The organism is Arthrobacter sp. SAFR-179, assembly GCF_059414945.1.
The window spans coordinates 171,992-227,351 of sequence record NZ_JBPFDM010000005.1 but is presented as its reverse complement, the minus strand read 5'-3'; the positions used below and the strand labels follow the sequence as shown (position 1 = coordinate 227,351).

Sequence of the window (55,360 nt, the reverse complement as noted above, 5' to 3'; positions counted from 1 at the left end):
CAGGCGGGACGCTGATGGGCTGGTGGGAGGCTACTTCCGCCGCCAGTATTTGCCCCAGTCGACTTCCATGGCCCACAGCGCCAGAAGCAGCGCGTCCATGGTCATCAGCCCCGCCAAAAGGTACGCCCAACCCGCCAAAGCACTCACTGCAATCTCCTGACTATCCCCAGCCAATCGATTGCTGCTAAGTGTGGCACCTAGAGCGCCGGGACGGAATGCCCTCCACCCGCAGTTTTGAAAAGCACGCCCAACCTGTGGTGCGCCTCGGTCTCCAGCTTGAGCCGGCGGGTCAGTTTCTCGACGTGCCGCGACATCTCCTCCCCCACCGGGAGCCGGTCTCCGGGCCAGCTGGACGCTTCCCGCGATTCCGCGAGCGCGTGCTCCAGTTCCCTGGCCGCTGCCCGTACTTTGCGTGAATGGAAGTACAGGCGGAGCAATGCCTTGGCCTTGTCCGCACCGTTCCTTTTCATGTGTTCCATTGGCTTCCCCGCCTTCCGCAAGCCGTGCAGCCCCCAAGCGGCCGTCGTCGTACCGTCTTTCGTGGAAGCTGCTGCGTTCCTTCGAGTGTGACCGGCGTTCCTCAACGTCCCGGCAAGCAGATGCCAAGATTTCCGCAAGATCTGCTCCAGTGGCGTGCAGTCCTGGCGGAGATGGACATATACAACGGTGCTGTCAGCGAAGTCACGGAAGCTGTGGAGCGCACGACATGCCCTGTGCGCATTAATACGGTAGAAGTAGAGCTATGGTCTCTCCCCCCGAAATCCGCCGTGCCGTGGTCATTGAAGATGACCCGGACATCCGAGGGCTGCTGGTCCGCGTCCTGGTCAAACAGGGCTTTGACGTCACCCAGGCCGGTGCGGGTTTGCCGGGCGTGGAGGAGGTCCGCCGCATCAAACCGGACCTGGTGACCCTGGACCTGAACCTGCCGGACCTTGACGGGCTGGAGGTGTGCAAGCTCCTGCGGGAATTCTCGGACGCATTCATCGTGATGCTCACCGCCCGTGCGGACGAACTCGACAAGCTGACCGGCCTGGACAACGGCGCCGACGAATACATCAGCAAGCCATTCAGCCCCCGGGAACTGCAGTCCCGCATCAATGCCCTGTTCCGGCGCCGCCCCTCAGCCGCAGCGGAATCCGCGTCCCGGGGCGAACTGGAACGCGCCACCGAAGTGCAGCAAAGCCTCCTGCCCAAGGAAGACATCCGGGTTGACGGTTACGACGTCGCCGGCCTTTTCCGCCCGTCCCGCAGCGTGGGCGGGGACTTCTACGACTGGTACCAGACGCCCGACGGGCTGCACCTCACCTTTGCCGATGCCATGGGCAAGGGCATGGGCGCGGCGCTGATCGCGGCAACAGTCCGGGCAGTGATGCGCTCCACAGGCCTGCGGCAGGACCTGGACTCCGGGTTCGCAGCCGCCAGCAAGGCGATCGCCGCGGACCTGGACTCCTCCAATTCCTTCGTCACCCTGTTCCACGCCCGCCTGGACGCGGCCACCGGCAAGGTAAGCTATGTCGACGCCGGACACGGCCTCGCGCTGCACGTCCAGCCAAGCGGCCCGGCAGACCGCCTCCCCTCCGCCGGACCGCCGGTTGGCGCCTGGCCCGGAACACAGTGGCCCCAGGCGGACCTGGAGCTTGCCCCCGGCGACTCGCTGGTGGTGGTCAGCGACGGCGTACTGGATGTTTTCGGGTCCGTGGAGGACTTCGCCGACGCTGTGCAGCAGGCAACCCAGTCCGCAGGTTCGGCGCAGGAAGCCAGCACGTCCATCCTTGCCCTCGCCCCCGCTGAGACCGCCGAAGACGACGTGACGGTGGTTGTGGTCCGGCGGCTGCCCGTGGAGGCGGCGGCGTGACCCGTTTCTGGACCCGCCTGGTGGTGGTCCTCACCGTCCTGACCGGCCTGAATTACATCGCGTGGCGCTGGATGGCGTCCCTGAACTGGGAGGCCTGGTGGATCGCCCTCCCCCTGGTGGTGGCGGAAACCTACAGCCTCATCGACGTCATGCTTTTCGGCATGACCGTCTGGAAACTGAAGATCCGCAAGGGCGCTCCCACGCCGCCGCATGATGCAACGGTGGACGTCTTCATCACCACCTACAACGAAGACCTGGACATGGTCCTCACCACGGCGCTCGCGGCCCAGAAGATCCGGCATCCACACAGCACCTGGATCCTGGACGATGGCGCCCGGCCCGAGCTCAAGGCCCTGGCTGAACAGCATGGCCTGGGCTACGTGACCCGCAGCGGGGACTGGACCAAGGACCTTCCCCGCCACGCCAAGGCCGGCAACCTGAACAACGCCCTCATGGTCACCCACGGCGAGTTCCTGCTGATCCTGGACGCGGACCAGATCCCGGAGCCGGACATCCTGGAGAAGACACTGGGCTACTTCAACAACCGCCGGGTGGCCCTGGTCCAAACCCCCCAGTACTTCAGCAATGTCCCCGCCGATGATCCGCTCGGCAGCCAAGCGCCGCTGTTCTACGGCCCCATCCAGCAGGGCAAGGACGGCTGGAACGCCGCCTTCTTCTGCGGTTCCAACGCCCTCCTGCGCCGCGAAGCCCTGATGCAGCTGGGCCTGGTGGGTTACGTCAAGGAAACCGAGAAGAGCATCCGCCGCGCCCTGGCCGCATCCCGGGCAGCCATCAAGCAGGCACGTAAGTCAGCGGACATGGACTCCCCGCTGGTGGCGGAGGTCCTGGACGAGGTGGAGGCAGCCACCCGTGAAGCCCAGGAGGAAGTGGACGCCGGCAGGCCGCTCAGCGAGGTCACGTACCGGGTCCGCCGCAGGGTGGATGCCGCCGTGCAGACCCTGGTCCAGGCCGACGTCGCCGCCCTCCAGGCGGACCTCGAAGAGATCGCCGCCATGGAACTGGCCCACGTGGGCGAGTCCGGCGTCCCCGTGGTGGCTGACGACGCCGTCCAGCGTATGGCCGCCCGTGACTGGTCCCCGCTGGGCGCCCTGGAATCCGTCCAGGCCGTCCTCGATGCACTCACGGTGGAGCGAAACGACGAAGCCCAGCCGGTGATGCCGCTGGCCACCATTTCCGTCACCGAGGACATGGCTACCGCCATGCGCATGCACGCCATGGGCTGGGAGAGTGTCTACCACCACGAGATCCTGGCCTACGGCCTGGCGCCCGAGGACATCGCCACCATGCTCACCCAGCGCCTCCGCTGGGCGCAGGGCACCATCCAGGTGCTGCTCCGCGAAAACCCGCTGGTGCAGAAGGGCCTCAAGCTCGGCCAGCGCCTGATGTACTTGGCCACCATGTGGACCTACCTCAGCGGGTTCGCGGCGGTCATCTACTTCGCAGCCCCCATCATCTACCTGCTGCTGGGCATCCTGCCGGTCAGCAGCCTGAGCTGGGACTTCTTCATCCGCTTCATCCCGTTCATGGTGGTCAACCAGCTGCTGTTCGCCGTGGCCGGCCGCGGCATCCCCACCTGGCGCGGGCAGCAGTACAGCCTGGCGCTGTTCCCCACCTGGATCAAGGCATGCACGACGGCGGCCCGGAACGTGTGGTTCGGCCGTCCCCTGGGGTTTGCGGTCACCCCCAAGGCGCGCCAAAGTGGCGGACCCAGCTGGAGCCTCATCCGGCCCCAGATCGTGGTGTCCGTCCTGCTGGCCGTCGCCGCCGTCGTCGGAATCATCCGCCTGGCCACCGGCCTGGCGGAACCGCTGGGCACCCTGGTCAACGTTGTTTGGGTGGTCTTTGACCTGGTGGTCATGAGCATCCTGGTCCGCGCCGTGCTCTATAAGGGGTACGAACCGGCCGCAGAACCTGCAAACAGAGAGGAACTTTGATGGAGTTCAGTTACGAGGTCAAGGATTCGTACGCCGAGGTCAAGGCGGACGGGCGGCTCAACATGGTCTCCGCGCCCAAGCTGCGCGAATTCGTTACGGACGTCATTGCCGGCGGCTCCAACCGGATCGTGGTGAACCTGGAAAACACGGCGTTCATGGACTCCTCCGGGCTGGGCGCGCTGATCGGCTGCCTCAAGGCGGCCCGCCAGGCCGGCGGCGACCTCCGGATCGCCGCGGTGCAGCCCCAGGTGAACATGGTCTTAAAGCTGACCAGCATGGACAAGGTCCTCACGGCCTACGCCACGGCCGAAGAGGCTTTCAGCAATGACTGAGGTCCTGGCTGCGCGCAGCTTCCGGGGGCCTGCTGCCGAGGACGCCATCGAGGCGGTCCACAACGGCCTGGACAGCCTCTGGCTGGACGTTCCGTTCGTCACCGACATGGACCAGATGACGTTTACGACCGCGGTCATCGAGTCCGCGTCCAACATCGTCCAGCACGCGCAGCCCGCCGGGGAACGGGAGGTGGAACTTGGAGTGGAAACCACCGTGCAGCCCGCACTGCTGCAGGCGAGGGTGAGCGCCTACTACGCCAAGCCGCCGTTCGGCCCCATGGAGCCGGCCACGCCGGGCGACGACGCCGAATCCGGACGGGGCCTGGCGCTGATCGAGGCGCTGGTCACCACGGTCACCTTCGAGCGCCAGGGCGCCACCAATACCTGGGTGTTGTCCAGGACGTCCTCCCAGGATTAGCACCCTCCCGGCTGGCTGCTGGTGGTTGTTAAGACCGACGTGACTGAAGCTGTCCCCTCACCGCTTGACACAGTCAGGGGGCTGCTCTTGAATATTACGTATGCTGAAATAACAGTTCCATGATGCGGAAGCTTGTTCGTGGAGTTCCATGAACGGGCGCCGGGCTTTCCGGCATCCGCATAGCCGTCACCATGGATGCCAGCATGACCATCGAGGAAGACGCCAGCATGAAGCTTGCCGAATTCAACGCCGCCGATTCCGCCGCGGCCCAAGCCATCCTCCGGCCCTGCATCGACGTCAGCCGCTGGGTTGAGGCGGTGGCAGCAGCACGGCCGTTCACCAGCCGTGACCAGCTGCTGGAGTTCGCCGCCCAGGCAGCAAATCCGTTCAGCCCTGCAGAGGTCGAAGCCGCCATGGCCCACCATCCCAGGATCGGGGAACGTCCGACGGCGGCCAGCACCGAGGCGTCGATGTCCCGTTCAGAGCAGGCGGGGGTGGACCCCGCCGACGCTGCGGCAGCTGACGCCCTGGCCCGGGGGAACCGCGAGTATGAGGAGAAGTTCGGCCGGGTCTTCCTGATACGGGCCGCCGGACGGACCGCCCCGGAGATCCTGGAGGCCTTGAACCAGCGGCTCACCAACTCCCCCGGCGAAGAAGACACCATCGTGGCCCAGCAGCTGCGCGAAATCGCCGTACTCCGGCTTGAAGGACTGATCAGCGAATGAGCGTTTCCCATGTGACCACCCACATCCTTGACACCGGTGCCGGGCGCCCGGCGGCGGGAGTCGCCGTCGTCCTTTTGAAGAACGATGCCGGCACCTGGCGCGAGCTGGCAACGTCCAGCACGGATGCCGACGGCCGCGCGAAGGACCTGGGGCCGGAGCAGCTGGAACCCGGGCACTACAAGCTGAACTTCGCCACGGGCACCTACTACTCCGGGCTGGGGACGGCAACGTTCTTCCCGGAAGTGGACCTGGTCTTCGAAGTCACCGGCCCGGAGCACTACCACGTGCCCCTGCTCCTGAGCCCGTTCGCCTACTCCACCTACCGCGGCAGCTAGCGGGAATTCCGGGAGCCGCCGCGTCAAGGGCGTTAACCCAATGTCATGGCCGTCACAGTTCCCGGCATAGGATCAGGAAGTATGGCTTCGAATAGAGATCCTGAATCCGATACCGATGCCGAAGGCGGCCAGTCCGGCGGGGTGCAGTCCGTGGAGCGAGCCCTGACCGTCCTGGAAATCCTGGCCCGGGAAGGGCATGCCGGGGTGAGCGAGATCGCCGAGGAGATGGGGATCCACAAATCCACCGTTTCGCGGCTGATGGGGTCGCTGGTAAGCCGGGAGATGGTCCACCAGAACAGCGAGCGCGGAAAGTACCAGCTCGGATTTGGCATCCTGCGCCTGGCCAGCTCCATCCCCGGGCGGCTCAGCCTGGTCCACGAGGCACGGCCAGTCCTGGAAAGCCTCGCGGAGGAATTCAAGGAAACGGTCAACCTTGCCGTCCTGCGCTCCAACTACGCGGTGAACGTGGACCAGGCCATGGGCCCTTCCACGCTGGCCACCTACGACTGGGTGGGAAGCCTGACACCGCTGCACGCAACCTCCAGCGGGAAGGTCCTCCTGGCCGCGCTCAGCGCCGATGAGCGCGACCGCATCCTGAAGGAGACGGGGCTGGCTGCCCGCACAGCGCGCACCATCACCAGCCGCAAAGAACTCGACGCGCAGCTGCTCGAGGTAGCCGCCAAGGGGTACGCAGTGGTGCGCGAGGAGTTCGAGATCGGACTGAATGCCGTGGCCGTGCCCGTCTACAACCACCAAGGCACGGTAATTGGTGCCCTCAGCATCTCAGGCCCGGCCTTCCGATTCGAGCCGGAGCAGATTCCGGGCCTGCTGGAATCACTCAAGGAAGCCGGGCTCAAAGTCAGCGCCAACATGGGCTACACCCACCGCTGAGACGGACGCCGGCAGCGCTCAAAGGTCCTCGTCGAGCCGGCTGGTAAGGATCCGATTGGCGTTGCCCTGGAGGATGCCGAGCGACTCCTGGATCAGGGGTGAGGCGATGCTGCCCCTTCGCACCGCGGCGACAATGCGGCGCGTGGGTTTCGCCTTACCGGTGATGCGTAGCCGAACCACGTTTTCGGCACCGTGCAAAGGCGCCAGCCGCGGCAGCAGCCCGACGCCCAGCCCCGCACCCACGAATGCGATGTGGGTTTCCCATTCAACGGCCTCATGGGCAATCCGCGGCGTCACCCCGACTGCCGTGAACGCCGCGGTGAAGAGGGAATGGTAGGTGGAACCGGCGGCCTCCGTGATCCAGGGTTCGGACGCCAGCTCTTCAAGCGTGGCTGATTCCCGTGATGCCAGGGGATGGTCAGCGGGAATGATCACGTCCAGTGGATCATCGAGGAGAACTCTCTGCTCGAAACGCGGATCGTCCTCGCCATAGCTGCCGGACTGCATGGCAACAATGACTGCAAGGTCGATTCGTTCCGCAACCAACAAGTCGAAGCAGCGGGCCGGATCAGCCTCCAGAACCTGCACCTCCAGCAGGGGGCGTGTTGAGCGCAGGGTGGCGGCCAGCGGCGCGAGCAAGTGGGCGGCCGCCGAGGAGAACCCGCCGAGGCCAAAGTGGGACTGCACCTGGTCGCCGGCCTCCATGGCTGCGGCGCGCAGGCTTTCCCACTGGGCAATGAGGGGATCCGAGCCCGCCACGAGGAAGCGTCCTGTTGCGGTAAGCCGCACGCCCCGGCCGTCTTTCGTCAGCAGCTGCATTCCAAGCACGCGCTGGAGCTCCCGCAGTTGCGCGGAGACGGCAGAGGGAGAATACCCGGTGAGCTCCGCAGTAGCGCCGATGGTGCCGCACCGGGCGAACACGCGGAGTGTGGTGAGCCTCGCATCGATCATGCACCTATTCTGCATGGTTACCTTCAAAAACTCGCGCTTTTGTTGCAGCTCCTGTGACCCTAATCTCATCACTACAAGTTCTTCGCGACGCCGCGAGCACCCCGCGCCCTCCGTCAACACGCAACACCCACTACCCATGCCTCCCGGGAGGAAACCCATGACTGCTTCTGTGAACGTGCCCCTCAATTCACGCGGAAAACTCGCGGCCTCATTGCCTGCTGAGCAGCTGGCAGAGATCACCGCCCTGTTTGAGTTCCGGCGCACCGGCTACTCCCTCGATGCCCCCTTCTACACCGATCAAACGATCTTCAATCTCGACATGGAGGCCATTTTCGGCCAGCATTGGATCTTTGCCGCCAGCACTGCCGAACTGCCGGAGCCGGGCGACTACGTCACCGTCGACTACGGGCCCTACTCCCTGATCGTGCTGCGCAATGACGACGGCGCCGTGAACGTCCTGCACAACGTGTGCCGCCACCGCGGCGCCCGCGTCCTTACCGAAGCTGCCGGGTCAACCGGAAACCTTGTCTGCGGCTACCACTCCTGGACCTACTCCCCGGAGGGCAACCTGATCCACGCCTCCGCGCCGGGGGAAACGAAGTTCGACAAGAGCTGCTTCGGCCTCAAGCGCGCCCACGGCCGCGAGGTCGCCGGACTGATCTTCGTCTGCATTGCAGATGAACCGCCCACTGACTTCGACGAAACCGCAAAGATCTTCGAGCCCTACCTGGCACCCCACGATCTCTCGAAGACAAAGATCGCCTACCAGCAGAACATCATCGAAGAGGGCAACTGGAAGCTCGTCATGGAGAACAACCGTGAGTGCTACCACTGCGACGGCCACCCTGAGCTCGCCTGCTCCCTCTTCCCCACTTGGGGCCTGACGGAGGGCCTGATTCCGGCGCACCTTGAGGAGGTGTGGGACCGTAACAAGCAAGCCGAGGCCTCGCTCGAGGAGCGTTGCCGCCGCTACGGCCTTCCCTACGAGGTGGTGGAGCAGCTGGACACGCGCATCGCGGGAATCCGCATTTCACGGGAACCACTCGACGGAGAGGGTGAATCCTTCTCTGCTGACGGGCGGAGGCTTTCCAAGAAGCTGCTCGGCGACTTGCCCGACTTCCGCCTTGGCCGGTGCTCGATGCACCTGCAGCCCAACAGCTGGTTCCATTTCCTCGGCGACCATGTCATCACGTTCGGCGTCTTCCCCATCAACGAACACCAGAGCCTGGTACGCACCACGTGGCTGGTGGCTGACGACGCCGTGGAAGGCGTCGACTACGACCTGGAAAAGCTCACCTACACCTGGAAGCAGACGAACCTGCAGGACAAGGCGTTCGTGGAGCTCTGCCAGCAGGGTGCCGGCAGTCCCGCCTACGAGCCCGGCCCCTACATGAAGAGCGAATACCAGGTGGAGGCATTCATCAACTGGTACGTGCAGCGCGTGCAGGAGCACTTGGCATGATTGAACTCGTCACTGAAACGGCAATCCAGGAACCACAGCGAATCCGCGGTCTGGAGATGCCGTGGAACAGGGTGATGGGAAGCACCGAGACACCCGCCCGGGCAGCCCGCGCATTGGGGCCATGGCATCCGCAGGAGTTCATGGCCGAATGCGTCGAGACCGTTCCCGAGGCCGGTGCCATGATGACCTTCGTGTTCCGCCGCTGTGACGGTGCGCCCCTGGCATTCCGTGCGGGCCAGTACGTGAACGTTGCATTTCCGGTCAATGGCGAGGACCAGGAGCCGGTGGACCGCAGCTACTCGCTGTCCAGCTCACCCACCCAGCCCTGGACCTTCAGCATCACAGTCAAGTGCGACCCCACGGGACTGGTCTCGCCTTGGGTGCACGAGAACGTCAGGCCCGGCACCGTCCTTGAAATGCTGGGACCGGTGGGGGCCTTCCACCTGCCCGATGCCGACCGGCGGGCACGGTATCTCCTGCTTGCGGCCGGTGCAGGCATCACTCCCATCATGTCCATGGTGCGGACCATCCACTCCCTGCCCGGACACGCCGATGTTGTGGTGCTCTACCACGGCTCGGATGCCGGCGGCTTTGCCTTCCACCGGGAATTGGCCTATATCGCCTCCGTGGACTCCCGCGTCAAGGTCTACTACTCCCTGGGCGACCGCAGCCTGCCGGAGGGGTGGGAAGGGCTCAGGGGACGGCTGACGGCGGCCATGCTCGAGGAGGTGGCCCCCGATGCCAACGGCCGCCAAGTGTACGCATGTGGTCCCGAGGGCTACCTGAACACGGCCACCGAGCTCCTCGAAAAGGTGGGCGTCGATGACACTTCCATCTACATGGAGTTCTTCTCGGGAGACCGCCAGATGCTCCTTGAATACCAGGCGGAGGTGGCACTCGCAGCCGACGTCGCGGAGGAGATCGCCGAGGAGATCGCCGAGTCCGCCGAGGACTACTTTGAAAGCCAGCCCGCCGCGTTCGGGCTCTACGAGCCCGGTTACGACGCTGACGGGACGCTGCAGGCCTCAGGCATGCCGCTGGAAATCGCAACCTCCGAGGCGCCCGGCTCTGACACCTCCACCGACGGCCCGGCCGGCGAGCCGGAGGCCGGTTCCCCTGACGCGTCGAGCTTCGGCACGGTGGGAACAGGCAGCCTCACTATGTCCTTCATGCGCACCGGCATCAATGTCCGGATTGACCCCGCCGAGCGCATCCTCGAGGTGGCCCAGCGTGCGGGCGTCAGGATTGGCGCGAACTGCAAGGAAGGCATGTGCGGCTCCTGCAAGGTCGTCAAACTTTCAGGGGAGGTCGAGATGAACCACCAGGGCGGGATCCGGGCACGGGAAATCTCTGCAGGCAAGTTCCTGCCCTGCTGCTCCACGGCGCAGACGGACCTGGTGATCGATGCCTAGCCCCTGCTCCGAGCCACTGTCAAGGCGGAGCAGGACAGCCTTGAAATAGGGCTTAAGACTTCAGAAAAACCTTGACACGTGATTGTGGCGCAGGCCACTCTGTTGCTTATAGCGAGACGTGTTGATCTTTACGGAACAACCGACCGTGATGAAAGCACAGCTGGCCTTGCTTAGTGAATGCCAGGAAGCCCAGAACTTCCGCCCGGCTTGGGGACGCCGGAGTACAGCGCAGCCCATGAATTCAAACCAAAGGACTTGACATGGCTTTGAACAGCGACATCCGCCCGGATGCCCAACCCCACCTTGAGCTGGAGGAGCCCAATCTCGTTTCCGCACCGGAGAACTCTCCTTCCTCCCACGAACCACATGATGTGGAGGACACCCAGCAGATCATGCAGGAACTCCGCCAGACCAAGGCCGAACAGGCTGTGGCACAACGGCGGAACCGCAAGCTCACCCTCGACAAGGCCACCTTCGGCATCACAGGCATCCTGGCACTGGCCTTCGTGGCCTGGGGTTTCCTGGGACGGGACAGCCTGGCGGCCACGTCAACAGCCGCCCTCGGGTGGGTGATGGAATACACCGGCTGGCTCTTTATGGTCCTGGCCTCGCTGTTCGTTGTTTTCGTCCTCTGGCTGGCCCTGGGCAAGTGGGGCAACATTCCCCTCGGCAAGGACGGCGAGAAGCCCGAGTTCCGGACCGTGTCATGGATTGCCATGATGTTCGCGGCCGGCATGGGCATCGGCCTGATGTTCTACGGTGTGGCCGAGCCGCTTTACCACTACATTTCCCCGCCGCCGGGAACGGTGGACGGCCGGACGCCGGCAGCCATCCAGACGGCCATGGCAACCTCCATTTTCCACTGGACCCTGCACCCCTGGGCGATGTACGCCGTCGTGGGCATTGCCATGGCCTACGGCACCTACCGCCTGGGCCGCAGGCAGCTGATCTCCGCTGCCTTTACCTCACTCTTCGGGCTCCGGGCAGTGGAAGGCCCCGCCGGAAAGTTCATCAACATCCTTGCCATCTTCGCCACGCTCTTCGGCACCGCCGCATCCCTGGGCCTCGGGGCCCTCCAGATCGGCAGCGGCCTGACCTCGAACGGCTGGGTCGGGGAAATCGGCACGCCGGTCCTGGTGGCCATCGTTGCCATCCTGACGGCGTGCTTTGTGGCTTCGGCCGTTTCCGGCATCAGCAAGGGCATCCAATGGCTGTCCAACATCAACATGGTGCTGGCCGTGGTCCTGGCGCTCATCGTCTTCATTGCCGGGCCCACCCTGTTCATACTCAACCTCATCCCTGCCGCCGTGGGGGACTACGCGAGGGACCTCGCGGAAATGTCCTCCCGCACCGAGGCGGTTGGTGACGAGGCCCTGCGCAAATGGATGTCCGGATGGACCATCTTCTACTGGGCCTGGTGGGTCTCCTGGACACCTTTCGTGGGAATGTTCATCGCCCGCATCAGCCGCGGCCGCACCATCCGCCAGTTCGTCACCGGCGTCCTGCTGGTTCCCAGCATCGTCAGCGTCATCTGGTTCGGCATCTTTGGCGGCACGGCCTTCCACATCCAGCAGGAAGCGGACAAGGCGGGAACGCCGGGAATGGTGACCACCACCAACGGGGTCCCGAGCATCGACTTCGACGGGGCACTGTTCGACCTGGTGAAGAACATGTCCATGCCCGCTTGGCTGACCGCGGCCGTCATCGTCCTGGCCATGGTGCTGGTGGCCATCTTCTTCATCACCGGAGCCGACTCGGCGTCGATCATCATGGCCTCCCTGAGCTCCAACGGCGCCGCCGATCCCAAGCGCGGCCTCGTCATCTTCTGGGGGCTCCTCACCGGCGCCGTGGCAGCGGTCATGCTGCTGGCCGGCGGCGACGAACCGTCCGAGGCGCTCTCCGGCCTGCAGCGGATCACCATCGTGGCGGCCCTGCCGTTCGTGCTGGTCATGCTGCTTCTGTGCTTCGCCCTGGTCAAGGACCTCCGCCGCGATCCGCTCTCCCTGCGGCGCCGCCTGGCCGACTCCGTGGTGGAGCGCGCCATCCGCACAGGCGTGGACCAGCACGGCGGCGCCCAGTTCGACCTCGTTACCAAACATCAATGTGATCAGCGCTGTCCCGACGACGGCCGCTGCGCGGCTTCCTCCGCTGACACCCAAGCCCACGCAAAGAACCAGGAGTAGACCATGACCACAGTCCTTGAGGGCCGCCCCACCGCTAACGCGACGGCGGAAGCAGGCGCCGTCGCCGGCGTCCGCAGCACCGACACGGCACAGTACGTCCTCACCCTTGCCTGCCCGGAGCGCCCCGGAATCGTCCGGGCCATCACCGCATTCCTCGCTGACCGCGGCTTCGACATCGTTGAACACCAGCAGTTCGACGACCACATGAGCGGCAAGCTATACCTGCGCACGGCCTTCACCCCGGGAGACAAGGAAGTTTCCCCGGAAGGACTCAGCGCTGAATTCGCCACCGTTGCCGACGAATTCGGCATGGAGTTCACCATCCACGACGGCCGCCCGCAGCGCGTGCTGGTGATGGTTTCAAAGTTCGGCCACTGCCTCAACGACCTGATCTTCCGCTGGCGCGCCGGCAGCCTGGGTGCGGAGATCGCCGTCGTGGTGTCCAACCACGAGGACCTCCGCCCCATGGCGGAAGCCGCCGGCCTGCCGTTCATCCACGTCCCCGTCACCGCGGACACCAAGCCGCAGGCCGAGGCGCGCCTGCTGGAACTGGTGGAGGAGTACCAGGCAGACCTGGTGGTCCTGGCCCGCTACATGCAGGTACTCTCGGACGGCCTCAGCAAGACCCTCCGCGGCCGCGCCATCAACATCCACCATTCCTTCCTGCCGGGGTTCAAGGGCGCCAAGCCTTACCACCAGGCCTATGACCGCGGCGTGAAGCTCATCGGAGCCACCGCGCACTACGTCACCGCAGACCTTGACGAGGGCCCGATCATCGAACAGGAAGTGTTCCGGGTGGACCACAGCCTGGACCCGAACGCCCTGGTCACCGTCGGCAGGGACGCCGAATCCCAGGCACTGTCCCGCGCAGTCAAGTGGCACTGCCAGCACCGGGTCCTGCTCAACAACACCCGCACCGTCGTCTTCCGCTAACGCCAACGCCAACGCCCGCCAAGCAAAACAGGAGAACAACACCCATGAGCGCATCACCACGCGTTGTCATTATCGGCGCCGGCATTGTCGGAACCAACCTTGCCGACGAACTCGCCACCCGGGGCTGGACCAACATCACGGTGGTGGAACAGGGCCCGCTGGAACTTGCCGGCGGCTCCACGTCGCACGCGCCGGGCCTGGTGTTCCAGAACAACCAGTCACGGACCATGACCGAATTCGCCACCTACACGGTCAACAAGTTCCTCTCCCTGAGCAAGGACGGCGAGTCCTGCTTCAACCAGGTGGGCGGCCTGGAACTGGCCACCACCCCCGAACGACTGGCCGATCTCCACCGCAAGATGGGCGTGATGACCTCGTGGGGAGTCGAAAGCCGGATCGTCGACGCCGACGAATGCGAAAAGATCTACCCCCTCCTGAACACCGGCAAGCTCACCGGCGGCCGCGAGGTCCTGGGCGGCCTGCTCATCCCCACCGACGGCCTGGCCCTGGCCGCACGTGCGGTGCAGCTGCTGATCGAGCGCTCCAGCCAGGCCGGCGTGACGTACCAGGGCAACACCACCGTCACCGGGATTGCCCAGGAGGGCGGCAAAGTGACGGGTGTGGAAACGTCCGAGGGTTTGATCCCGGCAGACATCGTGGTCTCCTGTGCAGGCTTCTGGGGCCGTGAGCTCGGCAAGATGATTGGCCTGGAAGTACCGCTGCTGCCGCTGGCCCACCAGTACGCCATCAGCACCCCGCTGCCCGAACTCGAGGGCGTCAACGAGCTTCCCAAGGGTGCCAGCAAGCCCATCCTGCGCTACCAGGACAAGGACCTGTACTACCGCGAATGGGGCGACCGCATCGGCATCGGCAGCTACGCCCACCGCCCCATGCCGGTGGACATGTCCGCCCTGCCGAAGGTCGCCGCAGAGGAAATGTCGGACCACCGGATGCCCTCCCGCCTGGAGTTCACCTTGGAAGACTTCCTCCCCGCCTGGGAGGACAGCCAGGACCTGCTGCCCGCGCTGCGCAGCTCGGAGATCCAGGACGGCTTCAACGGCATCTTCTCCTTCACCCCGGACGGCGGCCCGCTCATGGGTGAGGCACCGGACCTGGAAGGATTCTTCGTGGCCGAAGCCGTGTGGGTCACGCACTCTGCGGGTGTCGCGAAAGCCATGGCCGAGCTCCTCGTGGACGGCCGGCCGCAGACGGACCTGCACGGCTGCGAGCTCACCCGCTTCGAAAAGGTCCAGACCTCGGACGCCTACGTCAGCGAGACCTCCCAGCAGAACTTCGTGGAGATCTACGACGTGATGCACCCGCTGCAGCCGCGCGAATCCCCGCGGGACCTGCGGGTGAGCCCGTTCAATGTCCGGCAGAAGGAGCTGGGCGCGTTCTTCCTGGAGTCCGCCGGCTGGGAGCGCCCGCACTGGTTCGAAGCCAACCGCGGCCTGCTTGAGGAGCTGCCGGCCGAGTGGCAGGCGCCGGAACGCGACTCCTGGTCCGCCCTGTTCTCCTCCCCCATTTCCGCAGCCGAGGCGTGGAAGACGCGTACCGCCGTCGGACTTTACGACATGACACCGCTGAAGCGGCTGTCCGTGGTGGGCCCGGGCGCGCAGGCTCTGCTGCACCGGCTCAGCACGGGCAACATTGCCAAGAAGCCCGGTGCCGTGACGTACTGCCTGCTGCTGGAGCACGACGGCGGCATCCGCAGCGACGTGACCGTCGCACGGCTGGCCGAGGAAGACTTCCAGCTGGGCGTCAACAGCAATGTGGACTTCGATTACCTGCGGGTGGAGGCGCGGAAGCAGTCAGCCGCCGACCCCTCCCAGTGGGTGCACGTCACCGACATCACCGGCAGCACCTGCTGCATCGGGCTGTGGGGCCCGCTGGCCCGCGAGGTGATCGGCAAGGTCAGCTCGGACGACCTGACCAACAACGGCCTCAAGTACTTCCGCACCAAGGAAATCTCCGTGGGCGGCATCCCGGTCACGGCGATGCGGCTGTCCTACGTGGGCGAACTCGGCTGGGAGCTCTACACCACCGCCGAGTACGGGCTGAAGCTCTGGGACCTCCTGTTCGAGGCGGGCCGGGAGCATGGCATCATCGCCGCCGGCCGCGGGGCGTTCAACAGCATGCGCATCGAGAAGGGCTACCGGCTGTGGGGCACGGACATGACGTCCGAGCACCACCCCTACCAGGCCGGACTGGGCTTCTCGGTGGCCAAGGACAAGACTGGGTTCGTGGGGGCGGACGCCCTGGCGGCCCTTCGGGAACAGCCCGCCGCCAAGACGCTGCGCTGCCTGACGGTCGACGACGGGACGTCCATGGTGCTGGGCAAGGAACCGGTGTACGTGGCCGGGGAAGCCGTGGGCTACGTGACCAGCGCGGCGTACGGCTACACCGTGCGCAAGCCGATCGCCTACGCCTGGCTGCCGTCCGCAGTGTCCGAAGGCGACAGCGTTGAGATCGAGTACTTCGGCAAACGGGTGGCCGCCACTGTCACGGCCGAACCGCTGTTCGATCCGGCCATGGAGCGCATCCGCGGCTAGACCGGCCCTCCGTGGGGGAAAGGGGTGGTTGGGCCTGCTTGAGACCGGCAGGCCCAACCACCCTTTTTTCGTCCCCGCGAGATGGCATTTAGCGGCAGTGCCGCCGCGGAACATTGCCGCTAAATGCCATCTCGCGGGACGAAAAGGCCCCGCCTCCGAGCTGTTTGCAGCAGGGAGGCGGGGCCTTTTCGGCGCAGGTGGTAGTCAGCCGGCTGGAGCCGGCTCGAGGACGGCCGCGGGCTCTGCAGCCACCGCCGCTTCGGCCCGGTGCGGTTCGAAGCGGACGAACATCGCCTTGAAGCCGGGGGTATTGGACACGCGGGCCACGTTTTCCTTGTGGACCAGGGCGTTCGCTTCCGGGAAGTACGCCGCGGCGCAGCCCTTGGCAGTGGGGTAGGCCACCAGGCGGAACTTGTCGGCCCTGCGGTCCACGCCCTGGAAGGTGCTCACCACGTCCACCAGTTCGCGGTCCTGGAAGCCCTGCTCCGCGAGGTCTTCAGGGTGGATCAGGATCACGCGGCGGCCGCCGGAGATGCCCCGGTAGCGGTCGTCCAGGCCGTAGAACGTGGTGTTGTACTGGTCGTGGCTGCGGATGGTCTGCAGCACCAGGTGCCCCGGCGGCGGCGTGAGGTACTCCAGCGGGCTCACGGTGAACCGGCCGCGGCCGATGTCCGTCTTGAAGGAGCGTGTGTCGCGCGGCGGGTTGGGCAGCACGAACCCGTTCTTGGTCCGGACCCGTGTGTTGAAGTCCTCGAAGCCGGGCAGGACGCGGGCGATGTGGTCGCGGATCACGTCGTAGTCCTCGGCCATGGCCTTCCAGTCCACGGCGTGGCCAGGGCCGAACGTGGCCTCCGCCATCCGGGCCACGATCACAGGCTCGGCCAGCAGGTGATCGGAGACGGGGGTGAGCCGGCCCTGGGTGGAGTGGACCACGGACATGGAGTCCTCCACGGACAGGAACTGGGCGCCCTTGGGGTGCTTGTCGTCCTTGTCCGTCCGGCCCAGGGTAGGCAGGATCAGCGAGGTGCGGCCGTGCACGACGTGGGAGCGGTTGGGCTTGGTGCTGATGTGCACGGTCAGCCCAATCCGCTGCATGCCCGCTTCCAGGGCTTCGGTGTCGGAGCAGGCCAGGGAAAAGTTGCCGCCCATCGAGACGAACACGTCCACCTCATTGCGTTCGAACGCCTCCATGGACTCCACCGCGTCGTAGCCGTGGTGCCGCGGCGAGGTGATTCCGAACTCGCTGTCCAGCGCTTCGAGGAGCCATTCCTTGGGCTTTTCCCAGATGCCCATGGTCCGGTCGCCCTGGACATTGGAGTGGCCGCGGACGGGGCAAGCCCCGGCGCCGGGCTTGCCGAAGTTGCCCTGCAGGAGCAGGACATTGACCATTTCCTTGATGGTGTCCACGGAGTGCGGCTGCTGCGTCACGCCCAGTGCCCAGCAGAAGATCGAGGCCTTGGATTTGATGAGCATCCCGGCCACGGCCTCGATCTGCGCACGGGCCAGGCCCGTGGCCTTTTCGGTTTCGTCCCAGTCCAGGGTGCGGCGGGCTTCGCGGTAGGCGTCGAACCCGTCGGTCTGCGCGGCGATGAAGGAATGGTCGACGACGGTCCCCGGGTTGGCTTCCTCGGCCTCCAGGAGCAGGTGGCCGAGTGCCTGGAACAGTGCCAGGTCGCCGCCCACCTTGATCTGCAGGTACTCATCGGCCAGGGGCGTGCCGCCGCCCACCACACCGGAGACGGTCTGCGGGTCCTTGAAGTTGAACAGGCCGGCCTCGGGCAGCGGGTTCACGGCCACCACCTTGCCGCCCTTGTCCTTGCATTCCTTCAACGCCGACAGCATGCGCGGGTGGTTGGTACCGGGGTTCTGCCCCACCACGAAGATCAGTTCGGCATCGTGGATGTCGTCCAGGGACACCGTGCCCTTGCCGATGCCGATGGTGGGGTTCAGGGCCGAACCGGAGGACTCGTGGCACATGTTGGAGCAGTCCGGCAGGTTGTTGGTGCCCAGGGACCGGGCGAACAACTGGTACAGGAACGCGGTCTCATTCGCGGTGCGGCCGGAGGTGTAAAAGACGCAGCGGTCAGGGGTGGTGGCCCGGATGTGTTCGCCGATCAGTTCGAACGCGTCTGCCCAGGAGATCGGCGAGTAGTGGGTCTCCCCCTCGCGGATGACCACCGGCTCGGACAGCCGGCCCTGGTTGCCCAGCCAGTACTCGGTCTTCTCCGACAGTTCCGCAATGGAGTGCTTGGCCCAGAACTCCGCGCCCACGGTCCGCAGGGTGTTCTCCTCGGCCACCGCCTTGGCGCCGTTCTCGCAGAATTCCGCTGTCTTGCGTTTCTTGTCCGATTCCGGCCAGGCGCAGCCCGGGCAGTCGAAGCCGCCGCGCTGGTTCAACCGGAGCAGCGAGTGCGCCGTGCGGGTAACCCCTGCCTGCGCCACCGCGCGTTCCAGGGCCACCATGACGGCCTTGACCCCGGCGGCTTCGGTCTTGGGCTTGTGGACTTCGAGGTTGTCCTCATTGATGTCCGCAACGGGGGCGGGCTGCTTTCCGAACTTCATTGTTCCAACTTCCTTACCGGCTTTCACTGGCACTTCATTGACTTCCGGCTGGCTACTGGGAGACCTTTGCCAGCGTTTCCTGCTCAGCGGCGATGGTGGTGCTGTCACCGTGGCCGGTACGGACCACTGTTTCGGCCGGAAGCGTCAGCAGCCGTTCACGGATGGACTTCAGGATGGTGGGGTAGTCGCTGTAGGACCGGCCGGTGGCACCCGGGCCGCCGTTGAACAGGGTGTCGCCGGTGAAGACCGTCCCCTCGCTTTCCAGGTAAAAGCAGGTGGACCCGGGCGAGTGGCCGGGCGTGTGGATGGCGCGCAGGTTTGCCCCGCCCACCTCGAACACGTCACCATCGGCGTGGTACCGGTCCGGTGTGGCGTCAGGGTAGACCTGCTCCCACAGGACCAGGTCCTCCTGGTTCAGGAAGATCGGGGCGCCGAGCGCCCCGGCAACCTCTCGGGCGGCGCCAATGTGGTCGTTGTGCGCGTGGGTCAGCAGGATGGCCTTGACCTTACGGCTGCGGACCTGGTTGATGATCGCGGCAGCGTCGTGGGGGGCATCGATGATGACGCATTCCTCGTCATTGCCCACAATCCAGACGTTGTTGTCCACGTCCCAGGTGCCGCCGTCGAGCGAAAACGTGCCCGAGGTGACCAGGTTTTCAATGGTGACGCTCATGCGGACGCCCCAACCGGCCGGATCTCGACGACGGACCGCAGCACCTTGCCCTCGTGCATCTTGCCGAAGGCTTCCTCCACCTCGTCGATGCCGATGCGCTCGGACACGAACGCGTCCAGGTCCAGGTTGCCCTGCTTGTAGTGGGACACCAGCATGGGGAAGTCGCGGGACGGCAGGCAGTCGCCGTACCAGGAAGACTTCAGCGACCCGCCGCGGCCAAAGACGTCCAGCAGCGGCAGTTCAAGCGTCATCTCCGGCGTGGGGACGCCGACCAGGACCACGCGGCCGGCCAGGTCACGGGCATAGAAGGCCTGCTTGTAGGTTTCAGGACGGCCGACGGCGTCAATCACCACGTCTGCTCCGTGGCCTCCGGTGAGGGCGCGGATGGCTTCCACAGCGTCCTCCTGGCGGGAGTTCACGCCGTGGGTGGCGCCGAGGGACTTGCCCATGTCGATCTTGTTGTCGTCGATGTCCACGGCGATAATCGTCGTCGCACCGGCCAGCCGGGCCCCCGCGATCGCCGCGATGCCCACGCCGCCGCAGCCGATCACTGCCACGGACTCACCACGCTTGACCTCGCCGGTGTTGATGGCGGCGCCGATGCCGGCCATGATGCCGCAGCCCAGCAGGCCCACAGCAGCAGCGTCAACCTCCGGGTCCACCTTGGTGCACTGGCCGGCGGCAACCAGCGTCTTCTCGGCGAACGCACCGATGCCCAGGGCCGGCGAAAGCTCCGTACCGTCCTCCAGCGTCATCTTCTGCGTGGCGTTGTGCGTATTGAAGCAGTACTGCGGCTGGCCCTTGGCACAGGCCCGGCACTCGCCGCAAACTGCCCGCCAGTTCAGGATGACCCGGTCACCGGGCGCCACCGAGGTGACATCGGGACCAACAGCACTGACCACGCCCGTGGCCTCGTGTCCCAGCAGGTAGGGGAAGTCATCGCCGATGCCGCCCTGCTTGTAATGCAGGTCCGTGTGGCAGACACCGCAGGTGAGGATGTCCACCAGCGCCTCCCCCGGCCCCGGATCCGGCACCACGATGGTTTCCAGCGACACCGGGGCGTTCTTCTCTTTAACGACAACTGCCTGGACTTTGTGGACCATGGTTCTTGTGTTCCTTTCCTGGATCCGGCCGGATCCGGTGAATCGGCACCAGATGCCAATGTAGCTGACGGGCACTCGCGGGGAGCTGCTGTCACGATGCCCTCGCTCCAGATGATTGCGTAATGCACAACACGATGCGCATGGCGCCTACAGCCGAATATGGCAGGGCCCTCATTCCATGTCAATAGATATATCAGTCCCACAGCAGTTGTTGAACAGTTGTCGTCCGAGGTTTTTCGAGACGCTCCATTACTGCCGGCCCATTACCGCCGCCCTCCCCGCCCGCATTACGTGCAGCAAATTGCGGGCAGTAGGCTGGATGGCATGGCTTTTGAAGAATCTCCTGCCGAGCGGCGCGAAGTGACCGTCCGCCGGGCACCCAAGTACGTTCCCTTCCTGATCCTGGGTGCGCTCGTGGGTGTTGCTGCAGCCGCGGTAGTGGCGTATGCGGTGCCGGGCGATGAGACTTTCGACCCGGGCGCAGTGTTCGGATTCTTCATGGTGATGTTTGCCGCAGCCGGCGCAATTCTGGGCGCCGCGCTGGCTCTGGTCCTGGACCGCCGCAGCGTGAAGCGTCAGGAGAAAGCCGTGGTGGAGGCCGTTCCGGATTCTGAACCGGACACGGATCCCCAGGCTTAGCAAGTCACAAACCAGCGGCCGGAAAAGTCGTACCCCATATCGTGAGATAATCGACCAGTGGCACGCGGCGATGGAAAACTTTCCCATGATCTTCTCCCCGGCGAAAAAGGCCCGCAGGATGCTTGCGGCGTCTTCGGCGTCTGGGCCCCAGGCGAAGAAGTAGCAAAACTTACCTATTACGGGCTGTATGCACTGCAGCACCGCGGTCAGGAGTCGGCTGGCATAGCGACCAGTGACGGCAAGCGGATCAACGTCTACAAGGACATGGGCCTCGTGTCCCAGGTCTTCGACGAGACCACGCTGAACACCCTGACCGGGCACCTGGCCGTCGGCCACTGCCGCTACTCCACCACCGGTGCCAGCCACTGGGCCAACGCGCAGCCCACCCTGGGCGCCACCGCCACCGGCACGGTCGCCCTGGCCCACAACGGCAACCTGACCAACACCGCCGAGCTCAACGCGATGATCCAGGAACGCAACGGCGGCCAGCTCACCGGCGAAATGAAGCAGGGCAACACCTCGGACACCGCCCTGGTCACCGCCCTGCTGGAGGGCGAGCCGGGCAAGACCCTGGAGGAAACCGCCACAGAGCTGCTGCCCAAGATCAAGGGTGGCTTCTGCTTCGTCTTCATGGATGAAGGAACGCTCTACGCGGCCCGTGACACCTATGGAATCCGCCCGCTGGTCCTGGGCCGGCTGGAGCGCGGCTGGGTTGTCGCTTCCGAGCAGTCGGCCCTGGCCACCGTAGGCGCCAGCTTCATCCGGGAGATCGAGCCGGGCGAGTTCATTGCCATCGACGAGGACGGCGTGCGGTCCAAGCGGTTCGCAGAGCCGACGCCGGCGGGTTGCGTCTTCGAGTACGTCTACCTTGCGCGCCCGGACGCCGCCATTGCCGGCCGCTCGGTCTACGAATCCCGAGTGGAGATGGGGCGCCAGCTGGCCCGCGAGAACACGCAGCAGGCGGACATCGTTATCCCCGTGCCGGAATCCGGCACCCCCGCGGCTGTTGGCTACGCCGAAGAATCCGGCATCCCGTTCGCGCACGGCTTCGTCAAGAACTCCTACGTGGGCCGTACCTTCATCCAGCCCTCGCAGACCCTGCGCCAGCTGGGCATCCGGCTCAAGCTCAACGCCCTTGAATCCGTGATCCGCGGCAAGCGCGTGGTGGTGGTGGATGATTCCATCGTCCGCGGCAACACCCAGCGCGCCATTGTGCGGATGCTCCGGGAAGCCGGCGCCGCCGCAGTTCACGTGAAGATTTCCTCCCCGCCGGTCCAGTGGCCCTGCTTCTACGGCATCGACTTCGCCTCCCGCGCCGAGCTGATCGCCAACGGCGCCACCATCGAGGAGATCTCCCAGGCCATTGGCGCGGACACGCTGGCCTACATCTCCGAGGACGGCATGATCGGTGCCACCCGCCAGCCGCGCGAGCGTCTCTGCACCGCTTGCTTCACGGGCAAGTACCCCATCAAGCTCCCCGACGCGGACAAGCTGGGCAAGAACCTGCTGGAACGCACCGACCTGGGCGGCCTGAAGCCTTCCCCGTCAGCGCTTCCCGGTGAAACCGCTGCCCTGGCCGTTGACGCCACCGAGGACCCGGCGGAGAAGCCCGGAGCCACCGGCTGCGACCCGGGCCCGGACTCCGAATTCGAGAACCTGCTGACCGAAGCCGACCTTGTGCCCGACGTACCCGCCGCCACCAGCGCCGACAAGAAAGAGTCCGTATGACTTCCGCTAGCCCTGCCGCAAACAACTCCGGCATCACCTACGCCTCCGCAGGCGTGGACGTTGAAGCCGGGGACCGCGCCGTCGAGCTCATGAAGGATGCCGTCAAGGCAACCCACAACTCCTCGGTGATCGGCGGGGTGGGCGGCTTCGCCGGCCTCTACGACGTTTCCCGGCTGCTGACCTACAAGAGGCCGCTGCTGGCCACCTCCACCGACGGCGTGGGCACCAAGGTTGCTATCGCCCAGGCCATGGACATTCACGACACCATTGGGTTCGACCTGGTGGGCATGGTGGTGGACGACATTGTGGTGGTGGGCGCCGAGCCGCTGTACATGACGGATTACATCGCTTGCGGCAAGGTGGTCCCGGAGCGCATCGCGGGCATTGTCCGCGGCATTGCCGCCGCCTGCTCCGTTGCCGGCACCGCCTTGGTGGGCGGCGAGACGGCCGAGCACCCGGGCCTGCTGGGCGAGCACGAATACGACGTTGCCGGCGCAGCCACCGGCGTTGTGGAAGCCGATGCGCTGCTGGGCCCGGACCGTGTCCGTGCCGGAGACGTGGTGATCGGCATGGCCTCATCCGGCCTGCACTCCAATGGTTACTCCCTGGTCCGGCGCGTCATCAACCACGCCGGCTGGGCCCTTGACCGGCAGGTATCCGAACTCGGCCGCACACTGGGCGAGGAACTCCTCGAGCCCACCCGCGTCTACGCCGCCGACTGCCTTGACCTTGCCCGCACCTTCCCGGTCAGCGCCGGCGCGGCCGTTCACGGCTTCAGCCACGTCACCGGCGGCGGCCTGGCCGCGAACCTGGCCCGCGTCCTCCCCCAGGGCCTCGTGGCTACCGTGGACCGCGCCACCTGGGAACTGCCCGCCATCTTCAAGCTGGTGTCCGAGCTCGGCAACGTGCCCCTGGCGGACCTGGAGCGCACCCTGAACCTCGGCGTCGGAATGGTGGCCATCGTGTCCCCCGAAGCCGCTGACGCCGCAGTTTCCCGCCTGAACGACCGGGGCCTGCCGTCCTGGATCATGGGCACCGTCACCGAGGACTCGGACTCCATCCTGAAGTCCGGCCCGGACTACGTGCAGGGCGCCAAGGGCGTGGATGGCGGAGCGGTCCGCCTGGTCAACGCCTACGCCTAAAACCCTCCATCGAGTGCTCCGTAATTGTCGTTTTCACCCCTGATAACGACATCTACGTGGGCCCATGCCGGCAGGGTTCCCTGGCCGAGCTTGCGAGGTTAGGGAGCCGGTGGGGAGCACTCGATGCGTTTAAGCGACCGGTTCAACCCTCCACTTGGATGAGGTTGAGGATGCCGCCCTGGGGGTCCTCGATGGTGGCCAGTGATCCTACAGCCGGGTGGTCATCCGGCTCCACCAGCACCTCGCCGCCTGCTGCCATGGCGGCCGCCGCCGCCGCCGCAATATCTGCCGCGCCAAAGTAGATCTGCCAGTCGGCTTCTTCGCCTTCATCGGCAGGGACTATGCCCGCCACCTCACTGCCGGCGATGAGCAACGTACTGTAGCTGCCGCCGTCGTGCTGGGGGTACTCGGTGACGCCGTGGCCGAAAAGGTGCTGAAAGAATCCTATGGCGGCCTGCGGCTCGGGCGTGAAGAGCTCAGCCCATGCCAGGGCGCCGGCCTCGTTGAAGAGATGGCTGCCGTAGTGGGTGCCAGCCTGCCAGATACCGGTGGTTCCGCCGCCGGGAGGCGCCAGGAAACCCAGCACGCCGGAGTCGCCCACCTTCTCGGGCCCAAACTGCACGGCACCCCCGGCATGGCCGGCTTCCTGCAGCAGGCCGGCGGCGTCCGGGACCGCAAAGTAGACGTTCCACTCGGCGGCAGTCCCGGCCTCCAGCTGGAGGGGGTTTTGCGGCGCTATGGTGGCCACCAGCTGGCCGCGGACAAAGGCCTGCGCGTAGCTGCGGCCGTCCGGGGTGGGGAAGTCCTGGTAGGTCCAGCCGAAGAGCCGTCCGTAGAAGTCTTTGGCGGCAGCAACATCGGGGGTCTGCAGATCCGCCCAGCAGGGCTCGCCGCTGGCGTATGTGGTCCGAACAGTCATGCGGTCAGGTTACCAACCAATGCCGCAAACAACACGGAAAGCCCGTTGCCGTACCGGAAATCCGGCATGGCAGCGGGCTACGTGATGAAGGCGGTCACCCTATCCGGGTATCACGACTAGCCGATGCGACGGTGGTCTACCTCGTCGTCATCGTCATCCAAATCATCCGCGTACTTATCCACATAAGCCGAATAGTCCGGTTCGACCGGCTCATTCGAGTAACGGCTCGTTGAACGACTATTAGGGCCCGTCAGCTCACGCTGAAGTGCCGAGTAGTCAGTGTTCGGGGAGTAGTACTTAATGTCCCGAGCCTGCTTGGTAGCTTTTGCCTTTTGACGGCCGCGCCCCATGGCGTGACCCCCTTTTGTACTTGGACCGGAGGTGGTCACCTTGGCGATCGGTGAGGCCCCGGAATGTTTGGTCAATTTGTCGTACACCTAGATTACATGCTTTCGGCGGGCCCCGCTTGCCGCCTCGGGGTCCGAACGGCCGGGTGGGGTACCATGACGCACCTCCACCCGCGGGATTCCGGCATTTTTCTTCGGTAGAGTCACTTAAGAACTGCCGGTTTTATCTGGCCTTTGGCGAGCCGCGGAACCAAACACCAGGAGGATGCGCACCCGTGAACCACCAGGACATCCCGCCCAAACCCGCCTCGCCCCCTCAGACCGGAAGCGTGCCAAAGGTCCAGGGCGGTACCGGTCCGGCCCCCGCTCCCGAATCCATCACCTGGTCCCAGCCCCGCCACGATCCCGCACCCGAAAAACACGTCAACAGGAAGCCCGCTTTGTGGAAGGCGCTCTTCGTCGTCGTCATCCTCGCCGTGGCGGGTTCACTGGTATGGCTTGCCGTCTGGCTGAATTCCTCACCGGGCAGCGAGGCGGCAAAGAATGACCCACTGGGCGTGCTGCAAACCGCCGTCACGCCGCCCGCCACTCCCCAGCCCCTTCCCCGCGAGGGTGTTGCACCCACCGCCTACGCGGTCGGTGACTGCTTCAAGGATTTCGATCCACAGGCCCTCACATCCACCGTGGTGCCGTGCGATACCGGCCACTCGGCGCAGCTCGTAGCCACCCTCCACTACCCGGACAGCGCCAAGTATCCAGGGGCCGAGCCGCTCAAGGCCAAAGCCCTGGAAGTCTGCCAGGCGGCAAAGCTCGGGCCGGCCGCCAAGCAGTTCCCACTCAACTACCAGCGCAGCTTCCCCAGCAGCACCAGCTGGGAATCCGGCGACCGCCGGGTGGATTGCTACGTCGCGGCCGACACCGGCAATGTGATTAACGCAAGCGTGCTGCCCTGACGGTTCACCCGCCAGGGCAGCACGACCCGCATCACCACGCCGGCGGCTAATCCTTCCGCCGGACCGACAATCCGGAGCTGGGGGCGCCCGTCATTGTGTCCACGTTGCCCCCGGCCAGTTCGCCAAAGTCCGGCGCCGTATCGACCAGCACGGTGTCGCCGTCGCTGATCTCACCGGCGAGGATGGCCTTGGCCAGCCGGTCGCCGATCTCGCGCTGCACCAGGCGGCGCAGCGGCCGGGCGCCGTAGGCGGGGTCGTAGCCGGACAGCGCCAGCCACGCCTTGGCGCTGTCAGTGACATCGAGGGTGAGCCTCCGCTCGTGCAGCCGCCGCCCCAGTTCGGCCACATGCAGCTCCACGATGTGGGCCAGTTCCTCCACCGTGAGGGCGTCGAACAGCACCACTTCATCGAGCCGGTTGAGGAACTCCGGCTTGAAGGACGCGTTCACCGTGGCCATGACGGCGTTGCGCTTGGCCTCGGCATCCATGGACTGGTCCACCAGGAACTGGCTGCCCAGGTTGGAGGTGAGCACTAGGATCACGTTGCGGAAATCCACGGTGCGGCCCTGCCCGTCGGTGAGGCGGCCGTCATCGAGCACCTGCAGGAGGATGTCGAACACCTCGGGGTGTGCCTTCTCCACTTCGTCCAGCAGCACCACGGAGTAGGGGCGACGGCGGACGGCCTCGGTCAGCTGCCCGCCTTCCTCGTAGCCGACGTAGCCCGGAGGTGCCCCCACGAGCCGGGCCACAGAATGCTTCTCGCCGTACTCGGACATGTCGATCCGCACCATGGCGCGTTCGTCGTCGAACAGGAAGTCTGCCAGGGCCTTGGCCAGCTCGGTCTTGCCCACACCGGTGGGCCCCAGGAACAGGAAGGAACCCGTGGGCCGGTTGGGGTCGCTGATGCCGGCCCGGGCACGCCGGACGGCGTCTGACACAGCAGCAACAGCCTTGCTTTGGCCGATGAGCCGCCTGCCGAGCTCCTCCTCCATGTGCAGCAGCTTCTGGCTCTCGCCCTGCAGCATCCGACCGGCGGGGATGCCGGTCCAGGCGGAAATGACCTCGGCGATGTCTTCCGCCGTCACTTCCTCCGCCACCATCTGTGCGGACTTGTCCGTCACGGCAGCCTCCGCTTCGGCAGCGGCGTTCAGCTCACGTTCCAGCGCCGGGATTTCCCCGTAGAGGATGCGGGAGGCAGCCTCCAGGTCGCCCTCGCGCTGGGCTTTGTCCGCGGCGGAGCGCAGCTCATCCAGCTTGGCCTTCAGGTCACCCACCCGGTTCAGGCCGGCCTTTTCGGCCTCCCACCGGGCATTGAGCGCGGAGAGCTCCTCTTCCTTGTCCGCTTTGTCGGCCCGGAGCGCGGCCAGCCGTTCCACGGAGGCGGCGTCGGTCTCGCCCTCCAGCGCGAGCTCTTCCATGGTCAGCCGGTCCACCTGGCGCCGCAGCTGGTCGATCTCCTCCGGGGCGGAGTCGATCTCCATGCGCAGCCGGGACGCGGCCTCGTCCACCAGGTCGATGGCCTTGTCCGGCAGTTGGCGGCCCGAGATGTAGCGGTTGGACAGGGTGGCGGCGGCCACCAGGGCGGAGTCAGCGATGGACACCTTGTGGTGCGCCTCGTAGCGCTCCTTGAGGCCGCGGAGGATGCCGATGGTGTCCTCGACGCTGGGCTCGCCCACGTACACCTGCTGGAAGCGGCGTTCCAAGGCTGCGTCCTTTTCGATGTTCTCGCGGTACTCGTCCAACGTGGTGGCACCGATCAGGCGGAGCTCGCCGCGGGCCAGCATGGGCTTGAGCATGTTGCCGGCGTCCATGGAGGAGTCGCCCGTGGCGCCGGCACCCACCACGGTGTGGATCTCATCGATGAAGGTGACGATCTGGCCCTCGGAGCCCTTGATTTCCTCCAGGACCGCCTTCAGCCGCTCTTCGAACTCACCGCGGTACTTGGCGCCGGCCACCATTGATCCGAGGTCCAGGGAGATGAGGGTCTTGCCGCGCAGGCTTTCGGGGACGTCGCCGGCCACCATGCGCTGCGCGAGGCCTTCCACGACTGCGGTCTTGCCCACGCCGGGTTCGCCGATGAGCACCGGATTGTTCTTGGTGCGCCGGGAGAGGACCTGGACCACGCGCCGGATTTCCGAGTCGCGGCCGATCACGGGGTCCAGTTTGCCTGCACGGGCCATGGCGGTGAGGTCGGTGCCGTACTTCTCGAGTGCCTGGAAGGTATTTTCGGGGTCGGGGCTGTCCACCTTACGGTCGCCGCGGACGCCCGGCAGGGCAGCGAGAAGCGCTTCGCGGGAGGCGCCGGCGTCGCGCAGCAGGCGGGCCGCGGCATCGTTGCCGGCCGAGAGACCCACCAGGAGCACTTCGGTGGAGACAAAGGAGTCGCCCAGGCGGTCCGCTTCCTCCTTGGCATGCTGGATGGCCTGCAGGGCGGGCCGGGACAGCTGCGCCTGCTGGCTTGAGCCGCCGGAGGTGGCGGGCAGTGCCTTGATGGCGCTGCTGGCCTGGACGCTGACGGCGTCCGGGTCCGCGCCGGTGGCGCGAAGCAGCGCGACGGCGACGCCCTCACGCTGGTCCATCAGCGCCTTGAGGAGGTGGGCCGGTTCCACCTGCGGGTTCCCGGCCGTCGAGGCGTTCATTGCCGCGGCGGAAAGAGCCTCCTGGCTCTTGGTGGTGAATTTGACGTCCAAAGAGAGCTCCTTTCGGGGGCTTGTTGACTAAGTTGAGTCTACTACGCTCAACTTTGGACGGCGAGGTCCAGTAGCCATGTTTGCCCAAGGCGAAATACCTGTCCAGAGCCGGAGGTCCCGCCGCCCTAGGTTCCGTATACGGAGACGGCAGCGGCCTTGACCACGAAGTGCACCGTCATGCCGGGGGCAAGGCCCAGGTCTGCGGAGGCGGCAGGGGTGATGTCCGCGGCCAGGCCGCCGGCGCGGACGCGGATCTGGTCGCCGTGCGGCTCGAGGTCGCTGATGGTGACGGCGAACGAGTTCCGGGGGCTGCCGTGCGCATCGTCCAGGAACACGGAGACGGCCGACGGCGGAAAGACGGCGACGCCGGGAGCGTCCGGCTTGGGCAGCGGGGCAGGGTCGCCGTCCGGGCCTGCTTCCGGGGTAAAGGATCCGTCATCATGGCCGGTAATTCTGAGTCCCGCACTGGTCCGCACCCCCGGCCCGTCCAGGGTGCCCGGAATGAAGTTCAGTCCTGCGAGCCCGGCGGCGAAAGAGCTGCGCGGGCGTTCCAGTACGGCGCGCGTGGGGCCTTCCTCTACGATCCGGCCGTCCTCCAGGATGACCACGCGGTCCGCGAGCATCAGTGCGTCCAGCACGTCGTGGGTGGCGATGATGGCCTGCCGTCCGGCAAGGACCCGCTTGAACAGGCGGCGCAGCAGCGGGGCGGAGTGGATGTCCAGGGCCGCCAGCGGCTCGTCGAGCAGGAGGAGTGCGGGGTCGGCCGCGAGCGCCCGGGCCACGGCCACCCGCTGGGCCTGGCCTCCGGAGAGCTGCGCGGGACGCCGCGCGGCCAGGTCCCCGGCTTCGACCTCAGCCAGCCACCGCCGGGCCTTCTCCTCCGCCGCCCTTTTGGAAACGCCGGCGCTGCGGGGGCCGAAGGAGACATTGTCCAGGGCTGTGAGGTGGGGGAAGAGCAGGGGTTCCTGGGCGAGCAGGGCGGTCCCGCGGTGGTGCGGCGCTGCCCACGTGCGCTTTCCGTCGTCGAGGTCGAAAAGCGTCCTGCCATTGAGTTCAGCCCGGCCGCTGTCAGGCCGCAACAATCCCGCGATGCCGGTCAGCAGGGTTGACTTGCCGGCGCCATTGGGCCCCATGACCGCCACGGTTTCGCCCGGCCGGACTGTGAGGACCACGTCGAAGCCACGCCGGGCCACCACTGCCTGGAAGGACAACGTCACCGGACGTCCCCTCCTGCCGGGGCCGGCGCCGTCGTCCGTCTTCCTGATCCGGCACGGCCCGCTGGCGGGCGCCGGTACGCAAGCGCAACCACCGCCACGGCCACGGCCACCAGGACCAGGGACAGGGCGACGGCGGCGTCCGGGTCCGTTTCGCGCTGCAGGTAGATTTCCAGCGGCAGGGTCCGGGTCACCCCCTGCAGGCTGCCCGCGAAGGTCAGCGTAGCGCCGAACTCGCCCAGGCTCCGGGCGAAGGACAGGACCGCGCCGGACGCCAGCCCGGGCAGGACCAGCGGAAGGGTGACACGCCGGAACACCGTGCCGGGCCGGGCGCCCAGCGTCGCGGCCACGGCCTCGTACCGTGAGCCTGAGGTCCGCAGTGCCCCCTCAAGGCTCACCACCAGGAACGGCAGCGCAACGAACGTCTGCGCCAGGACCACCGCCGTGGTGGAGAACGCGATCTGCAGGCCGAGCACATTCAGTGTCTGCCCCAGCAGCCCCTGCCGGCCGAACGTATAAAGCAGCGCGATACCGCCCACCACCGGGGGAAGTACCAGCGGCAAAAGCACCAGCGAGCGCAGCAGCCCCTGCAGGCGGAAGGTGTCCCGTGCAAGGACCAGGGCCAGCGGGACGCCCAGCACGATGCACAGCAGGGTGCTCGCCGCCGAGGTCCGCAGGCTCAGCCCCAGCGCCGTCAACGACGACGCGGAGGTCACGAGGGGAAGGAATTGTGCCCAATCCACGCGGAGCACCATAGCCAAAAGCGGAAGCACGACGACGACGGCGGCCAGGACGGCCAGCGCCCGGACCCAGGCGGGGATGCCTGAGTAGGCCGGACTTGGGGTGCGCAGGTGGACCGGCAGCGGGCCGGCTTGCTGGCGGGTCATGTGCCGCTTCCTTGACCGGCACCCGGCGGGCCGAATCCCGCAGCCGCGAGAACCTCTTGCCCTTCCGGGCCGGTCACCAGATCCAGGAAGGCCCCGGCCGTGGCCTTGTTCCGGCTGCCGGCAACCCCGGTGATGGGGTAGGTGTTCACCCCACTTGCCGACTCCGGGAACTGGATGCCGGCCACCTTGGACCCGGCGGCCTTGATGTCCGTGCCGTAGACCAGGCCGGCGTCGGCCTCGCCGGAAGTGACCTTGCCCAGGACGTCGGTGACCGCGTTTTCCTCACTGACGGGACGCAGCGCGACTTCGGCCGCCTCCGCCGCCTTGGCCGTGGCTGCCCCGCAGGGCACCTGCCTGGCACAGGTGACGAGTTTGACGCCTGGCCGGGCCAGGTCCTTCAGCGCGGTGATCCCGGCCGGGTTGCCGGGCGGCACTGCGATGGCAAGGGTATTGGTGGCGAAGTTCCGGGGCGTGCCGTCCGTGAGACCGTCGTCCTGCAGCTTCTGCATGGTGTCCGTGTCCGCTGCGGCGAAGACGTCCGCGGGGGCTCCCTGGCTGATCTGGCTGGCCAGGTCCGAGGACCCGGCGAAGCTCAGGGTGACCGTGGTGCCCGGATTTTCCGCCTCGAACGCGCGGGCGAGCTGGGTGAAGGTGGCCTTGAGGGAGGCGGCCGCGAAGATGGTGATGGTGCCGCCTGGCTTGGCGCCGGAGCCGGCCGCGCCGCTGTCTGCGCCTGCGCCGGTGTCCTGGGCCGCTCCACCCGGGGCGCAGCCGGAGAGGACGGCCAGCAGCAGCAGCACGACGGCCGGCAGGACAGCACGCGAAAGGATTCGCGCCGGAAGCGTGGAATCCGGGGCCTGCGCTGTTGACCGGGTCATGCGGTGGCCCGTCACTTCGGGGACTCGATAATGACCGTCGTTGCCTTGACCACGGCGGTGGCCACCGAGCCCGGCTCCAGGCCCAGCTCGCGCACGGCTTCGCTGCTCATCAGCGAGACCACCCGGAACGGACCGCACTGCAGTTCCACCTGTGCCATGACCTTGTCCGTGATGACGTTGGTGACCAGGCCCACGAACCTGTTCCGCGCCGAACTGCTGCCGCCCCTGGGATCGTCGGGAAGCTGGGCCAGCTTCTGCGCATGCGTTGCCAGCTCCAGGCCGTCCACGGCGAGCCGTCCGGAGTCGTCCCGGAGGGGTGTCAGTATTCCATGCTCCGTCCAGCGGCGAACGGTATCGTCGCTTACGCCAAGGAAACGGGCAGCTTCAGAAACGCGAATGAGGGCCATTCCGTGATTCTATTCCGCAAACGCGGCAGTTTGTCCTGCTGCTAGCACTATTTCAGGATTAGCTTCGCAACGTCGTACGAGCTTTGAAGGGCGGAGGGCGGCAATCGGCTCCTTCCGGGACCATCCCGACCGACCCGCCGCAGTTCACTGGCCACAGCGCGGCCCTCCGCTCTGTGGAACAAAGTTCACGGATCTCCGCGTCCATGCGCAGGAAAGGCGGGTAGATTCACCGCATGGGGACACAGAAAGTCTGGGCAGAGATTGTTGAGTGGCTGAGCGCTAACGCACCAGCAACAGCCCGGACCATTCGGGCACCCGCACCCGAAGCACTTATTCGCTCATTCGAAGAGGCAGCACCGAACGGGTGGCACAAAGACCTGTCGACCCTTTATCGGCTCTTCGACGGCGCAGAACCGTCAACCGCAGGGTATATCTTCCCGAACTACCGGCCGCTCCCACTGAAAGAAGCGGGGAAGACACGGCAAATCTTGCTCGACATCTGGGCGCGGGTTGGAGAGGAAGCAAATGCCGTGGACGAACGGGAGAAGAGGTCGCCTCTTTACTTGAATCTGCTCGCCGCCCACGAAGCTTACAGTGGTGCTCCTGCGTCCACGCACCCTAAGCCTTACGACCAGGCACATGCTGAAGCTGAAGAGGCGGGCACACGGGTCTCCATGTTTATCTCATCCTTCCTCCCGGTCGCAGACGACGGCTCCGGCGACTTTCTGTTCGTCGACCTCAGGAAAGGACGGCAGCACGGCTGCGTCAGCGAATATTTCAGGGAGGAGGCCGACTGGCGCCCGGCCATCTGGCCATCTCTTGAAACTCTTTTGGCCCACACTCTGTTGAGCCTGCGAACCGGCCAACCCGCGCTGTCCTTCATACCCACAGTTACAGAGGGCAGGCTCAATTGGGGAATCTCTCCGGCCCGTTGAGGTCCTCCCGGCCACATCTTTGCGGTCGCACAGGCCTGGAATGCTGGACTGATCAAACACTGGGCCGCGCTAGGATCTTTTCAGCAAGCGTCCGCAAGGTCCGGGGCTCGGGAAGGATCACTTGATATACATCGACCCGCCGCTGTGGCCTGCACACGGAACACACTTCTCCCACCTGGTCTCGGACACGTCCCTCGACGAGCTGCATGCATTCGCCGCCGCCTCCGGGATCCCGGAGCGGGCGTTCGACGGCGACCATTACGACGTGCCGGAACGCCGGATCGAGGAGCTGGTGGCGGCAGGCGCGGTTCCAGTGGAGGGCAGGGTGCTGGTCCGCAAACTCATTGCCAGCGGGCTGCGGATCCCTGCACGGCGGCGGAACAAGTCGCTGAAGGTCCCGCTGCTGACCCGCTGGGAAGCCATCATGCCCGGCCACGACGCACTCTTTCTGGACCTCCTGGACCGGTGGAGCGAACCGCACCGCCACTACCACGGCTGCACCCACCTACTCTCCGTCCTGGAGGCGCTGGACCTGCTCACCGAGCCCGGAGAGGCACCCCGGACGGTGCTGCTGGCAGCCTGGTTCCACGATGCCGTGTACCGCGGCTCGGCGGGCCAGGACGAGGAGGAGTCTGCCCGGCTGGCTGAAAGCCGGCTGGCCGGAACCGGGCTGCCGGAAGATGAGGTGGCGGAAGTGGCACGGCTTGTCCGTCTTACGTCGGACCACCGGCCGGAGCCAGGGGATGACGACGGCGCCCTCCTCTGCGACGCGGACCTTTCGGTTCTGGGCGGCGATCCGGAGGAGTACGCCCGCTACCTCGCCGCCGTCCGGAAAGACTACGCGCACATCGGTGACGCCGACTTCTCAGCCGGCAGGGCCGCCGTCGTGCGCCATCTGCTGGAACTGGACCCGCTCTTCCACCACCCGCGGGCCCGGGAACTGTGGCAGGACGCCGCGAACCGAAACCTGGAAGGCGAACTGGCGTGAACGCAACCGGCTCCAGCACACGGCACACGCACTCCGCCAATGCCGCGCACCGCCAGCTCCCTTTCACCGTCAGGCTGGACTGGGGGCTGGAGGGAGCCAGGACGATAGCATCCGGCGCCGACATAGCGCTGGTGGTGGACGTCCTTTCCTTCGGCACCTGCGTCAGCGTGGCGCTGGACCGGGGCGCCGACGTCTTCCCCTACCCGTGGCGGGACGCCAGCGCCGAAGACTTCGCCGCCCATCATCAAGCGCAGCTGGCCGGGCCCCGCGGCGGCGGCGGCCTGAGCCTCTCTCCCGCCAGCTTCCGCGCTGGAGAGTCCCTGGAAAGAGTGGTCCTGCCCTCCCCCAACGGGTCGGAACTGTGCCACGCGCTGGCCGCGGACGTGCCGCTGGTCGCAGCAGTGTGCCTTCGGAACGCCGCAGCCACTGCCGACTGGGTGGCGGCGAACCTTCCGGCGGACGCGGTACTGGCAGTGGTTGCCGCCGGTGAGCGCTGGCCGGACGGCAGGCTGCGGCCCGCCGTGGAGGACCAAATCGGTGCGGGGGCGTTCGTCGCCGGGCTGGCGGCTGCCGGCAGGGGCGGTTACGAAGCTGAGGATGGCAGGCACGGCTACGCGCCGGAGGCCGTGGCCGCCATGGCGGTGTTTGAATCCGCGGAACCGCGGCTGCGCGAAATGCTGCAGCAGTGTTCCAGCGGCCGTGAACTGTCCGGCGCCGGCTATGCAGAGGATGTGGACATTGCCGCTGAACTGGACCAAAGCGATTCGGTGGCCATCCTGCGGAACGGGGCGTTCCGGCCGCTTTGACGGACCGCCGCTTTGACGGGTTTACGGATTGCGGAACCGGATGCAAAACTGCACGAATGAGCCTGCGCATCCAAGCCCTCGCCATTGATTCCACCGACCCCCGGGTTCCTGCAGCTTTCTGGGAAAAGGCGCTCGGCTGGCGCCGCACCCACGAGGAGGACGACGAGATTGTGCTGGAACCGCCGGCAGGCAACGCCGAAGACGGGGTGCTGCCCGACCTGCTGTTCCTCAAAGTCCCGGAGCGGAAGGAACTGAAGAACCGCCTTCACCTGGACCTCCGCCCCGAAGACCAGGACGCCGAGGTGGCCCGGCTGGAAGAACTGGGCGCCAGCCAGGTTTCAGTGGGACAGGGTGCAGCGGCAACCTGGGTTGTCATGGCTGACCCTGACGGCAACGAGTTCTGTGTGCTGCGCGCCCTCCGGCCGGACGAATCTGCCTAGCGGTAGCTGCTGACCGGGTAGTTGCTCACGAACGGCGTATTGGTGGGCACGATCTGCTTGCCCAGCGGCATGAGGGACACCGGGATGAGCTTCAGGTTTGCGATGGCCAGCGGGATCCCGATGATGGTCGCGGCCATGGCGAACGCGGTGACCACGTGTCCGATGGCGATCCAGATCCCCGCCACGAGCAGCCAGATCACATTGCCCAACAGCGAGAAGACGCCGGTGCCGCCTGGCTTGTCCACCACCATCCGGCCGAACGGCCACAGGGTGTAGGCGGCAATCCGGAATGAGGCAATGCCCCAGGGAATGGTGACGATCAGCAGGCAGCAGACCACGCCCGCCAGGAAATAGCCCAGGGCCAGCCACAAGCCGCCGAAAACCAGCCAGATGATGTTCAGAAGTGTCTTCATGCACCTATTGTGCCCCCGCCCCTCTGACAAAAGGCTGGGGGACTCCCCTGATCCTGCCCTGATCCCGGCGTCGGCACGGGTCAGGCGCAGCGCCTAAACCGTGGCCGCTGCCTTTGCCGCGTGGACAAAGGCCCGGACCTTGGCCAGGTCCTTAACGCCCCGGGATGCCTCCACGCCGGAGGAAACATCCACTCCCCAGGCATGCGCGGCCGCTGATGCCTGGCCCACGTTGGCGGCGTCGAGGCCGCCGGCGAGCAGCCAGTTCCGTCCCTGCAGCGCCGGCAGGGCCGCCACGGAGGCGTAGTCCCAGGATTCCCCTGAACCCGGCACGGCGGCATCGATCAGGAGCAGGTCCTCACCCCAGTCTTCGAACTCATCCTGACCCGCACCCATGGTGATGGCCCTGATCAGCTTCATGCCGGCGTCGTGCACTGTTGCCACGTCCGTGCGTGACCGCGTGCCGTGCAGCTGGATCCATTCCAGGCCTGCCGCGCGGGCAATGGCGATGGCATCCGCCACCGGCTCGTCCCGGAAGACCCCGATCGGGGAAACGCCGCTGGGAACCGCTGCCAGCAGGGAGGCAGCCTGCGACGGCGAGACAACCCGGGGGCTGGCGGTGAGCACAAATCCCACGGCATCCGCGCCGGCGTCCACCGCTTCACGCACCGATTCGGGCGTGCTGAGACCACACACTTTGACGAACATTCCCGGCTCCTTCAGGCTGTTTTCGTGATGACCCCCCGCAGGAGAGTAGCAGGCACAGGGCACGCGCTGCGACGCGTGACCACCGCGGGCAACTAGGCTGGGCTGATGCAGATCATCCGCTTCGCTGACCTCAAGGCCGAACCATGGCGCAACGGCGGCGGCGTGACCAGGGAAATCGCACGCAAAGGCGCGGGCGACGGCGGCTGGGACTGGCGGGTGAGCATCGCGGACGTCGCCAAGGCAGGGGACTTTTCCACCTTCCCCGGCATGGAGCGCGTCCTGACGGTCATTGAAGGGGAACTGCTGCTGCTTTCGGTGGACGGCGCGGAACAGCCGCTGGAAAAGTACCGGCCCTTCAGGTTCGACGGCGGCGCGGCCACCGCGGCCAAGCTGCCTACCGGCGATATCCGGGACCTCAACGTCATCACGCGCACGTCCGCCTGCAAGGGCTACACGTCCATCATCGAGCTGTCCAAAAAGCGCGCCCACCCCGTCTTTGAGGGGCAGCTTGGCGTGCTGCTGCAGGGACAGGCGAAGGTCAGCGAAGGCGGGTCCGAGCCGCTGGAACTGGGCCGGTACGACGCCGTGGTGGGTTCCGACGCCGACTCCCCCGAAGTCCTGGGCCGCGGCTTCCTGGCCGTGGTGTCGATCGACCCGGTCACCGCGCAGGGCTGAACTCCTCCACCGCTGCGACGGTGCCCCGCCGGCGCGCCTCCTCGGCCGCGAAAACCACCCCGTGGCTAACCAGCGATTCCGCCAGCCCCGACACCACACCTGACCAATCACCGCCGGCGAGTGCGTTGACCCAGGCCTGAACAAGTCCCCGGTCGCCGCCTTCATGCTTTTCACCTGCCACCGTGGAAACAGCAGCGGGGACCGCATAGGCCGTGCTGGTGCCCGTCAGGAAGTCGTGGACCGAGACCGTGCCTGCTTCGACCGAGATTTCGCCGTGGCTCCCGAAAATCCTGGTGCGCCGCGGGCCTGCTGCGGTGAAGGCGGTGGCGGTGAAGGCGGCCGTTGTGCCGTCTTCGTACTCAATGTTCACCACCTGGTGGTCCACCACGTCGTTGCCTCCCCCGTAAACGCAGCGCCCGTACGGCCCTGTTTCCAGTGCCTGCCACAGCGATTCCCGGGTACCGCCCGGGTCCACGACGTCGGCAAAGTAGGCCCGTGCCGGGTCCGCTGCGGTACCGGCCGGAGGGCGGCCCGGCCCGTAGATCCGCAGGGCTGAATAGGGGCAGCGGGGCTCGGCCGGACAGTCGGTGCAATGCCCTGACGCGCCGTCCGGTGCCTCCTCCGGGCGGAAATGCGAGAGCCGGCCAAAGGAGGACACCCGCACGGGCCGGCTTCCGATGATGAAGGAGAGCCAGTCCACGTCGTGGGTGCACTTGGCCAGCAGGAAGGGGCTGGACTCTTCCTCACGCCGCCAGTTTCCGCGGACGTACGAGTGGGCGAAATGCCAGAAACCGACAGGCTCCAGGTGCTGGACGGAGATGATCCGGCCTACGGCCCCGGCGGAGAGGAGCTGCCGCAGCAGTACCGTCAGCGGGGTGTAGCGCAGGACATGGCAGACTGTGGCCCTGATTCCCGATCCCTGCTGGAGGCGGGCCAGCTCCGCGCAGCCGGCGGGGTCGGGGGCGATGGGCTTCTCCAGCAGTACGGGATAGCCGTGGGCCGCCGCGGCGGCGAACGGCCTTCCGTGTTCCCGGTCGGGGGTGGCAATGATGATGCCGTCCGCCGGCAGCCGGGTGCGGAGCATGGCCTGCCAATCCTCGAAAACACCCGCGGTCGGCACGCCAAGCTCCGCCGCGAGGGTTTCGCACAACTGCCGGCGCGGCTCCGCGATGCCCACCACAACTGCGCGGCCGGTATCCACAGCCAGCCGGGCGTAGGCGGAACCCCGCGCACCGGCGCCGGCAATGAGGAGGCGCACAGGTGTTCCGGGCATTGGGGCGGACGACGGCGGTGCCTCCATGGGTCAGCCGGCGTCAGCGGCGTCTGGGTCGGCGAGCCATTCCAGTGCAACGGCCGCCGTCCAGGACTGGTCCATGCTGCCGAGCGGCTCGCCCGTGAACGGCTCGTAGTACTCAGCGAAATGGCCTTCCATCAGCTGGGCAAGGGAAGCTTCACGCAACTGCCGGTACCGTGCTTCGTCGCCGCGCCGGCGCAGGCAGGCCGCCAGGTACCAGTTCATCACCGGCCAGACCGGTCCCCGCCAGTATTGCCGGGGCTTGAGGCCCTCATAGGTAGTGGAGGTTGATGCCGGGAGCGGGAAGGCCAGTCGCGGGTCTCCCATCCAGTCCGGCCCCTCGAAGATCTCCAGCTGTCGCCGCAGCAGGGCGTTGTCAGCCGTGGAGATCAGCGGGGCGAAGCCGGCCATCGTGGGCAGCCCGATCCAAACATCTGCCAGCACATCCCGGTCCCGCGCAAGCCCTGTGTGTTCATCAACGGTGGCGTCCACGCCCTCCCGGAACTCCTGGGCCCACTCCCGCAAGCGGGGCGCGTCCCCGCGCAGGCCGATATGTTCCGCCAGCGCGGCCAGGTCCTCGTTGGCCGCCGCAAAAATCGCCGACATGAACACGTCCTTGACCTGGAAGTCCAGCACTCCGGGCAGCCGGGCGTCGTCGAACCGGACGTCGGCCATCTGCTGCACCAGCCAGAGGTAGCGGCTGTATTCCTCGTCGCTGGGCCGCTGGCTCAAGTCAGTGACCTTCAGCGTGTCAGTCCGGACAAAGGGCTCCATTTTCCCGGGCCGAACCCTGGAATAGGGTCCGTCGAACCTTGGCGAGTTGTCCATCCCGGACTCCCAGCCGTGGTAGATGGTGAGCAGGCCTGAGCCGTCGCCGCCGCGGCTGCTGCGGAGCCAGGCGTGCCAGCGGATCCACTGCGGCAGCGTCCGCCGGGTGAACTCTTCGGCGAGCCTGGCATCCTCACCGCCGGCCGCCGTCGCGCGTTCCACGATGCGGCGCAGCAGCGTCGCATGCACGGGCGGCTGGCAAATACCGCTGGACTTCACTCCCTCGGGTGATGCTCCGCGGGTTCCCCACCGCTCCACGTCAGGGAAATAGCCGGGGACGTCGGAGAAGACAATGTGCGGAATCATCCCGCTCTCCCACTGCGCCGCGAGGAGGTGGTCCAGCTCCTGCAGGGCGCGGGCAACGCTCATGGTGGACAGGCCGGTGGCCACAAAGGCCGCGTCCCAGCTCCACATGTGCGGGTAGAGGTTCGGTGCGGCTGTGACCATGGTGCCCAGGTCATTCCCTGCCAGGACATCCCTGGCCCGCCGCCGCATCTCCTCAAGGTCCCGAAGCGGAAACCCGGGCGCGTCCGCTTCCGCACTCACGCCGTCAGTCCCAACTGGGTTTCGGTGTCGAAGAAGCGGAGGGCGCTTTGCTCGAAGCGCAGCCCCACCGTCTCCCCTGCGGAAACCTTGGCCGTGGCGGGGACCTGGACCTTGACGGTCTGGCCACCCAGGTCCACCGTCAGCAAGGTGGCGTGCCCCAGCGGCTCCACCACTTCCACCGCCGCGTCCAAGGAACCCTCCGAGCCCCGCTGCTCCAGGGAAATATTCTCTGCCCGGATGCCCACCATGACCGGAGTGCCGCCGGTGCGCGCCGCTGCCCGGGCCAGGAATTCGGGCGCCGCGATGCTCTGGCCGCCCACTTCCAGGGCACCCTGCTGGGTGATCCGGCCGTCCAGGAAATTCATGGGCGGCGATCCGATGAAGCCGCCCACGAAACGGTCCGCCGGCTCCTCGTACACCGTGATCGGGTGCCCCAGCTGGGCGATCTGGCCCTTCTTCATCACCGCAACCCGGTCCGAGAGGCTCATCGCCTCCACCTGGTCGTGGGTGACGTACAGCGTGGTGGAACCAAGCTGCTGGACGATCTTCTTCAGCTCGGCGCGGAAGTCGAGGCGAAGGAGGGCGTCGAGGTTGGACAGCGGCTCATCCATCAGCAGCACATCGGCGTCCATGACGATGGCCCGGGCAACGGCCACCCGTTGCCGCTGGCCGCCGGAGAGGTTGGCCGGATAACGGTCCAGGTACGGGCTCAGTTGCAGCAGGTCCGCCGCCCATTTCACCTTCCGCTCCAGCTCTTCCCGCGAAACCTTCTTCATCATCAGCCCGAACGCAATGTTGGTGCGGACATTCCGGTGCGGGAAGACGGCATAGGACTGGAAGACCATGGAAAGGTTGCGGTCCTGCGGGGGAAGGTAGGTCACGTCCCTCCCGCCGATGGAGATGCTGCCCTTGTCCGGGAAGTCCAGGCCCGCCACCATGCGCAGCAGGGTGGTCTTCCCGCAGCCGGAAGGTCCCAGCAGCACCATGAACTCGCCCTCCGCCACCTCGAGGGAGACGTTGTTCGTGGCCAGCTCCGTGCTGCCGGGGTAGGTCTTGTGCAGACCCTTGATGGAGATGTCAGCCATGGGACGGCCTCTCTGGGACGCAATCAGCGGATGGTGGAGCCCCACATGTTGGTGAGGTAGCGGCGCATGAAGAAGATGAAGACCAGGGCCGGGACCACCAGCAGGAAGCCGCCGGCGAAGCGGTAGGCGAGTGGCGATTCGGCGAGGGAGCTGAGGACCTGGGCGGGGAGGGTGCGCTGGTTCAGCGTCAGGATCGACGCACCCAACACTTCGTTCCAGGACATGACGAACGTGAAGATGGAGGCCGCGGCGATGCCGGGTATGGCCATGGGCAGCACCACTTTGAGGAAGGCCTGCACCGGGCTGCAGCCGAAGATCCTGGCCGCTTCCTCCACGTCGCGCGGAACACCGAGGAACACCGAGGCGGTAATCAGGATGGTGGTGGGCAGGGCTAGTGCGCTGTGGAGCAGGACGACGGCGAGGACGCTGTCGTAGAGCCCCGTCTGCAGGAAGAGCTGGGCCAGCGGCACGGAAAGCACGACGATCGGCAGGGCGCGGGTGAACAGCAGGAACAACTGGTAGGGCTCCCTGCCGCGGAAGGCGAAACGTGCCACGGCGTACCCTGCGGGAACACCGATAAGCAGCGACAGCACAAGGGTGAACACGCCCACCTGGACGGAGTTGATCAGGCCTCCCAAAATGCCGGTGGACTGGAGGAAGGTCTGCATGGTCTCGGTGGAGAAGTTGTCCGGGATGAAGCTGAGCGGAAACTTCTGCAGCGACTGCCGGCTGGACATGGCCGCCAGGGCGATCAGGTAGATGGGCAATGCCATGAAGAGGGTGATCAGGATGCAGGCCACCTGGAGGAGCACCCGGTTGCGGCGCCGCCGGGCCAGGGGCCGGCGGTCCACCCCGGGTTCAGGCCGGCCGGTCCCGGCAGTGGTCCTGGACGTCGTCGCGTGGCTCATCGTGCCGCCTCCGTCTGGTCCCTCAGGAGTTTCAGGTAGCCCACGGCCGTGACCATGGACACGGCCATGACCACCAGGGCCAGCGCGGATGCCACGTTGGGATCCTGCAGACCCGTGTACCAGCGGTAGGTTTCGCCCACCACCAGCGGAAAGTTCTGGCCGGTGAGGGCGAGGGCCACGGCGAAGGTCTGGAAGGCCAGGATGGTCCTCAGGATCAGGGCTGTTTGGAGGCTTGGGCGCAGCAGCGGCAGCGTCACGTGCCACAGCCGGTTCCAGAAGCTGGCCCCGAAGACGCCGGCGGCTTCCTCGTAATCCTTGGGGATGGACTGCAGGCCGGCCACGACGATCACGAACACCAGCGACGTGGCCCGCCAGACCTCCGCGATCAGCACGGCACCGAACATGGACGGGTAGTTGTCATACGCGAGCCAGGAGACAGGCTGCATGCCCAGGGACGCCAGGAGGGAGTTGAGGTAGCCGCGGTCCGTGAAGACGGTCAGCCACACCAGGCCGGCAGCGAGGTCGCTGACTGCCAGCGGGATGGCCCAGATGTAGAAGTAGGCAGACGCCCCCCGCGGCTTGGCCCGGATCAGCAGAGCCATCGCCAGGGCCAGGACAAACTGGATGGGGATCATCACCACGATGAGCAGCAGGGTGTTGCCCACGGAGGACCAGAAGTATGGGTCCTGGGACATCCTGGTGAAGTTCGCCGTTGTCAGGCCTTCGGGGCCGCCGAATGCCTGCAGGACGCCGCTGACCATCGGCCAGCCGAAGAGCAGCGTCATGAACACGATTGACGGGGCAATCAGCAGCAGCGCAGCGGAACTCCCCCTCCTCCTGGGTGCACGGACTTTCGGGCCCGGAGGGGGAACATGCGGCCTGGCTGCCGCAGGCGCATCCGGGGCGGCCATCACGCGACCTTGCAGGGGGACGTCTTGGGATCCGGCGCCCAGCACGGGACGTTGAGGGTGTCCATGATCTTGGCCAGTTCCGCGCCCTGCTTGTCCAGCGTGGCCTTGACGTCCGAGTTGTTCAGGCAGATCTCCTGGAAGCAGTTCTTGAACAGCTGGGAGACCTGGGGGTCCTTGTCGCCCAGGCCCACCGGCGGCAGGGCGAGCAGGGCGTCCGAGGCCTCCTGCTGCGCCTTGACAGCCTTCGCTTCAAGGGCCACGCCGCCGGGGAGGTCGCCGCCGACGTCCGTCTTCACCACGGGGAAGAAGGAGTTGGATTTCAGTGTCTCAATCTGCGCCTCGGGCTTGGACAGCGCCTTGATGAGCTCGAAGGCTTTGTCCTTCTCGGGCGAGCCCTTCGGCACCGCCATGCCGCCCACGATCAGGAGGTAGCCCCTGCCCTTGGGCCCGGAGGGCGCCGGGACCATCTGCCAGTCGTCCGGCTTGTCCTTGACGGCCGTAATGAGCCGCGCCACGTGGTCCCAGGCCACCATGACCTCGCCGTTGGCCAGCGGCTCCTGCATGAAGTCGTAATTGGTGGAGGCCGGATTGGTGTTGGCCCAGAGCTCCCGCATGTACGTCCAGGCGCTGACGGCATCCTGGTTGCGGAAGGTGGTGATTTGCCCGCCCGTGAAGCTGGGAAGCAGGAAGCCCTGGTAGAAGCGGTGGTGCAGCCCTTTGGGGCCGGCCGGAAGGCCGAAGACGGGCCGGCCGCTGGCTTCCTTGGCCGCCTTGGCCCACGCCAGGTACTGGTCGTACGTGAGCTTGTTGACGTCAGCTCCCGACGGCAGCCACTGCAGGGCCTTCTTGTTGACCGCCAGCACGTACGTGGCCTGGATCCAGGGGATGTACCGGGGAACATCGGTGCCTAGCTTGGCCAGCTCAGCCACGTCCTTGGAGTAGCCGGCCGAGGACAGGTCCTTCATCAGCGAGCTGAGGTCCTCCAGCTGCGAGGCGAAGGGGGCGAGGTCGCCGTGGAGCCCCCCGGCGATGCCCACCTCGACCTTCCCCGCGGCGAGCTGGGACTTCAGCGTGGTGTTGAAAACGCCGGTATCAACGGGGTTGTAGGCAACGCTGATGTCCCCCGCGAATTTCTTGAGGGTGGCCTCGTACTTCTGGCGTTCCTCCACCGGGGAGAACTGCGTGGAGAGGAAGCTGACGGATCCCTTGCCGCCGCTTCCGCTGGTATTCACCCCGCAGGCTGCAAGCACCGGGCCGGCCGCCAAGACCGTAAGGCCCCCCTTCAACAATGCTCGCCGGCTGACGTCGTGGTGGGCGGTAACGGACATTAGAGCCTCCTGGGGGTGAAGGACTGCTAGGTTTTTTGTCTGATGATCGATCATAATTGTGTGATACAGATCACGTCAATGATGGGCGCGGCAATCCGCGTACCCCCAGTGGACGGATCAGACGCATTAGGAAAGGAAGCCCGCCGCAATGACGGACCAGAGGACGTTGGTGGGAGAGGTTGCCCAGCCGCCGGCGGGCCCAGCCACCAGCGCCGGGCACCTGCTCCAGCTCCTGCGCTCCAACGCCGCTGGGTACAGCCGGGCCGACCTGCTGGAAATCACCGGGATGGCCCGGTCCACCCTCTATGAGCGGCTCGATGCGCTTTTCGCGGCCGGACTCGTTTACGAGTCCACTCCCCTGCGCGCACAGCGTGGCCGGCCGCCCCGCTCGCTCCGTTTCGATGACCGCAACAAACTGGTGCTGTGCCTGGAAATCGGCCATACGCATGCCGGCATCCATCTCTTGTCCCTGGGCAGGGAGGTGGTGGCTTCCGCCCGAATCCCCGTGGAGATCGGGAACGCCCAGGAGGTGGTGGTCGGCCAGGTGGTCGGCGAGGCGCTGCGGCTGCTCGACGGCCGGCAGCCGGTAGGGGCAGGAGTAGGACTGCCGGCTCCCGTGGACCCGCTCCACCGCCTGGGGCTGGAGCGGACCGTCCTTGCCCACTGGGACCTGCAGCTGTTGCAGGAGGCAATGGAATCCATGCTTGACTGCCCGGTCCTGCTGGAAAATGACGCCCGGTCCATGGCGGTAGGTGAGGTCCGGGGCCCCCTCGACTCCCTGGTCGCGGTGAAGGTCAGCACCGGGATCGGGTCGGGGATCATTGTCCGGGGTTCGCTGGTGCGCGGTGCCCACGGCGCCGCCGGGGACATTGGGCACGTACGCATCCCGGAGGCCGCCGGCTGCCGGTGCCGCTGCGGCAGGGACGGCTGCCTGGCGGCGGTGGCTTCCGGGCGCGCACTGCTGGCCAATCCGCAATTTGCGCACTACGGGACGCTGCGCCGCTTCGTTGACGCCGCCGACGAGGATCCGGACGTCCGGGCCGCAATCGCGGCGGCCGGAAGGGTGCTGGGACGCGCCCTCGCCGCCATGGTGGGCACGCTGAACCCCGGCCGGGTAGCGGTGGGCGGGCTGGTGGGAGTGCTCCCAAGCTTCCTGCAGGCCTGCCGGCAGCAAATCCTCACGGACGCCTTCGAACCTTCCCTGGTTGATCTGGAGATCGTCCCTGCGGACAGCCGCAAGGCCACCGCGGTGGGACTTTGCCGGCTCGTGGAGGAAAGCCTCTACGCGCCGGAGCGGGTGGAACAGCTGCTGTCCCAGCACGGCGGCTGAGGACGCCTCTGGGCATGCCGCCCACTGCAGCTGGTGAGGTTGGGCACCAAGGTGGCCCCCGCCGTCGTGCCTTGCTACCTTGGAATCCAAGGCTCCATCCCGAGCCTCCGGACGACGGTTCAGTACCCGGCACGCGACAAGACTGGCCAAAGGATCTGGTCATGTCCTGGTTAATCCTCATACTTACCGGCGCGCTGGAGGCCGTCTGGGCAGCCGCCCTGCACCGTGCTTCCAAGGCTTCCGGGCGCCGGCGCCTGGCCCCTGCAGCCCTGTTCCTGGTGGCCGTTGCCGCGAGCACCGGCGGCCTGGCGGTGGCGATGCAGACCATCCCCACCGGCACGGCGTACGCGGTGTGGGTGGGGGTGGGCGTGGTCCTGACCTCCGCCTACGCGATGGCCACCAGGGTGGAACGTCCGACGGCGGCGCGCCTGCTGCTGCTGTCCGGCATCGCCGCGTGCGTGGTTGGGCTCAAGGTGGTGGCGTGACGATGAAGCGTTCTGTTCCCTGGCTGATGCTCCTGGCCTCCGCTGTCCTGGAGGCAGTCTGGGCCACGGCCCTGGGCCTGTCCGACGGTTTCAGCAGGCCGCTGCCCACGGTCGTCTTCGCGGTCACCGCAACCCTGAGCATGCTCGGCCTGGGCATGTCCATCCGGAGCATTCCACTGGGCACCGCCTACGCCGTCTGGGTAGGCATTGGCGCCGCGTTGACGGTGGGCTGGGCCATGGCTACCGGAGTGGAACCATTTAGCCTGGTGAAGCTGCTGTTCATTGCCGGCATCGTGGGCTGCGCCGCCGGCCTCAAGGCGCTGCCTGCGAAGGACGCGGCGCCTGCCCTCACCAGTGACTAGGCTTTTGCCATGGACTCCCCCGAGATCACCAGCGCCCTGGACGCGCTGCGGCGCAGGATAGCCCCCGGAACGCGCACCATCCTGGGCATCGCCGGGGCGCCAGGGTCCGGGAAGTCCACCTTTGCGGCGTGGCTGCAGGAGCAGTTCACTCCGGGGACATCGGTGGTGGTCCCCATGGACGGCTTCCACCTGGGCAACGCGATCATTGCGGGAACCCCGCTGCGGCAGCGGAAGGGCGCCATTGATACATTCGACGCCGGCGGCTACCTTTCGCTGCTGCGGCGCCTGGTGCGCCGGGACGAGGCCGTGGTTTATGCGCCGGAGTTCCGCCGCAGCCTGGACGAGCCGGTGGCCGCGTCCATCGCCGTGCCGGCCGACATCCCGCTGGTCATCACGGAAGGCAACTACCTGCTGGCGGAGCAGGAACCATGGAAAGAGGTACGGGCGCAACTGGACGAGGTGTGGTTCCTGGAAACGCCGCCAGCCCTGCGGCTTCAGCGGCTGGTGGACCGCCACGTGTCATTCGGGATGGACCGGGAGGCCGCGGTGGCCTGGGCCAACGGACCCGATGAAGCAAATGCCCGCCTGATCCAGGCCACCCGCCCGGCCGCGGACCGCATCATCCCCTGGCTTTGATCAAACTTTTTGGAAATAAGGAAACGAACAGGAGCACCCATGGCAAACACGCCCACTAATCCCGGCGGCACCGTTCAGCTCGGCGACGGCCTGGCCGTCAGCCCCCTGGGTTTCGGGGGTATGGCCCTCACCCCGGTATACGGCGAGGTAGACCCGGCAGAGGCACTGCGGACCTTGCACCATGCCGTCGATGCAGGTGTCAGCTTCATCGACACCGCGGACATTTACGGTGGCGGCAGCAACGAGGAACTGATTTCCCAGCTGCTCAGGGACCGGCGGGATGAGGTCCAGCTGGCTACCAAGTTCGCCCTGGTGGGCACGCCCACCGACGGCTACACGGACATCCGCGGGGACGCTGAGTATGTCCGGCAGGCCGTGGACCGGAGCCTGCAACGGCTGGGCACCGACGTCATCGACCTCTACTACATGCACCGGCGCGATGTCCGGGTCCCCATCGAGGAAACCGTGGGCGCCATGGCCGAGCTGGTCAAGCAGGGAAAGGTCAAGCACCTGGGCCTGTCCGAAGTGACGGCGCAGGAGCTGCAGGACGCGGCAGCGGTGCACCCGATCGCCGCGGTCCAGAGCGAATGGTCCATCTGGAGCCGCGACGTGGAACGCCACGTTGTTCCCGCCGCCGCGGCCCTGGGCGTGGGCTTTGTCCCCTACTCCCCGCTGGGCCGCGGCTTCCTCACCGGAACCGTTGACACCGCAAGCCTTGGCGAGAAGGACTTCCGGCGGAACATTCCCCGCTTTGCCCCTGATGCCGCAAGCGCCAACGAGGCAGTGGTGGACGCTGTCCGGTCCGTGGCGGACCAGCTTGGCGCCACTCCCGCGCAGGTGGCGCTGGCCTGGCTGCCCGCCCAGGGAAGGCGCCTGGGCCTGCCGGTCGTTCCCATCCCCGGCACCCGCAAAGCCGCACGGATCGACGAAAACCTTGGCGCACTTGCCCTGGACCTCACCCCGGCGCACCTGGAGGCCCTCGACGCAGCCTCGGACGCCGTTGTCGGCTCCCGTTCCGCGGACCCCAAATGGGTGTCCGAAGGGCGCGAATAAGCGCAGTCTTCCAAAGCCAACACCCCCTGAACTGACCACCACCCGAAGGAGCCCCATGCCTGCCATCGTCCACTTCGAAGTACAGATTGACCCCGCCCGCCGCGACGACGCCGCGAAGTACCTGTCCGAAACGCTTGCGGCCACCCGCGCCTGGCCCGGCAACCAGGGCATTGAAGCGCTGGTGGACGACGCCGACCCCTGCCACATCCTGGTGGTGGAAACCTGGGCCACCGCCCAGGACCATGACGACTACGCGGCCTGGCGGAGCACGCCGGAAGGCAAAAGCGGGCTGCACGAGATCCTGGCCGCGCCGCCGTCCAAGCAGGTCTACTCAACCACCATGCCGCTGGAGCTGTAGCCCGTGCTTGACTCACTTCTCTACGACCTGCCGGCCCTGACCATCCGCAGCATTTCGGTCAGCGGGATGGACAACAACGTGTACCTGCTGACGGCGAAGGAGAGCGGCGCGCAGTTGCTGATTGACGCCGCTGACGATTTGCCTGCCATCCAGCAACTGCTGGCGGACGGGGCCGCGGACACGTCTGCGGTGCCCCGGCTGGCGTTGATCGCCACGACACACCAGCACTGGGACCACGTCCGCGCGCTTAAGGAGCTGGTGGAAGCCACGGGGGCGCGGACGGCAGCAGGCGCGGACGACGCGGATGCGCTGCCGGTTCCCGTGGACCGGCGGCTTGGGCACGGGGACAAGGTGGCCGTGGACGGCTTTGAGCTCGCGGCCGTACACCTGCGCGGTCACACTCCCGGCTCCGTCGCGTTTGTCTACCAGGACCCCGAGGGGCCCACCCATATTTTCTCGGGGGATTCGCTGTTCCCCGGCGGAGTGGGCAACACGCAGAAGGACCCGGAACGGTTCAACCAGCTCCTGTCCGACGTCACCGAGCGGCTGTTCGGCGCCTACCCTGACACAGCCGTCGTGCATCCGGGCCACGGCAAGCCCACCACATTGGGAGCCGAGCGGCCGCACCTGGAGGAGTGGCGCGCCCGCGGCTGGTAGCCGTTTAAACGCATCGAGTGCTCCGCAATTGTCGTTATGACGCGTCTAAACGACAACTACGGAGCACTCGATGTTGGGCGAGGGAACCGGTGGGGACTAGCGGCTGCGGCGTTCGTTCGATGCCGGGGCTGACGCGCGGCGCGGGCCGCTGCGGGCGGGACGGCCGGAGCCGCCGTTGCCGGAGGCGCCGCTGCCCGAGCCGTAGGAGCCGCCGGAGGTTCCGCCGGTGTTGGAGGACCAGACGGCCTTGCTGCCGCCGGTTGCGCCTGCACCCGCAGAGCGCTGGCCCGAGGCTCCTGCTGCTGCGCGCTGGCCCGTTGCGGGGCGTCCACTGCGCTGGCCGCCGCCAGAGGCCGGGCGTCCGCCCGAGGCGGGACGGCCGGTGCCGCCGCGGGGGGCGGCACTGCGGGTGATCCGGGAATCACCGCGGCCCTCAGCTGCACGTCCGTCGGAACCGCGGCCGGCCGATGAGCGGCCACCTGCTGCGGGGACGTCGTTGCGGTGGGTGCCGGCAGCGGTGCCGCGGCCGCGGGCGTTGCGGCGGGCAGCGGCTGCTGCCACGGCGCGGTCCTCGTTCTGCTCTGCATTGCGGTCGAAGGCTGCGCGGGCTTCCGTGCGTCCTTCGAAGGCGACAGCCCGGCGCTCGGCGCGGGGAACGTCGGTGCGGGCGGGCTCGGCCGAAACCTTGCCGCGTCCACCACGGCCGCCGCGGCCACCGGCAGACGGTGCAGCCTGGCGGCGTGCACGCTTGCGTTCGGCGTTGGCACCCGTGGAAGTGCCGCCGCCCTGCCTGGGAGCCTTGGCGGCCATCAGTGCGGCGCGGGTGCGCGGGTCCACCTTGTCGGCGATTTCGCCCACCAGGTCAGCCACGATCGGACAGTTGGCGGTGACGCGCTCGAAGTTGACGTCAACGCCGGCAGCCTTCATGAGCTTCTTCACGTCGGACTGCTGCTCGGGCAGCGTCAGGGTGACAACGGTGCCGTCCGAACCGGCACGCGCGGTGCGGCCGGAGCGGTGCAGGTATGCCTTGTGCTCGGTGGGCGGGTCCACGTGGATGACCAGTTCGACGTCGTCGACGTGGACACCGCGGGCGGCGACGTCGGTGGCCACCAGGACGCGGACGTCACCGTTGGAGAACTCGGCGAGGTTGCGGTCACGGGCGTTCTGCGACAGGTTGCCGTGCAGGTCCACGGCGGGGATCCCGGCGTCGGTCAGGGTCTTGGCCAGCTTGCGGGCGTGGTGCTTGGTCCGCATGAACAGGACGCGGCGGCCGGCGCCGGAGGCCAGCTCCACGATCAGCTGCTTCTTGACGGTCTGGTCGTTGACCACCAGCACGTGGTGCTCCATGGTGGTCACCGCGGCCTGCGGATCGTCCACGGAGTGGGTGAGCGGGTTGGACAGGTAGCGCTGGACGATCTTGTCCACGCCGTTGTCCAGTGTGGCGGAGAAGAGCAGGCGCTGGCCCTGGCTGGGGGTCATGTCCATGAGCTTCTTGACCACGGGAAGGAATCCGAGGTCTGCCATGTGGTCGGCCTCGTCCAGGACGGTGATCTCCACGGCCTCGAGGGTGAGGATGCGCTGGCGGATCAGGTCCTCCAGGCGGCCGGGGCACGCGATGACGATGTCGACGCCGGCGCGCAGCGCCTTCTCCTGGCGCGCCTGGGAGATGCCACCGTAGATCACGGTGGTGTTCAAACCGGCGGCCTTGGCCAGCGGCTCGATGGTGGCGTTGATCTGGGTTGCCAGTTCACGGGTGGGTGCCAGGACCAGGCCCATGGGGCGGCCGGGCTTGCGGAAGTACTTGGCTTCCCGCTCAGCGAGTCGTGCTACAAGCGGGATGGCGAAAGCAATGGTCTTACCGGATCCGGTCCGGCCGCGGCCCAGGACGTCACGGCCGGACAACGTGTCCGGAAGGGTCTTGACCTGGATGGGGAACGGCTCAACGATTCCCTGGGCGGAAAGGGTGTCTGCAAGGGCCTTGGGAGTACCGAGGGCAGCAAAAGTAGTCATGTAGTTTTTTACGGTCTTTCTGGCGGTATCCGGGCGGATATCGGCCCCCGATGCCGGTTGGACCAGGGGTTTCGCCGAAGAAAAGTCAGGTGATCAAACCGGGCGCTGTAAATAGGACAGCCGGCCGGGACCAAATGGAACGCGTTCATCGACGCAGGATGTGCCTCTCACATGAAGAAAGCCCACTCCCTGGAAAAGGATCTCCAGTCAGGAGCAGGCGGCATCACTGCACATCAAGTTCCTCAAGTCTAGCATCCCGCGGCCCATCCCACGTTCCGGGCGTTGCCTTCGGGCCCATGGCGGGGCAGTGTTGAGGCATGAGCGAACAGCCGGGGCAGCGCCAGGACAGGCACCACAGCGGGGCGCACCAACACCACGCGTACGACGGCGGCCGTGGGCCGGAGGCGGCAGGCGGCGGCATCGACCCCGCTGCAGTTTGGGACGAGCGGTACAGCAGCAGGGCCCGGCTTTGGAGCGGGAAGCCCAACCCGCAGCTGGTCCGCGAGGCCGGCGGATTGCGCCCGGGGAAGGCGCTGGAACTGGGATGCGGCGAAGGCGCCGACGCCATATGGCTTGCCCAGCAAGGCTGGTCCGTGACCGCCGTCGACGTTTCCGCTGTTGCCCTGGAACGGGCGCACTCCCACGAGCTGGCGGAGCTGGCCCGGGAAAGCGTGTACGCCTCCAACGGGGACATCGGCAGCCGGATCGCATGGCAACAGGCGGACCTCACACAGTGGAAACCGGATACTTCCTATGATTTGGTGACCTCCCAGTTCCTGCACTCCCAGGAACTGGACTGGCGGGTCCCGCTGCGCACGGCCGCCGCAGCCGTCAAGCCCGGCGGAACCCTGCTGGTGGTGGGCCACCACCCGGACCGGCTGCCGCCCTGGGGCAACGACCACCACAACCACATGGAGATGTTCTACAGCGGTGACGACCTGGTCCGTGAGTTGGGGCTTGACGGGCCCGGGTGGCAGATCGAGGTCCTCACCAGCCGGGAGCGGCCAGCCACCGGGCCGGACGGGCAGGAAGCGACCATTGCGGACGTCGTCCTGCGCGCCACCCGCCTGCCCCTAGTCCGCTGAGGCCTTCCTGGCGGTGACCCGCGGCGCCACCAGCGCCGCGGCAACGCCGATGGCCGCGGTGAAGGCGAAGACGCCCGCGAAGGACTGGACCGCCGTCGTAAAGGCAGCGAAGACAATCCCTGTGGCGGCCAGCGACAACGCCCCGCCGAGGGAGTCCGAGATGGACATGGCGGAGCTGTTGAACCCTTCGTTCTCCTTGCTGGACAGCGCCAGTGTCATCACGCTCAGGCGCGGGTAGAGCAGGCCCATGCCGCCGCCGGCAAGGACCCAGCCGGCGAGGGCAACGGCGGCCGGCCAGCGCAGCGCGGCGGTGGCCAGGGCCAGGAGAACAGCCGCGAGGACCATGAGCGACCCCACCTGGACGGCGCGCAGGTCCGGCAGCCTTGAGCCCAGCCGGCCCTGGACTGCGGCGGCACCGGCCCAGGCGAGGGCACCAGCGGTGAGGGTCAGGCCTGCCAGGGTGGGCGGGAACCCGTACTGGTCGATCAGGAGGTACGGCAGGTAGACCTCCGCGCCGAAGAATGATGCCGACGCCAGCCCCCGCGCCAGAATCACGCTGGGCAGTCCGCGGCGGGCGGTGAGGGTGCCGGCAGGCACCAGTGGCCGGACAGCCACCAGGGCCAGGACGACGGCGGCGCACGCCACGAGTGCGGTGGCGGCGGGAAAGGTGGGGATGCGGACATCGGCGGAGAGGTTCAGGCCCAGCACGGCGAGCGCGGCCAGCACCGCCCACCCCAGGCGGCCAAGGGCCCACGGCGGGACGTTTCCTTTCGGGCGGTCTGCCGCCTCCAGACCGTCCGGCTCACTAACTCCCCGCAGTACCGGAGCGATCATTGCCAGCGCCGCAATGACCAGGCCCACCACGCCCAGGAACACCCAGTGCCAGCTGAAGACCTGGGCCACGACACCGGCTGCGAAGGGCCCCACCAGGGACGGGATCACCCACGCGGCGGAGAACGCGGCGAAGATTTTCGGGTGAAGCGGCCCGGGGAAGAAGCGCGCCACCAGCACGTACAGCGCCACGGTGAGGGCGCCACCGCCGAGCCCCTGGACCAGCCGGCCGGCCACGAGCATGGGCATGGAAACGGAGGTGCCCGCGATCAGCAGGCCGGCCACGAACAGTGCCACGGAGGTGTACAGCGGCATGGCCGGGCCGCGGCGGTCAGACCAGTTCCCGGCCCCCACCATGCCGATCACGCCGGTGGCCAGCGGCCCCGCGAAGGCCAGGGCGTAGAGGCTTGCGCCGTTCAGCTCCCGGCTGACCAGGGGCATGATGGTGGTCACGGCAAGGGATTCGAATGCGGCCAGGAACACCAGGGCGCAGGTGCCCAGTGTTACCCAGAAGTACGGGGGCCGGAAGATCCCGGTAGCGGGGTGGGCGGCCGGAAGTGTGGAATCCCGCACAGCGTTTCCTAACCAAGTGATCGCGCCCGAACTGGCTCGGGCATCCTGCTTTCAGGGTTGCCGGCTGTCAAGACGCAAACAGCTCGGCCAGCATAGTAGGAAGCATGCCACAGCTTTCGGCATCCCAGGTTTCGACTCCACTCAGTCGCCGTCTCACCACGGACGGTGACGAATTGCTCTGCGAAGGCCTCGAACGGTAAGTACATTTCTGGCCATATGCCTCCACTCGTTGAAGGTCCCAGGTGGGTTCTTCATTGCCTTTTCAGCCGGTAGGTCCATCGCCTTACGCCTCCGGTGGATGGTACGGAGCGATACAGCGGCTGCGAGAACTCCTGCGAAAGCCACTGTGCCCCGGGTGAGCCCTGTGGCCCCAGTCCCCAAATTCTCCAGAAGCGCCGGTATGGCCAGAAGATAGACCAACAAGGCACCCAGAACTGCCGGAAACCACATCAGCGACAGCAACCTCACCCTTCGCTTTGCGAGGAAGATGAGGTCCCCGGTGTGGGAAGCAGCGCACTCGAGCAACTGGTTTTCGAAGTACCCGACCTTGAGGCGGCTCACCTCCAAAGCGGCATTCCGTTCCGCAAGCCAGGCTTCATAGCGGCGGCGCTTGGCATCCAAAAGTGCAGCGGTTCCCTGTAAATCTGCTGCCGGCCCTCCACCGCGCGCCATCGACCGCCTGGCCACCTCCCGCCTTATGGCCTCACCGGCAGCAGTTGGCGTGGTGAAGGAGAATTCAGCTGCCCGGTCGGCCATGAGAACGTCTGTGGCATGCCCGACAGCGGTTGCGATCGGAACTGGGCAGTTGCGGACAGCAAGGGCAACTGCCGGATCATTGAAGACGTCCAGGTCACTCCAATGACCGCCGCCGCGGACCAATACAGCGAGGTCGAAACTACCGGCCTCGCAGTTATTCAGGATAGATGCGAGGTGCCTGGCAGCCGAGTCAGCGCTCCACGTCACTGATTGATACTCGACATCGAGGTCGCCGCTCTGCTGTGCGCGGCGCACGCTTTCCTTGAAATCTGCGAGTCCCTGGCTCTTGTCCGATCCGATCACCAGCACACGCTCCAACGAGTCCGGAAGCAGCCTCCGGGCACTGGCAATTGGGGCGTGGATCCGGTCACCGTCCAGCCTGTTTGCCGGGACACCGGCATGTGCGAGCTGTTGAATGGTCTTCTGGTCCCGGGCGTAGATACGGCCTGCCGGGCTGAAACGGGGAGATATTTTCGTGACGTCGAGGATTAGCTTCTTCCGACGGTCCAACGTTACGGTCGCCTCCAGTTCCAACGAATTGCCCGTCTGGAGTGCCTGCGCGATCGATGTCCCCTTGCTGCGAAGGTATCTGCTGATTACCGGGGCATTCCGGGCGTCAACGCGGGCAGGCAGAACCTGGATCCTGGCGCTTTGAATATCTGCAAGTTCGAAGCGCCATTCAGTGCCGGTCCGCCTGGGCTCCCTGCATTCGCCGAAAATCGATATGGGCGATGTACCGAGCGAATTCCCGACTCCGCTCAAGACCTCCTCGAGGCCTATCAAGTCCCTGCCGAAAGCACGCACCTTTTGCCTGCCAGCAGGCGTGTTTGTTTCCAATTCCGTCTCCCCCAATGCCGATGGCTTCTGCTTGAATCCAACGTAGGCGGAAGCCCGGACATTCTCCTGTCATATCCCCAATTGGCAGGGACATCCCTAGCCCACGTACCGGTTCCGGCCGGACCGGTAGCCGAAGACCGCCGCGAGCACACCCACCACCATGAACAGGACTCCGGCGGGAACGAAGGACCCGGTGGCCTGGTGCAGCTGGCCCACCATCAGCGTCCCTGTGGAGCCCACCCCGTAGCCAACACCCTGCATCATCCCGGAAAGGTGGGCGGCGGTGTGACCGTCGCGGGTGCGGAGCATGATCAGGGTCAGTGCGCAGGCAGTGAGGCTTCCCTGCCCCAGTCCCAGCAGCCCGGCCCATACCCAGATCA

Annotated in this window: 53 protein-coding genes and 1 riboswitch (1 of these 54 only partly in view); of the genes, 29 read left to right on the top strand and 24 right to left on the bottom strand. The window is 66.6% G+C overall.

The genetic code is table 11. The annotated features are described in order from the left end of the window. Nucleotides 1-197: 197 nt before the first annotated feature. The gene (locus ACR65K_RS11215) at nt 198-479 is read right to left on the bottom strand and encodes a hypothetical protein (RefSeq protein WP_235565094.1); all 282 of its coding nucleotides are present in this window, start codon (nt 477-479) and stop codon (nt 198-200) included. Between the two features lie 263 nt (nt 480-742). Here ACR65K_RS11215 and ACR65K_RS11210 point away from each other — a divergent pair, with 263 nt between their 5' ends. From ACR65K_RS11210 to ACR65K_RS11180, 7 genes are all read left to right on the top strand, one after another. After that, entirely contained in the window at nt 743-1,855 is a 1,113-nt protein-coding gene (locus tag ACR65K_RS11210; RefSeq protein WP_440152855.1) for a PP2C family protein-serine/threonine phosphatase, read from the top strand. After that, the gene (locus ACR65K_RS11205; RefSeq protein ID WP_440152854.1) at nt 1,852-3,810 is read left to right on the top strand and encodes a glycosyltransferase family 2 protein; all 1,959 of its coding nucleotides are present in this window, start codon (nt 1,852-1,854) and stop codon (nt 3,808-3,810) included. Before ACR65K_RS11210 ends, ACR65K_RS11205 begins: the two co-directional genes overlap by 4 nt. Next, nucleotides 3,810-4,142, top strand: coding sequence for an STAS domain-containing protein (locus ACR65K_RS11200; RefSeq protein WP_056330786.1), 333 nt, complete (start codon nt 3,810-3,812; stop codon nt 4,140-4,142). The genes ACR65K_RS11205 and ACR65K_RS11200 overlap by 1 nt, the downstream gene beginning before the upstream one ends. After that, nucleotides 4,135-4,560 carry an ATP-binding protein gene (locus tag ACR65K_RS11195; RefSeq protein WP_056330788.1) on the top strand — a complete coding sequence of 142 codons (426 nt, stop codon included), beginning with the start codon at nt 4,135-4,137 and terminating at the stop codon, nt 4,558-4,560. Before ACR65K_RS11200 ends, ACR65K_RS11195 begins: the two co-directional genes overlap by 8 nt. 227 nt (nt 4,561-4,787) lie before the next feature. Then, on the top strand, nt 4,788-5,285 hold the full coding sequence (gene uraD, locus ACR65K_RS11190) for a 2-oxo-4-hydroxy-4-carboxy-5-ureidoimidazoline decarboxylase (protein WP_056331045.1): 498 nt from the start codon (nt 4,788-4,790) through the stop codon (nt 5,283-5,285). Further along, nucleotides 5,282-5,620 (top strand): hydroxyisourate hydrolase, encoded by a 339-nt coding sequence (gene uraH, locus ACR65K_RS11185; protein WP_056330791.1) that lies wholly within the window; start codon nt 5,282-5,284, stop codon nt 5,618-5,620. The genes uraD and uraH overlap by 4 nt, the downstream gene beginning before the upstream one ends. An 81-nt stretch (nt 5,621-5,701) precedes the next feature. After that, entirely contained in the window at nt 5,702-6,511 is an 810-nt protein-coding gene (locus tag ACR65K_RS11180) for an IclR family transcriptional regulator (protein WP_440152851.1), read from the top strand. An 18-nt stretch (nt 6,512-6,529) separates the two neighbouring features. On the opposite strand, the gene ACR65K_RS11175 is transcribed toward ACR65K_RS11180, so the two are convergent. After that, a complete protein-coding gene (locus ACR65K_RS11175) occupies nt 6,530-7,462 on the bottom strand; it encodes a LysR family transcriptional regulator (RefSeq protein ID WP_440152849.1) in 933 nt (310 codons plus the stop codon). Nucleotides 7,463-7,619: 157 nt separating this feature from the next. On the opposite strand from ACR65K_RS11175, the gene ACR65K_RS11170 reads away from it, so the two are divergent. From ACR65K_RS11170 to ACR65K_RS11150, 5 genes are all read left to right on the top strand, one after another. Then, nucleotides 7,620-8,924: an aromatic ring-hydroxylating oxygenase subunit alpha gene (locus tag ACR65K_RS11170; protein WP_440152848.1), complete on the top strand. Its 1,305-nt coding sequence runs from the start codon at nt 7,620-7,622 to the stop codon at nt 8,922-8,924. Beyond that, nucleotides 8,921-10,336 (top strand): ferredoxin reductase, encoded by a 1,416-nt coding sequence (locus ACR65K_RS11165; protein WP_056330802.1) that lies wholly within the window; start codon nt 8,921-8,923, stop codon nt 10,334-10,336. Before ACR65K_RS11170 ends, ACR65K_RS11165 begins: the two co-directional genes overlap by 4 nt. A gap of 260 nt (nt 10,337-10,596) precedes the next feature. Continuing rightward, entirely contained in the window at nt 10,597-12,519 is a 1,923-nt protein-coding gene (locus tag ACR65K_RS11160) for a BCCT family transporter (protein ID WP_056330805.1), read from the top strand. A gap of 3 nt (nt 12,520-12,522) precedes the next feature. Further along, a complete protein-coding gene (purU, locus tag ACR65K_RS11155) occupies nt 12,523-13,452 on the top strand; it encodes a formyltetrahydrofolate deformylase (RefSeq protein WP_082566667.1) in 930 nt (309 codons plus the stop codon). Between the two features lie 44 nt (nt 13,453-13,496). Then, nucleotides 13,497-16,004: a GcvT family protein gene (locus ACR65K_RS11150; RefSeq protein ID WP_440152846.1), complete on the top strand. Its 2,508-nt coding sequence runs from the start codon at nt 13,497-13,499 to the stop codon at nt 16,002-16,004. Between the two features lie 204 nt (nt 16,005-16,208). On the opposite strand, the gene ACR65K_RS11145 is transcribed toward ACR65K_RS11150, so the two are convergent. From ACR65K_RS11145 to ACR65K_RS11135, 3 genes are read right to left on the bottom strand one after another with little or no spacing between them, the layout of a single operon-like run. Continuing rightward, on the bottom strand, nt 16,209-18,566 hold the full coding sequence (locus tag ACR65K_RS11145) for an FdhF/YdeP family oxidoreductase (RefSeq protein WP_440152844.1): 2,358 nt from the start codon (nt 18,564-18,566) through the stop codon (nt 16,209-16,211). Nucleotides 18,567-18,618: 52 nt separating this feature from the next. Next, nucleotides 18,619-19,239 carry an MBL fold metallo-hydrolase gene (locus ACR65K_RS11140; protein ID WP_440152843.1) on the bottom strand — a complete coding sequence of 207 codons (621 nt, stop codon included), beginning with the start codon at nt 19,237-19,239 and terminating at the stop codon, nt 18,619-18,621. After that, entirely contained in the window at nt 19,236-20,342 is a 1,107-nt protein-coding gene (locus ACR65K_RS11135) for an S-(hydroxymethyl)mycothiol dehydrogenase (protein WP_440152842.1), read from the bottom strand. Before ACR65K_RS11135 ends, ACR65K_RS11140 begins: the two co-directional genes overlap by 4 nt. A 324-nt stretch (nt 20,343-20,666) precedes the next feature. On the opposite strand from ACR65K_RS11135, the gene ACR65K_RS11130 reads away from it, so the two are divergent. Genes ACR65K_RS11130 through purM form a run of 3 tightly spaced genes read left to right on the top strand, consistent with a single transcriptional unit; the run spans nt 20,667 to nt 23,851 of the window. Continuing rightward, nucleotides 20,667-20,981, top strand: a complete 315-nt coding sequence (locus ACR65K_RS11130) for a hypothetical protein (RefSeq protein ID WP_440152840.1) — start codon at nt 20,667-20,669, stop codon at nt 20,979-20,981. Between the two features lie 57 nt (nt 20,982-21,038). Continuing rightward, the gene (gene purF / locus ACR65K_RS11125; protein ID WP_440152839.1) at nt 21,039-22,709 is read left to right on the top strand and encodes an amidophosphoribosyltransferase; all 1,671 of its coding nucleotides are present in this window, start codon (nt 21,039-21,041) and stop codon (nt 22,707-22,709) included. Then, a complete protein-coding gene (gene purM, locus ACR65K_RS11120; RefSeq protein WP_440152838.1) occupies nt 22,706-23,851 on the top strand; it encodes a phosphoribosylformylglycinamidine cyclo-ligase in 1,146 nt (381 codons plus the stop codon). Before purF ends, purM begins: the two co-directional genes overlap by 4 nt. Before the next feature lie 142 nt (nt 23,852-23,993). On the opposite strand, the gene ACR65K_RS11115 is transcribed toward purM, so the two are convergent. Both ACR65K_RS11115 and ACR65K_RS11110 read right to left on the bottom strand, forming a co-directional pair. Then, nucleotides 23,994-24,770, bottom strand: coding sequence for a VOC family protein (locus ACR65K_RS11115; protein ID WP_440152836.1), 777 nt, complete (start codon nt 24,768-24,770; stop codon nt 23,994-23,996). 116 nt (nt 24,771-24,886) lie between these two features. Continuing rightward, entirely contained in the window at nt 24,887-25,120 is a 234-nt protein-coding gene (locus ACR65K_RS11110; protein WP_082566668.1) for a DUF3073 domain-containing protein, read from the bottom strand. Between the two features lie 272 nt (nt 25,121-25,392). Between ACR65K_RS11110 and ACR65K_RS11105 the strand changes: the two genes are divergently transcribed. After that, nucleotides 25,393-26,070 (top strand): septum formation family protein, encoded by a 678-nt coding sequence (locus ACR65K_RS11105; RefSeq protein WP_440152835.1) that lies wholly within the window; start codon nt 25,393-25,395, stop codon nt 26,068-26,070. Between the two features lie 46 nt (nt 26,071-26,116). Here ACR65K_RS11105 and clpB read toward each other — a convergent pair whose 3' ends face one another. From clpB to ACR65K_RS11080, 5 genes are all read right to left on the bottom strand, one after another. After that, nucleotides 26,117-28,759 (bottom strand): ATP-dependent chaperone ClpB, encoded by a 2,643-nt coding sequence (gene clpB / locus ACR65K_RS11100; protein ID WP_440152833.1) that lies wholly within the window; start codon nt 28,757-28,759, stop codon nt 26,117-26,119. Nucleotides 28,760-28,884: 125 nt separating this feature from the next. Further along, the gene (locus ACR65K_RS11095) at nt 28,885-29,976 is read right to left on the bottom strand and encodes a sulfate/molybdate ABC transporter ATP-binding protein (RefSeq protein ID WP_056330836.1); all 1,092 of its coding nucleotides are present in this window, start codon (nt 29,974-29,976) and stop codon (nt 28,885-28,887) included. After that, nucleotides 29,973-30,860 carry an ABC transporter permease gene (locus ACR65K_RS11090; protein WP_056330839.1) on the bottom strand — a complete coding sequence of 296 codons (888 nt, stop codon included), beginning with the start codon at nt 30,858-30,860 and terminating at the stop codon, nt 29,973-29,975. Before ACR65K_RS11090 ends, ACR65K_RS11095 begins: the two co-directional genes overlap by 4 nt. Further along, nucleotides 30,857-31,738, bottom strand: a complete 882-nt coding sequence (gene modA, locus ACR65K_RS11085; RefSeq protein WP_440152831.1) for a molybdate ABC transporter substrate-binding protein — start codon at nt 31,736-31,738, stop codon at nt 30,857-30,859. The genes ACR65K_RS11090 and modA overlap by 4 nt, the downstream gene beginning before the upstream one ends. An 11-nt stretch (nt 31,739-31,749) precedes the next feature. Beyond that, complete coding sequence (locus tag ACR65K_RS11080; RefSeq protein ID WP_440152830.1) at nt 31,750-32,145, bottom strand: TOBE domain-containing protein; 396 nt, start codon at nt 32,143-32,145, stop codon at nt 31,750-31,752. 233 nt (nt 32,146-32,378) lie between these two features. On the opposite strand from ACR65K_RS11080, the gene ACR65K_RS11075 reads away from it, so the two are divergent. The 4 genes from ACR65K_RS11075 to ACR65K_RS11060 all read left to right on the top strand — a co-directional run bounded on the left by ACR65K_RS11075 (nt 32,379) and on the right by ACR65K_RS11060 (nt 35,314). Continuing rightward, nucleotides 32,379-33,080 (top strand): SMI1/KNR4 family protein, encoded by a 702-nt coding sequence (locus ACR65K_RS11075; protein ID WP_440152828.1) that lies wholly within the window; start codon nt 32,379-32,381, stop codon nt 33,078-33,080. Between the two features lie 121 nt (nt 33,081-33,201). Further along, complete coding sequence (locus ACR65K_RS11070) at nt 33,202-34,068, top strand: DUF4031 domain-containing protein (protein WP_440152826.1); 867 nt, start codon at nt 33,202-33,204, stop codon at nt 34,066-34,068. Beyond that, the gene (locus tag ACR65K_RS11065; protein WP_440152824.1) at nt 34,065-34,874 is read left to right on the top strand and encodes a 2-phosphosulfolactate phosphatase; all 810 of its coding nucleotides are present in this window, start codon (nt 34,065-34,067) and stop codon (nt 34,872-34,874) included. Before ACR65K_RS11070 ends, ACR65K_RS11065 begins: the two co-directional genes overlap by 4 nt. A gap of 56 nt (nt 34,875-34,930) precedes the next feature. Beyond that, on the top strand, nt 34,931-35,314 hold the full coding sequence (locus ACR65K_RS11060; protein WP_440152823.1) for a VOC family protein: 384 nt from the start codon (nt 34,931-34,933) through the stop codon (nt 35,312-35,314). Here the strand turns inward: ACR65K_RS11060 and ACR65K_RS11055 are convergent. After that, nucleotides 35,311-35,727, bottom strand: a complete 417-nt coding sequence (locus ACR65K_RS11055) for a YccF domain-containing protein (protein WP_440152822.1) — start codon at nt 35,725-35,727, stop codon at nt 35,311-35,313. The two genes, ACR65K_RS11060 and ACR65K_RS11055, sit on opposite strands and share 4 nt — an antisense overlap. A gap of 93 nt (nt 35,728-35,820) precedes the next feature. Then, nucleotides 35,821-36,432: a phosphoribosylanthranilate isomerase gene (locus ACR65K_RS11050; RefSeq protein WP_056330859.1), complete on the bottom strand. Its 612-nt coding sequence runs from the start codon at nt 36,430-36,432 to the stop codon at nt 35,821-35,823. Between the two features lie 105 nt (nt 36,433-36,537). Here ACR65K_RS11050 and ACR65K_RS11045 point away from each other — a divergent pair, with 105 nt between their 5' ends. Beyond that, entirely contained in the window at nt 36,538-37,107 is a 570-nt protein-coding gene (locus ACR65K_RS11045; protein WP_440152821.1) for a HutD/Ves family protein, read from the top strand. On the opposite strand, the gene ACR65K_RS11040 is transcribed toward ACR65K_RS11045, so the two are convergent. The 6 genes from ACR65K_RS11040 to ACR65K_RS11015 all read right to left on the bottom strand — a co-directional run bounded on the left by ACR65K_RS11040 (nt 37,091) and on the right by ACR65K_RS11015 (nt 44,007). Further along, complete coding sequence (locus ACR65K_RS11040) at nt 37,091-38,380, bottom strand: Gfo/Idh/MocA family protein (RefSeq protein ID WP_440152820.1); 1,290 nt, start codon at nt 38,378-38,380, stop codon at nt 37,091-37,093. The genes ACR65K_RS11045 and ACR65K_RS11040 overlap by 17 nt on opposite strands. Before the next feature lie 30 nt (nt 38,381-38,410). Further along, complete coding sequence (gene ggh / locus ACR65K_RS11035) at nt 38,411-39,775, bottom strand: glucosylglycerate hydrolase (RefSeq protein WP_440152819.1); 1,365 nt, start codon at nt 39,773-39,775, stop codon at nt 38,411-38,413. Further along, entirely contained in the window at nt 39,772-40,860 is a 1,089-nt protein-coding gene (locus ACR65K_RS11030; RefSeq protein ID WP_056330864.1) for an ABC transporter ATP-binding protein, read from the bottom strand. Before ACR65K_RS11030 ends, ggh begins: the two co-directional genes overlap by 4 nt. 23 nt (nt 40,861-40,883) lie before the next feature. Further along, nucleotides 40,884-41,768 carry a carbohydrate ABC transporter permease gene (locus ACR65K_RS11025; RefSeq protein WP_440152816.1) on the bottom strand — a complete coding sequence of 295 codons (885 nt, stop codon included), beginning with the start codon at nt 41,766-41,768 and terminating at the stop codon, nt 40,884-40,886. Next, nucleotides 41,765-42,553, bottom strand: a complete 789-nt coding sequence (locus tag ACR65K_RS11020; RefSeq protein WP_056331056.1) for a carbohydrate ABC transporter permease — start codon at nt 42,551-42,553, stop codon at nt 41,765-41,767. The genes ACR65K_RS11025 and ACR65K_RS11020 overlap by 4 nt, the downstream gene beginning before the upstream one ends. A gap of 125 nt (nt 42,554-42,678) precedes the next feature. After that, complete coding sequence (locus ACR65K_RS11015) at nt 42,679-44,007, bottom strand: ABC transporter substrate-binding protein (RefSeq protein WP_440152815.1); 1,329 nt, start codon at nt 44,005-44,007, stop codon at nt 42,679-42,681. A 148-nt stretch (nt 44,008-44,155) separates the two neighbouring features. Here ACR65K_RS11015 and ACR65K_RS11010 point away from each other — a divergent pair, with 148 nt between their 5' ends. The 7 genes from ACR65K_RS11010 (at nt 44,156) to ACR65K_RS10980 (ending at nt 48,888) form a co-directional block, all read left to right on the top strand. Further along, nucleotides 44,156-45,337, top strand: a complete 1,182-nt coding sequence (locus ACR65K_RS11010) for an ROK family transcriptional regulator (protein ID WP_440152814.1) — start codon at nt 44,156-44,158, stop codon at nt 45,335-45,337. 85 nt (nt 45,338-45,422) lie between these two features. Next, nucleotides 45,423-45,488: riboswitch (guanidine-III (ykkC-III) riboswitch) on the top strand. A 10-nt stretch (nt 45,489-45,498) separates the two neighbouring features. Beyond that, nucleotides 45,499-45,822, top strand: a complete 324-nt coding sequence (locus ACR65K_RS11005; protein WP_440152813.1) for a DMT family transporter — start codon at nt 45,499-45,501, stop codon at nt 45,820-45,822. 2 nt (nt 45,823-45,824) lie between these two features. Next, nucleotides 45,825-46,184, top strand: coding sequence for a DMT family transporter (locus tag ACR65K_RS11000; protein ID WP_440152891.1), 360 nt, complete (start codon nt 45,825-45,827; stop codon nt 46,182-46,184). 9 nt (nt 46,185-46,193) lie between these two features. Further along, nucleotides 46,194-46,820, top strand: coding sequence for a nucleoside/nucleotide kinase family protein (locus tag ACR65K_RS10995; protein WP_440152811.1), 627 nt, complete (start codon nt 46,194-46,196; stop codon nt 46,818-46,820). Nucleotides 46,821-46,859: 39 nt separating this feature from the next. Further along, nucleotides 46,860-47,873, top strand: coding sequence for an aldo/keto reductase (locus tag ACR65K_RS10990; protein WP_440152810.1), 1,014 nt, complete (start codon nt 46,860-46,862; stop codon nt 47,871-47,873). A 55-nt stretch (nt 47,874-47,928) separates the two neighbouring features. After that, nucleotides 47,929-48,231, top strand: a complete 303-nt coding sequence (locus tag ACR65K_RS10985; RefSeq protein WP_440152808.1) for a putative quinol monooxygenase — start codon at nt 47,929-47,931, stop codon at nt 48,229-48,231. 66 nt (nt 48,232-48,297) lie between these two features. Then, entirely contained in the window at nt 48,298-48,888 is a 591-nt protein-coding gene (locus ACR65K_RS10980; RefSeq protein WP_440152889.1) for an MBL fold metallo-hydrolase, read from the top strand. 96 nt (nt 48,889-48,984) lie between these two features. Here the strand turns inward: ACR65K_RS10980 and ACR65K_RS10975 are convergent, their stop codons facing one another. After that, nucleotides 48,985-50,898: a DEAD/DEAH box helicase gene (locus tag ACR65K_RS10975; RefSeq protein WP_440152807.1), complete on the bottom strand. Its 1,914-nt coding sequence runs from the start codon at nt 50,896-50,898 to the stop codon at nt 48,985-48,987. 317 nt (nt 50,899-51,215) lie between these two features. On the opposite strand from ACR65K_RS10975, the gene ACR65K_RS10970 reads away from it, so the two are divergent. Then, a complete protein-coding gene (locus tag ACR65K_RS10970; RefSeq protein ID WP_440152805.1) occupies nt 51,216-51,983 on the top strand; it encodes a class I SAM-dependent methyltransferase in 768 nt (255 codons plus the stop codon). Here ACR65K_RS10970 and ACR65K_RS10965 read toward each other — a convergent pair. The 3 genes from ACR65K_RS10965 to ACR65K_RS10955 all read right to left on the bottom strand — a co-directional run. Further along, nucleotides 51,972-53,387 carry an MFS transporter gene (locus ACR65K_RS10965; protein WP_440152803.1) on the bottom strand — a complete coding sequence of 472 codons (1,416 nt, stop codon included), beginning with the start codon at nt 53,385-53,387 and terminating at the stop codon, nt 51,972-51,974. The genes ACR65K_RS10970 and ACR65K_RS10965 overlap by 12 nt on opposite strands. A 153-nt stretch (nt 53,388-53,540) precedes the next feature. After that, on the bottom strand, nt 53,541-54,980 hold the full coding sequence (locus tag ACR65K_RS10960; protein ID WP_440152801.1) for an exodeoxyribonuclease VII large subunit: 1,440 nt from the start codon (nt 54,978-54,980) through the stop codon (nt 53,541-53,543). A gap of 96 nt (nt 54,981-55,076) precedes the next feature. Then, nucleotides 55,077-55,360, bottom strand: partial view of an MFS transporter gene (locus tag ACR65K_RS10955; protein WP_440152800.1) — the end only. 1,060 nt of this gene lie beyond the right edge of the window; only the last 284 of its 1,344 coding nucleotides appear in the window; its start codon lies off the right edge, out of view — the gene reads right to left on this strand; the stop codon is at nt 55,077-55,079.

Coding starts and splice junctions, on each gene's coding strand:
- ACR65K_RS11215 (WP_235565094.1), bottom strand. CDS start 479: ATGGAACACATGAAAAGGAACGGTGCGGACAAGGCCAAGGCATTGCTC.
- ACR65K_RS11210 (WP_440152855.1), top strand. CDS start 743: ATGGTCTCTCCCCCCGAAATCCGCCGTGCCGTGGTCATTGAAGATGAC.
- ACR65K_RS11200 (WP_056330786.1), top strand. CDS start 3,810: ATGGAGTTCAGTTACGAGGTCAAGGATTCGTACGCCGAGGTCAAGGCG.
- ACR65K_RS11195 (WP_056330788.1), top strand. CDS start 4,135: ATGACTGAGGTCCTGGCTGCGCGCAGCTTCCGGGGGCCTGCTGCCGAG.
- uraD (WP_056331045.1), top strand. CDS start 4,788: ATGAAGCTTGCCGAATTCAACGCCGCCGATTCCGCCGCGGCCCAAGCC.
- uraH (WP_056330791.1), top strand. CDS start 5,282: ATGAGCGTTTCCCATGTGACCACCCACATCCTTGACACCGGTGCCGGG.
- ACR65K_RS11180 (WP_440152851.1), top strand. CDS start 5,702: ATGGCTTCGAATAGAGATCCTGAATCCGATACCGATGCCGAAGGCGGC.
- ACR65K_RS11175 (WP_440152849.1), bottom strand. CDS start 7,462: ATGATCGATGCGAGGCTCACCACACTCCGCGTGTTCGCCCGGTGCGGC.
- ACR65K_RS11170 (WP_440152848.1), top strand. CDS start 7,620: ATGACTGCTTCTGTGAACGTGCCCCTCAATTCACGCGGAAAACTCGCG.
- ACR65K_RS11165 (WP_056330802.1), top strand. CDS start 8,921: ATGATTGAACTCGTCACTGAAACGGCAATCCAGGAACCACAGCGAATC.
- ACR65K_RS11160 (WP_056330805.1), top strand. CDS start 10,597: ATGGCTTTGAACAGCGACATCCGCCCGGATGCCCAACCCCACCTTGAG.
- purU (WP_082566667.1), top strand. CDS start 12,523: ATGACCACAGTCCTTGAGGGCCGCCCCACCGCTAACGCGACGGCGGAA.
- ACR65K_RS11150 (WP_440152846.1), top strand. CDS start 13,497: ATGAGCGCATCACCACGCGTTGTCATTATCGGCGCCGGCATTGTCGGA.
- ACR65K_RS11145 (WP_440152844.1), bottom strand. CDS start 18,566: ATGAAGTTCGGAAAGCAGCCCGCCCCCGTTGCGGACATCAATGAGGAC.
- ACR65K_RS11140 (WP_440152843.1), bottom strand. CDS start 19,239: ATGAGCGTCACCATTGAAAACCTGGTCACCTCGGGCACGTTTTCGCTC.
- ACR65K_RS11135 (WP_440152842.1), bottom strand. CDS start 20,342: ATGGTCCACAAAGTCCAGGCAGTTGTCGTTAAAGAGAAGAACGCCCCG.
- ACR65K_RS11130 (WP_440152840.1), top strand. CDS start 20,667: ATGGCTTTTGAAGAATCTCCTGCCGAGCGGCGCGAAGTGACCGTCCGC.
- purM (WP_440152838.1), top strand. CDS start 22,706: ATGACTTCCGCTAGCCCTGCCGCAAACAACTCCGGCATCACCTACGCC.
- ACR65K_RS11115 (WP_440152836.1), bottom strand. CDS start 24,770: ATGACTGTTCGGACCACATACGCCAGCGGCGAGCCCTGCTGGGCGGAT.
- ACR65K_RS11110 (WP_082566668.1), bottom strand. CDS start 25,120: ATGGGGCGCGGCCGTCAAAAGGCAAAAGCTACCAAGCAGGCTCGGGAC.
- ACR65K_RS11090 (WP_056330839.1), bottom strand. CDS start 30,860: ATGACCCGCCAGCAAGCCGGCCCGCTGCCGGTCCACCTGCGCACCCCA.
- modA (WP_440152831.1), bottom strand. CDS start 31,738: ATGACCCGGTCAACAGCGCAGGCCCCGGATTCCACGCTTCCGGCGCGA.
- ACR65K_RS11080 (WP_440152830.1), bottom strand. CDS start 32,145: ATGGCCCTCATTCGCGTTTCTGAAGCTGCCCGTTTCCTTGGCGTAAGC.
- ACR65K_RS11075 (WP_440152828.1), top strand. CDS start 32,379: ATGGGGACACAGAAAGTCTGGGCAGAGATTGTTGAGTGGCTGAGCGCT.
- ACR65K_RS11060 (WP_440152823.1), top strand. CDS start 34,931: ATGAGCCTGCGCATCCAAGCCCTCGCCATTGATTCCACCGACCCCCGG.
- ACR65K_RS11055 (WP_440152822.1), bottom strand. CDS start 35,727: ATGAAGACACTTCTGAACATCATCTGGCTGGTTTTCGGCGGCTTGTGG.
- ACR65K_RS11050 (WP_056330859.1), bottom strand. CDS start 36,432: ATGTTCGTCAAAGTGTGTGGTCTCAGCACGCCCGAATCGGTGCGTGAA.
- ACR65K_RS11045 (WP_440152821.1), top strand. CDS start 36,538: ATGCAGATCATCCGCTTCGCTGACCTCAAGGCCGAACCATGGCGCAAC.
- ACR65K_RS11040 (WP_440152820.1), bottom strand. CDS start 38,380: ATGCCCGGAACACCTGTGCGCCTCCTCATTGCCGGCGCCGGTGCGCGG.
- ACR65K_RS11030 (WP_056330864.1), bottom strand. CDS start 40,860: ATGGCTGACATCTCCATCAAGGGTCTGCACAAGACCTACCCCGGCAGC.
- ACR65K_RS11025 (WP_440152816.1), bottom strand. CDS start 41,768: ATGAGCCACGCGACGACGTCCAGGACCACTGCCGGGACCGGCCGGCCT.
- ACR65K_RS11020 (WP_056331056.1), bottom strand. CDS start 42,553: ATGACGCTGCTCTTCGGCTGGCCGATGGTCAGCGGCGTCCTGCAGGCA.
- ACR65K_RS11015 (WP_440152815.1), bottom strand. CDS start 44,007: ATGTCCGTTACCGCCCACCACGACGTCAGCCGGCGAGCATTGTTGAAG.
- ACR65K_RS11010 (WP_440152814.1), top strand. CDS start 44,156: ATGACGGACCAGAGGACGTTGGTGGGAGAGGTTGCCCAGCCGCCGGCG.
- ACR65K_RS11005 (WP_440152813.1), top strand. CDS start 45,499: ATGTCCTGGTTAATCCTCATACTTACCGGCGCGCTGGAGGCCGTCTGG.
- ACR65K_RS11000 (WP_440152891.1), top strand. CDS start 45,825: ATGAAGCGTTCTGTTCCCTGGCTGATGCTCCTGGCCTCCGCTGTCCTG.
- ACR65K_RS10995 (WP_440152811.1), top strand. CDS start 46,194: ATGGACTCCCCCGAGATCACCAGCGCCCTGGACGCGCTGCGGCGCAGG.
- ACR65K_RS10990 (WP_440152810.1), top strand. CDS start 46,860: ATGGCAAACACGCCCACTAATCCCGGCGGCACCGTTCAGCTCGGCGAC.
- ACR65K_RS10985 (WP_440152808.1), top strand. CDS start 47,929: ATGCCTGCCATCGTCCACTTCGAAGTACAGATTGACCCCGCCCGCCGC.
- ACR65K_RS10980 (WP_440152889.1), top strand. CDS start 48,298: ATGGACAACAACGTGTACCTGCTGACGGCGAAGGAGAGCGGCGCGCAG.
- ACR65K_RS10975 (WP_440152807.1), bottom strand. CDS start 50,898: ATGACTACTTTTGCTGCCCTCGGTACTCCCAAGGCCCTTGCAGACACC.
- ACR65K_RS10970 (WP_440152805.1), top strand. CDS start 51,216: ATGAGCGAACAGCCGGGGCAGCGCCAGGACAGGCACCACAGCGGGGCG.